Origin of the sequence: Pseudomonas sp. BJa5 (genome assembly GCF_030272875.2) — a bacterium.
Taxonomy (GTDB): domain Bacteria; phylum Pseudomonadota; class Gammaproteobacteria; order Pseudomonadales; family Pseudomonadaceae; genus Aquipseudomonas.
On record NZ_JALRNG020000019.1, the window covers coordinates 57,672 to 99,994 of the forward strand.

The 42,323-nt window shown below is 61.8% G+C and carries 34 protein-coding genes, 2 tRNA genes and 2 pseudogenes (1 of these 38 only partly in view); 26 read left to right on the forward strand and 12 right to left on the reverse strand.

The window, feature by feature from the left end:
• From M2D63_RS13110 to M2D63_RS13160, 11 genes and pseudogenes are all read left to right on the forward strand, one after another.
• A protein-coding gene (locus M2D63_RS13110) for an N-acetylmuramoyl-L-alanine amidase (RefSeq protein WP_285863351.1) crosses the window boundary here: on the forward strand, window positions 1-157 show its 3' end. The gene continues 1,277 nt to the left of window position 1, outside the view; the window shows 157 of its 1,434 coding nt (coding positions 1,278-1,434); its start codon lies beyond the left edge, outside the window; its stop codon occupies window positions 155-157.
• Window positions 154-2,061: a DNA mismatch repair endonuclease MutL gene (gene mutL / locus M2D63_RS13115; protein ID WP_285863352.1), complete on the forward strand. Its 1,908-nt coding sequence runs from the start codon at window positions 154-156 to the stop codon at window positions 2,059-2,061. Before M2D63_RS13110 ends, mutL begins: the two co-directional genes overlap by 4 nt.
• Before the next feature lies 1 nt (window position 2,062).
• Window positions 2,063-3,034 (forward strand): tRNA (adenosine(37)-N6)-dimethylallyltransferase MiaA, encoded by a 972-nt coding sequence (gene miaA / locus M2D63_RS13120; protein WP_285863353.1) that lies wholly within the window; start codon window positions 2,063-2,065, stop codon window positions 3,032-3,034.
• Between the two features lie 98 nt (window positions 3,035-3,132).
• Complete coding sequence (gene hfq / locus M2D63_RS13125) at window positions 3,133-3,393, forward strand: RNA chaperone Hfq (protein ID WP_028945676.1); 261 nt, start codon at window positions 3,133-3,135, stop codon at window positions 3,391-3,393.
• Window positions 3,394-3,405: 12 nt separating this feature from the next.
• Entirely contained in the window at window positions 3,406-4,707 is a 1,302-nt protein-coding gene (gene hflX / locus M2D63_RS13130; protein ID WP_285863354.1) for a ribosome rescue GTPase HflX, read from the forward strand.
• Window positions 4,708-4,803: 96 nt separating this feature from the next.
• Window positions 4,804-5,964 carry an FtsH protease activity modulator HflK gene (gene hflK, locus M2D63_RS13135; protein WP_285863355.1) on the forward strand — a complete coding sequence of 387 codons (1,161 nt, stop codon included), beginning with the start codon at window positions 4,804-4,806 and terminating at the stop codon, window positions 5,962-5,964.
• Entirely contained in the window at window positions 5,964-6,833 is an 870-nt protein-coding gene (gene hflC, locus M2D63_RS13140) for a protease modulator HflC (RefSeq protein WP_285863356.1), read from the forward strand. The genes hflK and hflC overlap by 1 nt, the downstream gene beginning before the upstream one ends.
• 278 nt (window positions 6,834-7,111) lie before the next feature.
• Window positions 7,112-8,299: an ATP phosphoribosyltransferase regulatory subunit gene (locus M2D63_RS13145; protein ID WP_285863357.1), complete on the forward strand. Its 1,188-nt coding sequence runs from the start codon at window positions 7,112-7,114 to the stop codon at window positions 8,297-8,299.
• Window positions 8,300-8,353: 54 nt separating this feature from the next.
• Window positions 8,354-9,646 carry an adenylosuccinate synthase gene (locus M2D63_RS13150; RefSeq protein ID WP_285863358.1) on the forward strand — a complete coding sequence of 431 codons (1,293 nt, stop codon included), beginning with the start codon at window positions 8,354-8,356 and terminating at the stop codon, window positions 9,644-9,646.
• A gap of 954 nt (window positions 9,647-10,600) precedes the next feature.
• A pseudogene (locus M2D63_RS13155) lies at window positions 10,601-10,813 on the forward strand (methyl-accepting chemotaxis protein); the annotation flags it as partial.
• 201 nt (window positions 10,814-11,014) lie between these two features.
• Complete coding sequence (locus M2D63_RS13160) at window positions 11,015-11,719, forward strand: methyl-accepting chemotaxis protein (protein WP_405309999.1); 705 nt, start codon at window positions 11,015-11,017, stop codon at window positions 11,717-11,719.
• Between the two features lie 91 nt (window positions 11,720-11,810).
• Here the strand turns inward: M2D63_RS13160 and M2D63_RS13165 are convergent, their stop codons facing one another.
• From M2D63_RS13165 to M2D63_RS13180, 4 genes are all read right to left on the reverse strand, one after another.
• Window positions 11,811-13,376: an iron ABC transporter permease gene (locus M2D63_RS13165; protein ID WP_285863360.1), complete on the reverse strand. Its 1,566-nt coding sequence runs from the start codon at window positions 13,374-13,376 to the stop codon at window positions 11,811-11,813.
• The gene (locus M2D63_RS13170; protein ID WP_285863361.1) at window positions 13,376-14,389 is read right to left on the reverse strand and encodes an extracellular solute-binding protein; all 1,014 of its coding nucleotides are present in this window, start codon (window positions 14,387-14,389) and stop codon (window positions 13,376-13,378) included. The genes M2D63_RS13165 and M2D63_RS13170 overlap by 1 nt, the downstream gene beginning before the upstream one ends.
• Before the next feature lie 193 nt (window positions 14,390-14,582).
• A tRNA-Leu gene (locus M2D63_RS13175) sits at window positions 14,583-14,669 on the reverse strand.
• A 75-nt stretch (window positions 14,670-14,744) separates the two neighbouring features.
• Window positions 14,745-14,831, reverse strand: a tRNA-Leu gene (locus tag M2D63_RS13180).
• Between the two features lie 269 nt (window positions 14,832-15,100).
• Here M2D63_RS13180 and rnr point away from each other — a divergent pair.
• The 8 genes from rnr (at window position 15,101) to M2D63_RS13220 (ending at window position 24,686) form a co-directional block, all read left to right on the forward strand.
• Window positions 15,101-17,692, forward strand: coding sequence for a ribonuclease R (gene rnr, locus M2D63_RS13185; protein ID WP_285863362.1), 2,592 nt, complete (start codon window positions 15,101-15,103; stop codon window positions 17,690-17,692).
• Window positions 17,689-18,441 (forward strand): 23S rRNA (guanosine(2251)-2'-O)-methyltransferase RlmB, encoded by a 753-nt coding sequence (rlmB, locus tag M2D63_RS13190; protein WP_285863363.1) that lies wholly within the window; start codon window positions 17,689-17,691, stop codon window positions 18,439-18,441. Before rnr ends, rlmB begins: the two co-directional genes overlap by 4 nt.
• Before the next feature lie 243 nt (window positions 18,442-18,684).
• Window positions 18,685-19,110 carry a 30S ribosomal protein S6 gene (gene rpsF / locus M2D63_RS13195; protein WP_285863364.1) on the forward strand — a complete coding sequence of 142 codons (426 nt, stop codon included), beginning with the start codon at window positions 18,685-18,687 and terminating at the stop codon, window positions 19,108-19,110.
• A 28-nt stretch (window positions 19,111-19,138) separates the two neighbouring features.
• Window positions 19,139-19,369, forward strand: a complete 231-nt coding sequence (rpsR, locus tag M2D63_RS13200; protein WP_003249563.1) for a 30S ribosomal protein S18 — start codon at window positions 19,139-19,141, stop codon at window positions 19,367-19,369.
• 36 nt (window positions 19,370-19,405) lie between these two features.
• Entirely contained in the window at window positions 19,406-20,305 is a 900-nt protein-coding gene (locus M2D63_RS13205) for a hypothetical protein (protein ID WP_285863365.1), read from the forward strand.
• A gap of 21 nt (window positions 20,306-20,326) precedes the next feature.
• Window positions 20,327-20,773: a 50S ribosomal protein L9 gene (gene rplI / locus M2D63_RS13210; RefSeq protein WP_285863366.1), complete on the forward strand. Its 447-nt coding sequence runs from the start codon at window positions 20,327-20,329 to the stop codon at window positions 20,771-20,773.
• 110 nt (window positions 20,774-20,883) lie between these two features.
• The gene (dnaB, locus tag M2D63_RS13215) at window positions 20,884-22,281 is read left to right on the forward strand and encodes a replicative DNA helicase (RefSeq protein WP_285863367.1); all 1,398 of its coding nucleotides are present in this window, start codon (window positions 20,884-20,886) and stop codon (window positions 22,279-22,281) included.
• A gap of 101 nt (window positions 22,282-22,382) precedes the next feature.
• A complete protein-coding gene (locus M2D63_RS13220; RefSeq protein ID WP_285863368.1) occupies window positions 22,383-24,686 on the forward strand; it encodes a YgiQ family radical SAM protein in 2,304 nt (767 codons plus the stop codon).
• A 6-nt stretch (window positions 24,687-24,692) separates the two neighbouring features.
• On the opposite strand, the gene M2D63_RS13225 is transcribed toward M2D63_RS13220, so the two are convergent.
• On the reverse strand, window positions 24,693-29,030 hold the full coding sequence (locus M2D63_RS13225) for a hypothetical protein (RefSeq protein ID WP_285863369.1): 4,338 nt from the start codon (window positions 29,028-29,030) through the stop codon (window positions 24,693-24,695).
• Window positions 29,031-29,193: 163 nt separating this feature from the next.
• Complete coding sequence (locus M2D63_RS13230; RefSeq protein WP_285863370.1) at window positions 29,194-29,781, reverse strand: TIGR00730 family Rossman fold protein; 588 nt, start codon at window positions 29,779-29,781, stop codon at window positions 29,194-29,196.
• A gap of 350 nt (window positions 29,782-30,131) precedes the next feature.
• Here M2D63_RS13230 and azu point away from each other — a divergent pair, with 350 nt between their 5' ends.
• Complete coding sequence (gene azu, locus M2D63_RS13235; protein WP_285863371.1) at window positions 30,132-30,578, forward strand: azurin; 447 nt, start codon at window positions 30,132-30,134, stop codon at window positions 30,576-30,578.
• A 72-nt stretch (window positions 30,579-30,650) separates the two neighbouring features.
• Here the strand turns inward: azu and nadE are convergent, their stop codons facing one another.
• Together nadE and pncB are read right to left on the reverse strand one after the other, a co-directional pair.
• Window positions 30,651-31,478 carry an ammonia-dependent NAD(+) synthetase gene (gene nadE / locus M2D63_RS13240; RefSeq protein ID WP_285863372.1) on the reverse strand — a complete coding sequence of 276 codons (828 nt, stop codon included), beginning with the start codon at window positions 31,476-31,478 and terminating at the stop codon, window positions 30,651-30,653.
• 3 nt (window positions 31,479-31,481) lie between these two features.
• Window positions 31,482-32,684 (reverse strand): nicotinate phosphoribosyltransferase, encoded by a 1,203-nt coding sequence (gene pncB, locus M2D63_RS13245; RefSeq protein ID WP_285863373.1) that lies wholly within the window; start codon window positions 32,682-32,684, stop codon window positions 31,482-31,484.
• A 470-nt stretch (window positions 32,685-33,154) separates the two neighbouring features.
• On the opposite strand from pncB, the gene M2D63_RS13250 reads away from it, so the two are divergent.
• The 6 genes from M2D63_RS13250 to M2D63_RS13275 all read left to right on the forward strand — a co-directional run bounded on the left by M2D63_RS13250 (window position 33,155) and on the right by M2D63_RS13275 (window position 39,678).
• Window positions 33,155-34,291, forward strand: a complete 1,137-nt coding sequence (locus M2D63_RS13250) for a branched-chain amino acid ABC transporter substrate-binding protein (RefSeq protein WP_285863374.1) — start codon at window positions 33,155-33,157, stop codon at window positions 34,289-34,291.
• A 160-nt stretch (window positions 34,292-34,451) separates the two neighbouring features.
• A complete protein-coding gene (locus tag M2D63_RS13255; RefSeq protein WP_285863375.1) occupies window positions 34,452-35,366 on the forward strand; it encodes an ABC transporter permease subunit in 915 nt (304 codons plus the stop codon).
• 2 nt (window positions 35,367-35,368) lie between these two features.
• On the forward strand, window positions 35,369-36,652 hold the full coding sequence (livM, locus tag M2D63_RS13260; protein ID WP_285863376.1) for a high-affinity branched-chain amino acid ABC transporter permease LivM: 1,284 nt from the start codon (window positions 35,369-35,371) through the stop codon (window positions 36,650-36,652).
• Complete coding sequence (locus M2D63_RS13265) at window positions 36,649-37,524, forward strand: ABC transporter ATP-binding protein (protein ID WP_285863377.1); 876 nt, start codon at window positions 36,649-36,651, stop codon at window positions 37,522-37,524. Before livM ends, M2D63_RS13265 begins: the two co-directional genes overlap by 4 nt.
• Entirely contained in the window at window positions 37,521-38,237 is a 717-nt protein-coding gene (locus M2D63_RS13270; RefSeq protein WP_285863378.1) for an ABC transporter ATP-binding protein, read from the forward strand. Before M2D63_RS13265 ends, M2D63_RS13270 begins: the two co-directional genes overlap by 4 nt.
• Before the next feature lie 673 nt (window positions 38,238-38,910).
• The gene (locus M2D63_RS13275; RefSeq protein ID WP_285863379.1) at window positions 38,911-39,678 is read left to right on the forward strand and encodes an SDR family oxidoreductase; all 768 of its coding nucleotides are present in this window, start codon (window positions 38,911-38,913) and stop codon (window positions 39,676-39,678) included.
• 58 nt (window positions 39,679-39,736) lie between these two features.
• Here M2D63_RS13275 and M2D63_RS13280 read toward each other — a convergent pair whose 3' ends face one another.
• The 4 genes and pseudogenes from M2D63_RS13280 to M2D63_RS13295 form a co-directional block, all read right to left on the reverse strand.
• Window positions 39,737-39,991 carry a hypothetical protein gene (locus M2D63_RS13280; RefSeq protein WP_285863380.1) on the reverse strand — a complete coding sequence of 85 codons (255 nt, stop codon included), beginning with the start codon at window positions 39,989-39,991 and terminating at the stop codon, window positions 39,737-39,739.
• 75 nt (window positions 39,992-40,066) lie between these two features.
• The gene (locus M2D63_RS13285; protein ID WP_285863381.1) at window positions 40,067-41,176 is read right to left on the reverse strand and encodes an AGE family epimerase/isomerase; all 1,110 of its coding nucleotides are present in this window, start codon (window positions 41,174-41,176) and stop codon (window positions 40,067-40,069) included.
• A gap of 143 nt (window positions 41,177-41,319) precedes the next feature.
• The gene (locus tag M2D63_RS13290) at window positions 41,320-41,949 is read right to left on the reverse strand and encodes a TetR family transcriptional regulator (protein WP_285863382.1); all 630 of its coding nucleotides are present in this window, start codon (window positions 41,947-41,949) and stop codon (window positions 41,320-41,322) included.
• A gap of 134 nt (window positions 41,950-42,083) precedes the next feature.
• A pseudogene (locus M2D63_RS13295) lies at window positions 42,084-42,323 on the reverse strand (hypothetical protein); the annotation flags it as partial.

Sequence of the window (42,323 nt, forward strand, 5' to 3'; positions counted from 1 at the left end):
GCACAGTGTGCGTCCGGGCGAGACCCTGGCCATGATCGCGGTGCGCTACCAGGTCAACATTGCCAACCTGCGCTCGGCCAACAACCTCAAGACCGATGAATTGAAAGTCGGCCAGAGCCTGAGCATCCCCAGCACTGCCCTGGCGGCCCAGCAATGACTGGTAACGCCCGGATCGAGCTGCTCAGCCCGCGGCTGGCGAACCAGATCGCCGCCGGCGAGGTGGTCGAGCGCCCGGCATCGGTGATCAAGGAGCTGCTGGAAAACAGCCTGGACTCTGGTGCCCGGCGCATCGACGTGGAAGTCGAGCAGGGTGGCGTCAAGCTGCTGCGGGTGCGCGACGATGGCGGCGGCATTTCCGCCGACGACCTGCCCCTGGCCCTGGCCCGTCACGCCACCAGCAAGATCCGTGACCTTGAAGACCTGGAGCGGGTCATGAGCCTGGGCTTCCGGGGTGAGGCCCTGGCATCGATCAGCTCGGTGGCGCGCCTGACCCTGACCTCGCGCACCCGCGACGCCGACCAGGCCTGGCAGGTGGAAACCGAAGGCCGCGACATGGCCCCGCGGGTACAGCCGGCGGCGCACCCGGTCGGTACCTCGGTGGAAGTACGCGACCTGTTCTTCAACACCCCGGCCCGGCGCAAGTTCCTCAAGACCGAGAAAACCGAATTCGATCACCTGCAGGAAGTCATCCGGCGCCTGGCGCTGGCACGCTTCGATGTCGGTTTTCACCTGCGCCACAACGGCAAGAGCGTGCTCAGCCTGCACGAAGCCCATGACGATACCGCCCGTGCCCGCCGTGTGGCGGCGATTTGCGGCCCGGGCTTTCTCGAACAGGCGCTGCCGATCGAGGTCGAGCGCAACGGCCTGCACCTGTGGGGCTGGGTCGGCCTGCCGACCTTCTCGCGCAGCCAGGCCGACCTGCAGTACTTCTTCGTCAATGGCCGGGCGGTGCGCGACAAACTGGTCGCCCATGCCGTGCGCCAGGCCTATCGTGACGTGCTGTTCAATGGCCGGCACCCGACCTTCGTGCTGTTCTTCGAGGTCGACCCCACCGGTGTCGACGTCAACGTGCACCCGACCAAGCACGAAGTACGTTTTCGCGACGGGCGCATGGTCCATGACTTCCTGTACGGCACCCTGCACCGGGCGCTGGCCGATGTGCGTCCCGAAGATCAACTGGCCGCACCGGCGGCCAGCAGCGAGATTGTCCGTCCCAGCGGCCTGCAGGCGGGCGAATTCGGGCCCCAGGGCGAAATGCGCCTGGCCGCCAACGTGCTCGAGCAGCCTGTGGCCGCGCCGGGTGCCCGGCCAATGGCGGGCAGCAATGGCAGCGGTGCGGGCAGCAGCTATCAGTACCAGTACACCCCGCGCCCGGCCCAGCCGGTGCCGGCCGCCGAGGCGCAGAGTGTCTATCGTGAGTTCTTCGCGCCACTGAACGACACCGCGCCTGCCGCGCTGCCCGACAGCCAGGGCGATATTCCGCCGCTGGGCTACGCCCTGGCGCAGCTCAAGGGCATCTACATCCTCGCCGAGAATGCCGTGGGTCTGGTGCTGGTAGACATGCATGCGGCCCACGAGCGCATCATGTACGAGCGCCTGAAAGTGGCCATGGCCAGCGAAGGCCTCAGCGGCCAGCCGCTGCTGGTGCCCGAGTCCCTGGCCCTGAGCCAGCGCGAGGCCGATTGCGCCGAGGAGCATGCCGAGTGGTTCCAGCGCCTGGGCTTCGAACTGCAGCGCCTGGGCCCGGAAAGCCTGGCAATCCGCCAGATTCCGGCACTGCTCAAGCAGGCCGAGGCCAACCGCCTGGTCCAGGACGTGCTGGCCGACCTGATGGAGTACGGCACCAGCGACCGTATCCAGGCGCACCTGAACGAACTGCTCGGCACCATGGCCTGCCACGGCGCCGTTCGCGCCAACCGGCGCCTGGCGCTGGCAGAAATGAACGGCCTGCTGCGTGACATGGAAAACACCGAGCGCAGCGGTCAATGCAACCATGGCCGGCCGACCTGGACCCAACTGGGCCTGGACGATCTGGACAAACTGTTCCTGCGCGGTCGATAAGATGAGTGGCAAACCTCCCGCGATATTCCTGATGGGCCCGACCGCGGCGGGCAAGACCGACCTTGCCATCGAGCTGACCAAGGTGCTGCCGTGCGAGCTGATCAGCGTCGATTCGGCGCTGGTCTACCGGGGCATGGACATCGGCACCGCCAAGCCTTCGAAAGAAATACTGGCCGCCCATCCGCACCGCCTGATCGACATTCTCGATCCGGCCCAGAGCTATTCGGCCGCCGAGTTTCGCCGTGATGCCCTGGAAGCCATGGCCGAGATCACTGCGCGCGGCAATATTCCGCTGCTGGTCGGTGGCACCATGTTGTATTACAAGGCGTTGCTCGAAGGCCTGGCCGATATGCCGGCTGCCGATGCGCAGGTGCGCGCCGAGCTGGAAGAAGAGGCCGCGCGCCTCGGTTTGCAGGCGTTGCACCAGCAATTGGCGGCGGTCGACCCGGAATCGGCGGCGCGCATTCACCCCAATGACCCCCAGCGCCTGATTCGTGCGCTGGAGGTTTATCGGGTCAGTGGCATGAGCATGACGGCACATCGCCAGCGTCAATCGGCTGAAAGTAGCGTCGCAGGCGCTTCGGGAGCCGGTCATTTGCCCTATACTGTCGCCAGCCTGGCCATAGCGCCAAACGATCGTCACGTACTGCATGAGCGGATTGCGCTACGATTTGGGCAAATGCTGGAACAGGGCTTCGTTGACGAGGTCCGATTGCTGCGAGCCAGAAGTGACTTGCACGCGGGACTGCCGTCTATACGGGCGGTTGGTTATCGCCAGGTCTGGGATCACCTTGATGGCAAGTTGACATCGGTGGAAATGCAGGAGCGCGGCATTATTGCCACTCGCCAACTGGCGAAACGGCAATTCACCTGGTTGCGTAGTTGGGCTGACCTGCACTGGCTGGACAGCCTGGCTTGCGACAATCTGTCTCGCACCTTGAAATACCTGGGATCGGTCTCCATATTGGGCTGAGTCCTTGCAATTGCCGTCTATCCTTGGGGGTGGGGCGGCTTGAGCCATTACATTTTCTTTGAATTTTTTTACTATTGATCCTTACAGGAGTGCGGCATATGTCAAAAGGGCATTCGCTACAAGACCCTTACTTGAATACTTTGAGAAAAGAGAAAGTTGGGGTTTCGATCTATCTGGTCAACGGCATCAAGCTGCAAGGCACGATCGAATCCTTCGACCAGTTCGTGATCCTGCTGAAAAACACCGTCAGCCAGATGGTTTACAAGCACGCCATCTCGACCGTCGTTCCAGTGCGTCCGATCCGTCTGCCAAGCGCATCCGAATCCGAGCATGGCGACGCTGAGCCAGGTAACGCCTGATAGGAGTCTGCTTTGTTCTTTGAGCGCCACGGTGGTGGTGAACGGGCGGTCCTCGTTCACTTGGAAGGTCAGAACCCTGAGGCGCGCGAAGATCCGCAGGAGTTTCAGGAGCTGGCACTGTCGGCTGGGGCCGATATTGTCGCGTTCGCCAATGTGGCGCGACATCAGCCCACCGCCAAATACCTGATTGGCAGCGGCAAGGTCGAGGAACTGCGCGACCTGGTCAAAGCCGAACAGGTTGATTTGGTGATTTTCAATCACACCCTCACACCCAGTCAGGAACGTAACCTCGAGCGAGTCTTCGAGTGTCGCGTGCTTGACCGCACCGGTCTGATTCTCGACATCTTCGCCCAGCGGGCGCGTACCCATGAAGGTAAGCTGCAGGTCGAACTGGCCCAGCTCGAATACATGAGCACGCGGCTGGTCCGCGGCTGGACGCACCTTGAGCGGCAAAAAGGCGGTATCGGCCTGCGCGGCCCGGGTGAAACCCAGCTGGAAACCGACCGCCGACTGCTGCGGGTACGCCTGCGCCAGATCAAGTCGCGGCTGGAGAAAGTGCGCAGCCAGCGCGAGCAGGCGCGCCGGGGCCGCAAGCGTGCGGATATCCCGTCGGTGTCCCTGGTGGGCTATACCAACGCCGGCAAGTCGACGCTGTTCAATGCCCTGACCGAATCGGAGGTCTACGCCGCCGACCAGCTGTTCGCCACCCTCGACCCGACCTTGCGCCGCCTCGAGCTCGACGATGTCGGGCCGATCGTCCTGGCCGACACCGTGGGCTTCATTCGTCATCTGCCGCACAAGCTGGTGGAGGCGTTTCGAGCTACGCTCGAAGAGTCGAGCAACTCCGACTTGCTGTTGCATGTGATCGACGCCCATGAGCCTGATCGCATGGAGCAGATCGAGCAGGTCATGGCGGTGCTGGGGGAGATTGGTGCAGAAGGCTTGCCGATCCTCGAGGTCTATAACAAACTCGACTTGCTCGAAGGTGTCGAGCCGCAGATCCAGCGCGATGCCGACGGCAAGCCGCAGCGGGTCTGGGTCTCGGCGCGTGATGGGCGTGGCCTGGAGCTGGTGGGGCAGGCGATCGCCGAGTTGCTGGGGGATGACCTGTTTATTGGAACCTTGCGCCTTGGACAGCGTTTCGCACGATTGCGCGCGCAGTTCTTCGCCGCAGGTGCGGTGCAGGGCGAAGAGCATGACGATGAAGGCGGCAGCCTTCTGGCCATACGCCTGTCCCGGGTCGAGTTCAATCGCCTGGTCAGTCGCGAAGGCCTGAAGCCAGTGGAATTCATCGAGCAACACACTTTGCAATAAAAGCCCGGCGACGCGGCCGGGCAGCCGTGACAGGCATTCTGTAGCATTGGACGGCGCGCCGTGGGTGCGTCTTTGCTTTATCAGATGGAGAGCGCTATGGCTTGGAATGAGCCGGGTGGCAACTCGAACAATCAGGATCCCTGGGGCGGGCGCCGTGGTGGCGACAAGAAAGGGCCACCGGATCTCGACGAGGCCTTCCGCAAGCTGCAGGACAGCCTGAACGGCATGTTCGGCAGCGGCAAGAAACGCGGTGGAGACAGCATCGGCAAGGGCGGTGGCTTCGGCCTGCTCGGTGTCGGGCTGGCCGTGCTGGCAGCCATCTGGCTGTACAGCGCCGTGTATGTGGTCGACGAACAGGAGCAGGCAGTGGTGCTGCGCTTCGGCAAATACTACGAAACCGTAGGGCCGGGCCTGAACATCTACTTCCCGCCGATCGATCGCAAGTACATGGAAAACGTCACGCGCGAGCGTGCCTACACCAAGCAGGGGCAGATGCTCACCGAGGACGAGAACATCGTCGAGGTGCCGCTGACCGTGCAGTACAAGATCACCAACCTGCAGGATTTCGTGCTGAACGTCGATCAGCCTGAAGTCAGCCTGCAGCACGCGACCGACAGTGCCCTGCGCCACGTGGTGGGTTCCACCGCCATGGACAAGGTGCTGACCGAAGGTCGTGAACAGATGGCCGTGGAAATCAAGGAGCGCCTGCAGCGTTTCCTCGATACCTACCGTACCGGCATCACCGTCACCCAGGTCAACGTCCAGAGCGCGGCAGCCCCGCGTGAAGTGCAGGAAGCCTTCGACGACGTGATCCGTGCCCGCGAAGACGAGCAGCGTGCCCGCAACCAGGCCGAGTCCTACGCCAATGGCGTGGTGCCGGAAGCCCGCGGTCAGGCCCAGCGGATCATCGAGGACGCCAACGGTTACCGCGACGAAGTCGTCTCCCGCGCCAAGGGTGAGGCCGACCGCTTCACCAAGCTGGTCGCCGAGTACCGCAAGGCCCCTGAGGTGACCCGTCAGCGCCTGTACCTGGATACCATGCAGGAAGTCTACAGCAACACCAGCAAGGTCCTGGTTTCCGGCAAGGATGGCCAGAGCAATCTGCTTTACCTGCCGCTGGACAAGATGGTCGAAGGCAGTCGCACCAGCAGCGCCCCGGTCAGCAGCGTGCCGGTCTCGGTCAACGATGCGGCCAACCGCGCGGCGGCGGACCTGCAACAGCAGCAACAGCAGTTGCGTACTAGGGAGAGCCGCTGATGAGCAATAAATCGCTGATCGCCCTGATCGTCGGCGTCGTGCTGGCGATCGTGGCCTGGAACAGCTTCTACATCGTGGCCCAGACCGAACGCGCGGTATTGCTGCAATTCGGTCGCGTGGTCCAGGCCGATGTCCAGCCTGGCCTGCATGTGAAGGTTCCCTACGTCAACCAGGTGCGCAAGTTCGACGCCCGCCTGATGACCCTGGACGCCCCGACCCAGCGCTTCCTGACCCTGGAAAAGAAAGCGGTGATGGTCGATGCCTACGCCAAGTGGCGGGTCAAGGATGCCGAGCGCTTCTACACTGCGACCTCGGGCCTCAAGCAGATTGCCGATGAACGTCTGTCGCGCCGTCTGGAAAGCGGCCTGCGTGACCAGTTCGGTAAGCGCACCCTGCACGAAGTGGTTTCCGGTGAGCGCGATGCGCTGATGGCTGACATCACTGCCTCGCTGAACCGCATGGCCAGCAAGGAGCTGGGCATCGAAGTGGTCGACGTTCGCGTCAAGGCCATCGACCTGCCCAAGGAAGTGAACCGCAGCGTGTTCGAGCGCATGAGCACCGAGCGTGAGCGTGAAGCCCGCGAGCACCGCGCCAAGGGTAACGAGCTGGCCGAAGGTATTCGTGCCGACGCCGACCGTCAGCGCCGTGTCCTGCTGGCCGAAGCCTATCGCGAATCGGAAGAGACCCGCGGTGACGGCGATGCCCAGGCGGCGGCAATCTATGCCAAGGCCTACGGCCAGGACCAGGAGTTCTACGCCTTCTACCGTAGCCTCAAGGCCTACCGCGAGAGCTTTGCCAACAAGAGCGACGTACTGGTGCTCGACCCGAGCAACGAGTTCTTCCGCTTCATGGACAAGACCAAGCCGTAAGCAAGGTTGCACCCGCCGGGCGGTTAAAACGCCTGGCGGGGTGCTCCCGCGAGAAAACGGGTGTATGATGCGGCAGCCGGGAAATTCCCGGCTTTTTTGCGTCTGCAAGATCGAACGGCCGTAACCCGGCGCCGGTCTACAGAGCAGCCCAAGGTATTCGAGGGTATTGGCACGGCGGTCGCGCTGGAATCAGTGCTGCGCGCGTTGTTTGTCGATACCTGCTTCACTCAAGGCTTCGCCCGTGGGCAGGCCGCCCGGACCATAGGGGAAATGGCGTAATGGCAACGGTAGACCGCTGGCTGCTGCCAGATGGCATCGAAGAAGTACTGCCACCTGAGGCGACGCGCATCGAGATCGCGCGTCGCCAGGTGTTGGATCTGTTCCAGAGCTGGGGTTACGAGTTCGTCGTGACCCCGCATATCGAGTACCTGGAATCGCTGCTTACCGGTGCCGGCCAGGACCTGGATCTGCGCACCTTCAAGGTCATCGATCCGCAATCGGGGCGGCAGATGGGCTTTCGTGCCGACATCACCCCGCAGGTAGCGCGCATCGATGCGCACACCCTGCGCCGTGAAGGGCCGAGCCGCCTGTGCTATGCCGGCAGCGTGCTGCATGCCCAGCCACGGGCACTGTCGACCTCGCGCAGCCCGATCCAGCTCGGTGCCGAGCTGTATGGCGACGCCAGCCCGGTCAGCGATGTCGAGGTGATCAGCCTGATGCTGGCCATGCTGCAACTGGCCGATGTGCCGGATGTGCACATGGACCTCGGTCATGTCGGCATCTACCGCGGCCTGGCCCGTGCGGCCGGCCTGTCGGGCGCGGTCGAGCAACAACTGTTCGATGCCCTGCAGCGCAAGGCGATCGACGAAGTCATCGAACTGACCGCCAACCTGCCGGCGGACCTCGCTGGCATGCTGCGCTCGCTCACCGAGCTGTGCGGTGGCCGTGAAGTGCTGACCGAGGCGCGGGTACGCCTGGGCCGTGCACCGGCCGCGGTGCTGGCAGCCCTGGACGACCTGCTGGCCATCGCCGAGCGCCTGGCGGCACGTTATCCACAGCTGCCCCTGTATTTCGACCTGGGCGAGCTGCGCGGCTACCACTACCACACCGGTGTGGTGTTTGCCGTCTTCGTCCCGGGTGTCGGTCAGTCGATCGCCCAGGGCGGTCGTTACGACGACATCGGAGCGGACTTCGGCCGGGCACGCCCGGCTACCGGTTTCTCCACGGATTTGAAGACCCTGGTCACACTGGGGCGAGCCGAGGTGGTGTTGCCGTCTGGCGGGATCTGGATGCCCGACAGCAGCGACGCGGCACTCTGGCAGTTGGTCTGCCAATTGCGCAGTGACGGTCAGCGGGTGGTCCAGGCCTTGCCTGGGCAGCCACTGACTGCCGCCCTCGAGGCGGATTGCGATCGGCAATTGATTCAGCAAAACGGGCTTTGGCAGGTTCTGCCGCTGGCCATTTGAGTTTTCCCGCCGGTATCGACCGGCGCCAAGTTTGCGCGAATGAGGACAAGTGTTATGGGTAAGAATGTCGTAGTCCTGGGCACCCAGTGGGGTGATGAGGGCAAAGGCAAGATCGTCGATCTGCTGACCGAACATGCTGCCGCCGTAGTGCGCTATCAGGGCGGCCACAACGCTGGCCACACCCTGGTGATCGACGGTGAGAAGACCGTGCTGCACCTGATCCCGTCGGGCGTACTGCGCGAAGGCGTACAGTGCCTGATCGGCAACGGCGTGGTGGTTGCACCGGACGCCCTGCTGCGTGAAATCACCAAGCTGGAAGAGAAGGGCGTACCGGTGCGTGAGCGCCTGCGCATCAGCCCGTCCTGCCCGCTGATCCTGTCCTACCACGTGGCCCTGGACCAGGCCCGCGAAAAGGCCCGTGGCGAGCAGAAGATCGGCACCACCGGTCGCGGCATCGGCCCGGCCTACGAAGACAAGGTCGCCCGTCGCGGCCTGCGCATCGGTGACCTGTTCCACCGCGAGCGCTTCGCCGCCAAGCTCGGCGAGCTGCTGGACTACCACAACTTCGTGCTGGTCAATTACTACAAAGAGCCTGCCATCGACTTCCAGAAGACCCTGGACGAGTGCATGGAATACGCCGAGCTGCTCAAGCCGATGATGCTCGACGTCACCGCCGAGCTGCACAACCTGCGTCGCGCCGGCAAGGACATCATGTTCGAAGGGGCCCAGGGCTCGCTGCTGGACATCGACCACGGTACCTACCCGTACGTCACCAGCTCCAACACCACCGCAGGTGGCATCGCCACCGGTTCCGGCGTTGGCCCGATGTACCTGGACTACATCCTGGGTATCACCAAGGCCTACACCACCCGCGTTGGCTCGGGCCCGTTCCCGACCGAACTGTTCGATGACGTCGGTGCCTTCCTGGCCAAGCGTGGCCACGAGTTCGGTGCCACCACCGGTCGTGCCCGTCGTTGCGGCTGGTTCGACGCCGTCATCCTGCGTCGCGCCATCGACGTCAACAGCATCTCCGGCCTGTGCCTGACCAAGCTGGACGTGCTCGACGGCCTGGAAACCATCCGTATCTGCGTTGGCTACAAGAACGAGAACGGTGCCGTTATCGATGCCCCGACCGACGCCGACAGCTACATCGGCCTGGAGCCGGTGTACGAGGAAATGCCGGGCTGGAGCGAGTCGACCCTGGGCGCCAAGACCCTGGAAGAACTGCCGGCCAACGCCCGTGCCTACATCAAGCGCGTGGAAGAGCTGGTCGGTGCGCCGATCGACATCATCTCCACCGGCCCGGACCGCAACGAGACCATCGTCCTGCGTCATCCGTTTGCCTGATCGGCGATCGATGTAAAGACAAAGGCCCCTTCATAGGGGCCTTTGTCGTTTCTGCCTGCTGTTCGGCACAACCTTTGCTGTAAGAATCGCTCCAGGGATGCCATCACTTTAATGGCCCCAGTCGTAGAGGGTTCTTTCGTGTCAGCCGTTCTCTCACTGTTACGAAGCCGCCTGTTGCGGCCTGTCTTTGTTGCCCTTGGTATCGCTCTTTTGGTGCAGGTGCTGGTTGCCGTCGCGCTGACCCGGAGCACGGTCACCACCCTTGAAGCGGACCTGGGCAAGCGGTTGTCGGCCGACAGCCAGAAGTTATCCACAGAGCTTGAGCAGGCCGGGCGTGAAGTCAGCTCGGGGCTCGACAGCCTGTCTGCCAGCACTCGGCAGCGCTTGACCACCGGCTTGTCGAGCCGCCTGCAGGGCGAACAGGCCCAGCTGCGCGCGACCCTGGAGAAAAACCTCAAGGACTCGGCCAACGACATGGCTGAGCTGTTGGCCTCGGTGGCGCCGCGGGCCATGTGGGACAACGACATACCGACCCTCTCGGAGTTCTCGCGTCGTGCCCAGCGCAATCCCAACGTGCTGTTCGTGGTGTATGACGATGCCCAGGGCCAGCACCTGACCCGCTACCTGAACCGCCAGCACCCGGTGAACCAGGCCCTGCTGGAAAAAGGCCAGGGCGAACGGGCCTTGGACAAGGTGCTGGATGCTGCGCGCAATGACCCTTCGGTGTACTTCGTCGAAGCCTCGATCAACCCCAACGGCGTGGAAATCGGCAAGGTGCTGATGGGTGTGTCCACGGCAGCAGTGGATGCCGAACTCAAGGCCCTCGACCAGCGCTTCTCGGCGCTGATCGCCAGCGGTGATCAACTGGTCGGCGAGAGCCTGGTGGGCGCCGCGGCCGACAGCAACAAGGCCTTGCGCGCGCGCCTGGAGGCGGCTCAGGCCAGTGCCGCCGGCATGCAGGCTAATATCTCTCGCAGCGTTCAGGACGCCGCCGCGACCTTGCGCTGGAATATCGGCGTGGGCCTGGCCCTGGTGGGCCTTGGCGTACTGCTGGTGGTGGCTGTGGTGCTGGGTCGCCGGGTAGTGAACAAGCTTCGTCTGCTGATTGGTGCTTTGAATGACCTGGCCGCCGGCGAGGGCGACCTGACCAAGCGGGTGGCGATCGACAGTCGCGATGAAATCGGCGACATGGCCGCAGCGGTCAACCAGTTCGTCGACAAGCTCCAGCCCATCGTGCGCGAAGCCGGCGAGGTGGCCCAGCGTACCGGCATCGAGATCGGCGCCATGGCCCGGCGCAATGCCGGTGCCGATGCCGCCGCCGAACTGCAGCGCGACGAAGTGGCGGCCAGCCTGCGTGACCTGTCGACCATGGCCGATGAGGCCCAGGCGGAAAGCCAGGCTATGCAGTCGGCCTTGCAGCAGGTGGTGGATATTCGCCAGGCCACCGACGAGAACAGCCGCACCTCGACCCAGGTGGCCAAGCTGATCGAGGACCTCGCCGGCCAGGTCGAGACCGGTTCGCAAGTCATCGAGCGCCTGGCCCGGCAAAGCGAGCAGATCGAGGTGGTGCTGACGGTCATCCACGGGATTGCCGAACAGACCAACCTGTTGGCGCTCAACGCCGCCATCGAAGCGGCGCGGGCCGGTGAAACCGGGCGCGGCTTTGCCGTGGTTGCCGATGAGGTGCGGGCGCTGGCTAGCAAGACGCAGAGCTCGACCGGCGATATCCAGGCGCATATCGGTGCCCTGCAGCAAGGGGCGAAAGAGGCGGTGGCGGCGATCAGCCAGGCCGGGCGTCAGGCCAGCGAAGGTCTGCTGGTGCTGCGCGACAATGCGCGCCTGCAGCAGTCGGTACAGGCCTCGGTCGAGCAGGTGCATGCGGCCATTGGCCTGGCCACCCGTGCCGCCGAACAGCAGGCACATGGTGCGCAGGCCGTGCGTGGCCGGGTGCAGACGATCCATGAGCAGGCCGAGCGGGCTGCCGAAGTGGTCATGCAGACCACGGCCAGCAGCAAGGTGCTCGATGACCTGGCGGGGCAGCTCAAGGCCAGTCTCGGTCAATTTCGCGCCTGAAGACGCTGCCTGTAGGAGCGGGCTTGCCCCGCGATACGATGTGACTGACGCACCGCTATCGCGGGGCAAGCCCGCTCCTACAGAGCCCCTATCACGCGCGGTTGAGGTACATCCGCGTAGTCAGCAGGTACACCGGCAACCCAGACACTACAATCAACAGCGCCGCATAAGGCGCCGCCGCCGCGAACTCGACGTTGGCGGTGTGCGCCCAGACCTCGGTGGCCAGGGTGGTCATGCCGGTCGGGCTGAGCAGCAAGGTGGCCGTCAGCTCCTTCATGGCATCGAGGAACACCAGCGCGAAGGCTGCCGCCAGGGCTGGAAAGATGATCGGCAGGGTCACCCGGCAGAAAGCCTTGAACGGTGTGGCGCCAAGGGTGCGCGCGGCCTCTTCGAGCTGGGGTGCGGCCTTGTTCAGCGCCGTGCGCACCGGCGCCTGGGCCAGGGGCAGGAAGAGCAGGGCGTAGGCCAGCAGCAGCAACCCCGTGGTCTGGTACAGCGCGGGCACATAGTGCAAGGCGAAGTACACCAGCGTCAGGGCGATCACCAGCCCCGGCAGGGCGTGCAGCAGGTACGGCAGGCGTTCTGCCCAGATGGCCAGCCGGCCCTTGTAGCGCACCACCAGGAAGCTTACCGGCAGGGCCAGCAGCAGGCTCAACCCGGCGCCGCCCAGTGACAGCGACAGCGACGAGAACAGCGCGCGGCTGATGTCGGCAACCGGGAAGGCCGCCGACGAGCCGACGCTCAGCCAGTAACCGAGCATCCCCAGCGGAATGCCGCTTCCCAGCAGTGCCAGTACCAGGTAGAACAGCTGGCCCAGTGGCATCCAGCCACGCAGGCGAATAGGCGCGCCGCGCCGGGCCACGCCCTGGCCGATACGCACATGCCGCGCCTTGCCGCGGACCCGAAGCTCCAGCCAGAGCATCAACAGGCACATGAACAGCAGCACTGCCGACAGCATGGCGGCGTTGGCGTTGCTGAACTCCAGTTCGAACTGCTGGTAGATGGCGGTGGTGAAGGTCTGCAGGCCGAGGATCGACAGGGCGCCGAACTCCACCAGCATGTGCAGGGCGATCAGCAGGCTGCCACCGAGGATCGAGGGCCAGAGCAGCGGCAGGGTGATCCTGAAGAACACGCCCCAGCGATTTTGCCCAAGCGTGCGCGCCGACTCTTCCAAGGAGGTGTCGAGGTTGCGCAGGGTCGCCGCCACCGGCAGGAACACCAGCGGGTACTTGGACAGGCTCATCACCAGGATCGCACCGCCAAGGCCTTCGAAGCGCGGGCTCAGCGATACCCAGGTAAAGCCGCTGACAAAGGCTGGAACGGCAAACGGCAGGCACAGGATCACGCCCCACAGGCGCCGACCGGGCAGGTCGCTGCGCTCCAGCAGCCAGGCCAGGGCTAGGCCGAGCACGGCGCACACCACCGTCACCCCGACCATCAGCATCAGGGTGTTGCGCATCAGGCCCCAGACGAACGGGCGCCAGAGCAGGCGCAGCGCTTCGTGCCAGCCGGCCTGCCAGGCCTTGAGGCCGACATACAGCAGGGGCAACAGGCTCAAGGCCACCAGCAGCAGCACCGGAAGCACCACCCAGATCGAGGGGCGCTTGCGGCGTGGCACGAAACGGGTCAGCGCCTGTTCAGGCAGTGCGGCACTCATCAGAGCAGGCCGACTTCGCGTTCAAGCTCCAGGGCTTCCTCGGCGTTACCCAGGTCAGCCGGAGTGATCTTCGGCGGACGCAGGTCCTCGAACGGCTTGAGCCCCTGGTCCGAGACCATGCCCTTGTGCAGCGGGTACTCGGCGGTGGTACGGGTGATCACCCGCTGGCCTTCTTCGCTGGCCATCCAGGCCAGCAGGGCCTGGGCTTCCTTGGGATGCTTGCTGGCCTTGACGGCGGCGGCGCCGGAGATGGTCATCAGGCCGCCGACGTCGCCGTCGGCCAGGTAATAGAGCTTGGAGTCGAGTTGGCCGCGCTCTTTCTTCAGGGCGTACCAGTAATAGTTGTTGACCAGCACGGCGGCGACTTCGCCGTTTTCCACCGCCTTGAGGGCCACCATGTTGTTGGTGTAGGTCTTGCCGAAGGCCTTGAGGCCGGTCAGCCATTCTTCGGCGGCCTCGCGACCGTGCAGCTTGAGGATGGCCACGGCCTGCTCCTGGAAGGCGCCGCTGGTGGGCACGTAGCCGACCTTGCCTTCCCACTCGGGGCTGGCGAAGTCCATCACCGAGGGTGGCAGTTCTTTCTCGTCGATCACCTTGGGGTTGAAGGCGACCACGCGGGTGCGCGCGGTCACGCCCATCCAGGTGCCATTGCTGGCAACGAATTCCTTGGGCAGCATTTGCAGGGTCGAGTCGTCGATGGTTGCCAGCAGGCCCAGTTCGCCGAGGTTGTTCAGCGGTGGCGATTCTTCGGTGTAGATGACATCGGCAGGCGAGCGCTCGCCTTCTTCGATGATCTGGCTGGCCAGCTGGTTGCTGCTGCCCTTGCGGATGTTGATGTGGATACCGGTCTTGGCCTCGTAGGCCTTGGCGATGGCTTCGCCGATTTCCTTGTGCTGGCCGTTGTACAGGGTCAGGGTGACCGGTTCATCTGCCAGGGCGGCCGGAGCGCCGATCACCAGGCTCAGTACAGCGGCGGCCAGGGTGCGCATCAGCGTTTTCGGGCGGATCGTCATGCGGGTACTTCCTCGCTTACGGCTACATATTTAGAAACAATGGTAAACGAAATTGTTTCTCAAGTGGCCGCATGGCAAGAAATTCATGAGCAGACTATCGGATGACGTCGGGGCTGTAATTACGGGGGCTGGCGGGGGAGGGGTTAAATCGCAGGCAAGAAAAAACCCACTAGCAAGCTAGTGGGTTTTTATATGGTGCCCAGGAGAAGACTCGAACTTCCACGACCGTTAAGTCACTGATACCTGAAACCAGCGCGTCTACCAATTCCGCCACCTGGGCAAAGCTTTTACATCTACAGCATGAATCGTGTTGCTGAGTGACAGACAAATTTGCTATCTATCGCTCTAGAATACTTGGTGCCCAGGAGAAGACTCGAACTTCCACGACCGTTAAGTCACTGATACCTGAAACCAGCGCGTCTACCAATTCCGCCACCTGGGCACACATTCGTTGAGGTCACATATGCTTGGTAGCGTGATTCGTCTCAACTCAACGCCGGGCTGTCCGTCGTTGTGGTGCGCACTATACGGATGACCTCGAGGGCTGTAAAGCCCCGGATCAAAAAAAATTTCAAAAAATTCAACTTGTTGATTCTGCGGGCCTATTGCCGCTCTCCGGAGGCCGTGTCGGGGCTGTCCAAGCCTGAAATTTCCGGTTTCAATACGGCTATGCCAAACTAACCCTTATATAGACAAGGTGAACCCCTCCTAATGGCCGATTGGCAGTCCCTCGATCCCGAGGCCGCTCGTGAAGCGGAAAAATACGAAAACCCCATTCCTAGTCGTGAGCTGATTCTGCAGCGTCTGGACGAGCGCGGCTCGCCAGCAGCGCGCGAACAGTTGGTCGAAGAGTTCGGCCTGACCACCGAAGACCAGATCGAAGCCCTGCGCCGCCGTCTGCGTGCCATGGAGCGTGATGGCCAGCTGATCTATACCCGGCGCGGCACTTATGCCCCGGTAGACAAGCTGGACCTGATCCTGGGCCGCATTTCCGGTCACCGTGACGGCTTCGGTTTCCTCGCCCCTGACGATGGCAGCGATGACCTGTTCCTGAGCCCGGCGCAGATGCGCCTGGTGTTCGACGGCGACCGCGCCCTGGCCCGGGTCTCCGGCCTCGACCGCCGCGGTCGTCGCGAAGGCGTTATCGTCGAAGTGATTTCCCGCGCCCATGAAAGCATCGTGGGTCGCTATTTCGAAGAAGGCGGTATCGGCTTCGTCACCCCGGACAACCCCAAGGTCCAGCAGGAAGTGCTGGTCACCCCGGGGCGCAACGGCGGCGCCAAGATCGGTCAGTTCGTCGAGGTGAAGATCACCCACTGGCCGACCCCGCGCTTCCAGCCCCAGGGTGACATCACCGAAGTGATCGGCAACTACATGGCGCCGGGCATGGAAATCGACGTGGCGCTGCGCAGCTACGACATTCCCCATGTCTGGCCCGAGGCCGTGATCAAGGAAGCGCGCAAGCTCAAGCCGGAGGTCGAGGAGAAGGACAAGGAACACCGAATCGACCTGCGCCACCTGCCGTTCGTCACCATCGACGGCGAGGACGCGCGCGACTTCGACGATGCGGTCTACTGCGAGAGCCTGGGCAAGCTGCGCCTGTTCTCCGGTGGCTGGCGCCTGTACGTGGCCATTGCCGACGTCTCCAGCTATGTGCGCCTGGGTTCTGCCCTGGACGCCGAAGCCCAGGTGCGCGGCAACTCGGTGTACTTCCCCGAGCGGGTGGTGCCGATGCTGCCCGAAGAGCTGTCCAACGGCCTGTGCTCGCTGAACCCGCACGTCGACCGCTTGGCGATGGTCTGTGAAATGACCATCAACAAGTCCGGGCAGATGGTCGATTACCAGTTCTACGAAGCGGTGATCCATTCCCATGCGCGCCTGACCTACAACAAGGTCAGCAGCATGCTCGAACACGCCCGCACCCGCGAAGGCAAGGCCCTGCGCGAGGAATACAGCGAGGTGGTGCCGCACCTCAAGCAGCTCTATGCACTGTACAAGGTACTGCTGGCGGCCCGTCACACCCGTGGCGCGATCGACTTCGAAACCCAGGAAACCCGGATCATCTTCGGCTCCGAGCGCAAGATCGCCGAAATCCGGCCGACCGTGCGCAACGATGCGCACAAGCTGATCGAAGAGTGCATGCTGGCGGCCAACGTGGCCACCGCAGAATTCCTCAAGAAACACGAGATTCCGGCCCTGTACCGGGTCCACGACGGTCCGCCGCCGGAGCGCCTGGAAAAACTGCGCGCCTTCCTCGGTGAGCTGGGCCTGTCCCTGCACAAGGGCAAGGACGGTCCGTCGCCCAAGGATTACCAGGCGCTGCTGGCGAACATCGCCGATCGTCCGGACTTCCACCTGATCCAGACCGTGATGCTGCGCTCGTTGAGCCAGGCGGTGTACAGCGCCGACAACAACGGCCACTTCGGTCTGAACTACGAGGCCTACACCCACTTCACCTCGCCGATCCGTCGTTATCCGGACCTGCTGACCCACCGGGCCATCCGCAGCGTGATCCGTTCGCGCCAGGATACCCCGCACGTCAAGCGTGCCGGCGCCATGAGCATTCCCAAGGCGCGCATCTATCCGTACGACGAGCCGACCCTGGAGCAACTCGGCGAGCAGTGCTCGATGAGCGAGCGGCGTGCCGACGAGGCTACCCGCGACGTGGTCAACTGGCTCAAGTGCGAGTACATGAAGGACCGCGTGGGCGAGAGCTTCCCAGGTGTGATCACCGCGGTGACCGGCTTTGGCCTGTTCGTCGAGTTGACCGACATCTACGTCGAAGGCATGGTCCATGTCAGCGCCTTGCCGGGCGACTACTACCACTTCGATCCAGTGCACCATCGCCTGTCCGGTGAACGTACCGGGCGCAGCTTCCGCCTGGGCGATACGGTCGAAGTGCGGGTGATGCGCGTCGACCTCGAGCAGCGCAAGATCGACTTCGAGATGGCCGAAAACACCCTGAAGGCACCGATTGGCCGCAAGCCGCGCGCCGAGGGTGTCCGTCCGCAGGATGGCAAGGCTGTGCCGATCCTCGACAAGGCCGAGACGATCAAGGCCGAGCCTGCGCGCCGGAGCAAGAAGAACGAAACCGCCGAAGCTTATTTCCCTTCGCACGCCGCGGCGAAAAACGCCGAAGTGCGCAAGAGCCGGGAGATGAAGAAGGCGCTGATGGCCGATGCCAAGCACGCCAGCGGCAAGTCGTCCTCCAAGGCCGGCAAGTCGTCGGAGAAACCGAGCAAGCATCGCAAGGGGCCGCCGAAAGCGGGCTCCGGATCACGTAAACCCAAGGCCAAGTCATGAGTCAGTTGGAAAAGATCTACGGTGTTCACGCCGTGGAAGCGCTGTTGCGTCACCACCCTAAGCGGGTCAAGCAGATCTGGTTGTCCGAGGGCCGTAGCGAGCCTCGGCTCCAGGCACTGCTGGAACTGGCTGCACAGTACCGCGTGGCCGTCGGCCAGGCCGAGCGCCGCGAGCTGGACGCCTGGGTCGAAGGCGTTCACCAGGGCGTGGTGGCCGAGGTCAGCCCGAGCCAGGTCTGGGGCGAGGCGATGCTCGAAGAGCTGCTCGACCGCACCGAAGTCACGCCGCTGATCCTGGTCCTCGACGGTGTCACCGACCCGCACAACCTCGGCGCCTGCCTGCGCACCGCCGATGCCGCCGGTGCCCTGGCGGTGGTGGTGCCCAAGGACAAGTCGGCGACCCTGACCCCTGCGGTGCGCAAGGTGGCCTGCGGCGCTGCCGAAGTGATCCCGCTGGTGGCCGTGACCAACCTGGCGCGCACCCTGGAGAAACTCCAGCAGCGCGGCCTGTGGATTGTCGGTACCGCCGGCGAGGCCGAGCAGGAGCTGTACCAGCAGGACCTGACCGGGCCGACCATCCTGATCATGGGCGCCGAAGGCAAGGGCATGCGCCGTTTGACTCGCGAGCACTGCGATTTCCTGGTCAAGCTGCCGATGGCCGGCAGCGTGAGCAGCCTGAACGTGTCGGTGGCGACCGGTATCTGCCTGTTCGAGGCCGTTCGTCAGCGTAACGCCAAAGCCAAGGGTTGATGCCTTCGCGGGGCAAGCCCGCTCCCACATAGATCCATGTGGGGGCGGGCTTGCCCCGCGATGCTTTTCAGCTGCTCAATAATTCACCAATTCCCTTGCTTGTCCCCCGGCGCTTCTCTACAATTGCGCCCCTTGCCGTGTTGGCAGGCGTTCACGCGCCTTTTCCCGGGGCAAGACCTATAAGTGTCATTCACTCCTTGTCTGACCACTCTGGTGGCAGACTACAACCCGTAAGGAGCATTCATGCGTCATTACGAAATCATCTTTCTGGTCCACCCTGACCAGAGCGAGCAAGTCGGCGGCATGGTCGAGCGTTACACCAAGCTGATCGAAGAAGATGGTGGCAAGATCCACCGCCTGGAAGACTGGGGCCGTCGTCAACTGGCCTACGCAATCAACAATGTTCACAAGGCTCACTACGTGATGCTGAACGTTGAGTGCTCCGGCAAGGCCCTGGCCGAGCTGGAAGACAACTTCCGCTACAACGATGCCGTGATCCGTAACCTGGTCATCCGTCGCGACGAAGCCGTCACCGGTCAGTCCGAGATGCTCAAGGCCGAAGAGAACCGCAGCGAGCGCCGTGAGCGTCGCGACCGTCCTGAGCATGCTGACAGCGCCGAAGGCGACGACAGCAATGACAGCGACAACAGCGATAACGCTGACGAGTAATCCACGGACCTTTTGAGGAGCCTATTACATGGCACGTTTCTTCCGTCGTCGTAAATTCTGCCGCTTCACTGCTGAAGACGTGAAAGAGATCGATTTCAAAGATCTCAACACCCTGAAAGCTTACGTATCCGAAACCGGCAAGATCGTTCCGAGCCGTATCACTGGTACCAAAGCTCGTTATCAGCGTCAGCTGGCTACCGCTATCAAGCGCGCCCGCTTCCTGGCCCTGCTGCCCTACACCGACAGCCACGGCCGCTGAGACCGGGTTTTCGACAAGTAGCAAAGGATAAAATGCATGCGCGCCTTGGCTGATTTCATCATGCGCGGTCGCGTGCAGGCCACCCTTGTGGTGGTGGGTTGTGCGGCTTTGCCGCTGTTGTTCTGGTTGAGTGCCGCCGCCGGGAGCCTGGTGTTCCTGCGGCGCGGTTTCAAGGACGCCTCCGGGGTCCTCGCCTGGGCATTATTGCCGGCGTTGGCCTGGTGGTTCTTCGGCGAGCCGCGCACCTTGTTGGTGTTGCTGGGTACGCTGGGGCTGGCTGCGCTGTTGCGCGCCGGGCAGTCCTGGAACCGGGTGCTGTTGTCCAGCATCGCTTTGGGCCTGGTGTATGGCGTGATTCTGGGTTCGGTGTTCCGCGAACCGATCGAAGCTCTGGCTGGAGCGCTTGAAAAAGCCCTGCCGCAGATGCTCGACGGTCTCTACCAGCAGTTGTCGGTAGAGGAGCGGGCCCGCCTGGGTGGCCTGATCGCACCGGTGCTCAACGGCCTGATTGCGGCCTTGTTGCAAGCCGTCAGTGTGCTGGCCCTGATGTTGGGTCGTTACTGGCAGGCAGTGTTGTATAACCCGGGAGGTTTTGGTCGCGAGTTTCAAGCGGTCAGGCTCCCCCTGGTGCCGACGCTGGTACTGGTGGTGCTCATGCTGGTGGGGCCGAATTTCGGTCCTGAACTGGCGATGTTGACGCCGCTGTGCAGCGTTCCGCTGATGTTCGCAGGGCTTGCCCTGATGCATGGGCTGGTGGCGCAAGGACGACTGGGCAAATTCTGGCTGGTCGGGATGTACGTGACACTGCTGCTGTTCATGCAGCTGACTTATCCGTTGCTCGTGGTTCTGGCCATTGTCGACAGCCTGATTGATTTTCGCGGTCGCAAGGCACCCCCGAAAGGTGCCGATAACGATTCCGCGAACGGTGAAGGTTAAAAGTTAAGAGGTTTATACCAAATGGAACTGATCCTGCTGGAAAAAGTCGCCAACCTGGGCAACCTGGGCGACAAGGTAAAAGTTAAGTCCGGTTACGGTCGTAACTTCCTGCTGCCATTCGGCAAAGCTGTCGCTGCTACCGCTGCCAACCTGGCTGCGTTCGAAGAGCGTCGTGCTGAGCTGGAAAAAATCGCTGCTGAGAAGAAAGCTTCGGCTGAAACTCGCGCTGCCCAACTGGCCGAGCTGGAAGTGACCATCACTGCCACCGCCGGTGACGAAGGCAAGCTGTTCGGTTCGATCGGCACCCACGACATCGCTGACGCCCTGACCGCCTCCGGCGTTGAAGTGGCCAAGGCTGAAGTTCGTCTGCCGAACGGCACCATCCGTAACGTCGGCGAATACGACGTTGCCGTGCACCTGCACAGCGACGTTGAAGCCACCGTTCGCGTGGTTGTTGTCGCAGCCTAAGCTGTACCGATCGGTTGGCACCTTGAGTGCCAGCCGGTTAACATCGGGCACGATCCTGCTTTGCAGGTCGTGCCCTTTGTCTTTTTCAACACCCTGATTCCTGCGTGGCCATGAACGAGATAACCGCCCCCGAGCAATATGATCTGCAAACCGCTGCCCTGAAGGTGCCGCCACATTCCATCGAGGCCGAACAGGCCGTGCTCGGTGGCTTGATGCTGGACAACAACGCCTGGGAGCGGGTGCTCGATCAAGTCTCCGACGGCGACTTCTACCGTCATGACCACCGCCTGATCTTCCGCGCCATCCACAAGCTTGCCGACCAGATGGCCCCGTTCGACGTGGTGACCCTGCACGAGCAGCTGGACAAGGAAGGTCTCAGCTCCCAGGTCGGCGGCCTGGGCTACCTGGGCGAACTGGCCAAGAACACCCCGTCGGTGGCCAACATCAAGGCCTACGCGGGGATCATCCGCGAGCGGGCGACCCTGCGCCAGCTGATCAGCATCAGCAACGAGATCGCCGACAGCGCCTTCAACCCCCAGGGCCGCAATGCCGAAGAGATCCTCGACGAGGCCGAACGGCAGATCTTCCAGATCGCCGAGGCGCGGCCGAAAACCGGTGGCCCGGTGGGCGTCAACGAACTGCTGACCAAGGCCATCGACCGCATCGACACCCTGTTCAACACCTCCGACGCGATCACCGGCCTGTCCACCGGCTACACCGACCTCGACGAGAAGACCAGCGGCCTGCAGCCGGCCGACCTGATCATCGTCGCCGGCCGTCCGTCCATGGGTAAGACCACCTTCGCCATGAACCTGGTAGAGAACGCCGTGCTGCGCAGCGACAAGGCGGTGCTGGTGTACTCCCTGGAGATGCCAGGCGAATCGCTGATCATGCGTATGCTGTCGTCCCTGGGGCGTATCGACCAGACCAAGGTCCGTTCCGGCCAGCTGGAAGACGACGACTGGCCGCGGCTGACCTCGGCGGTCAACCTGCTCAACGACCGCAAGCTGTTCATCGACGATACCGCCGGCATCAGCCCGTCGGAAATGCGTGCCCGTACCCGCCGCCTGGTGCGCGAGCACGGCGAGATCGGCCTGATCATGATCGACTACCTGCAGTTGATGCAGATCCCGGGCTCCAGCGGCGACAACCGTACCAACGAGATCTCCGAGATCTCCCGCTCGCTCAAGGCCCTGGCCAAGGAATTCAACTGCCCGGTGGTGGCCCTGTCGCAGCTCAACCGCTCCCTGGAACAACGCCCGAACAAGCGTCCGGTGAACTCCGACTTGCGTGAATCGGGTGCGATCGAGCAGGACGCCGACGTGATCATGTTCGTCTACCGGGACGAGGTGTATCACCCCGAGACCGAACACAAGGGCATTGCCGAGATCATCATCGGCAAGCAGCGGAACGGCCCGATCGGCTTTATCCGCCTGGCCTTCATCGGTAAGTACACGCGCTTCGAGAACCTGGCGCCGGGTAGTTACAACTTCGACGACGACGAATAAGGCCATTTCCTCCTATTCCGACCTTTAACGTCGGAATTGGTCAATTTTTGTGCTATATTCCGCGCCCGCGATTTTTCATCGATTAGCCACCGGTCACTGACATGCAAGCAGCCAAACCACTTTTCGACTATCCCAAGTACTGGGCCGAATGCTTCGGGCCAGCACCGTTCCTGCCGATGAGCAGGGAGGAGATGGATCAGCTCGGCTGGGATTCCTGCGACATCATCATCGTGACCGGTGATGCCTACGTCGACCATCCGTCGTTCGGCATGGCGATCATCGGCCGGCTGCTGGAGGCCCAGGGCTTCCGGGTGGGCATCATTGCCCAGCCCGACTGGCAGTCCAAGGATGACTTCATGAAACTTGGCGAGCCGAACCTGTTCTTCGGCGTCGCGGCCGGCAACATGGACTCGATGATCAACCGCTACACCGCCGACAAGAAGATCCGCTCGGACGACGCCTACACGCCGGGCGGCCTGGCCGGCAAGCGTCCGGACCGCGCCAGCCTGGTCTACAGCCAGCGCTGCAAGGAAGCCTACAAGCATGTGCCGATCGTCCTCGGCGGCATCGAGGCGTCGCTGCGCCGCATCGCCCACTACGACTACTGGCAGGACAAGGTCCGTCATTCGATCCTGATCGACGCCTGCGCCGACATCCTGCTGTACGGCAACGCCGAGCGGGCCATCGTCGACGTCGCCCAGCGCCTGGCGGCCGGCGAGAAGATCGAAGACATCACCGACATCCGCGGCTCGGCCTTCATCCGCCGCGATACCCCGCAGGGCTGGTACGAAGTCGATTCCACCCGCATCGACCGGCCGGGCAAGGTCGACAAGATCATCAACCCGTACGTCAACACCCAGGACACCCAGGCCTGCGCCATCGAGCAGGAAAAGGGCGAGGTCGAAGACCCGAACGAAGCCAAGGTGGTGCAGATCCTCGACAGCCCGCGCATGACCCGGGACAAGACGGTGATCCGCCTGCCATCGTTCGAGAAGGTCCGTAACGACCCGGTGCTCTATGCCCACGCTAACCGCGTGTTGCACCTGGAGACCAACCCGGGTAACGCCCGCGCCCTGGTGCAGAAGCACGGCGAGGTGGATGTCTGGTTCAACCCGCCACCCATTCCGATGACCACCGAAGAAATGGACTACGTGTTCGGCATGCCCTATGCGCGCATTCCGCACCCGGCGTACGGCAAGGAGAAGATCCCGGCCTACGACATGATCCGTTTCTCGGTGAACATCATGCGCGGCTGCTTCGGTGGCTGCACCTTCTGCTCGATCACCGAGCACGAAGGGCGCATCATCCAGAACCGTTCCCACGACTCGATCATTCGTGAGATCGAAGAGATTCGCGACAAGGTTCCCGGTTTCACCGGCGTCATTTCCGACCTGGGCGGCCCGACGGCGAACATGTACCGCATCGCCTGCAAGAGCACGGAGATCGAGACCCACTGCCGCAAGCCGTCGTGCGTGTTCCCGGGCATCTGCCCGAACCTGAACACCGACCACTCCTCGCTGATCAAGCTGTACCGCAGCGCCCGTGCCTTGCCGGGGGTGAAGAAGATCCTGATCGCCTCGGGCCTGCGTTACGACCTGGCGGTCGAGTCGCCGGAGTACGTGCGCGAGCTGGTGACCCACCACGTCGGTGGCTACCTGAAGATCGCTCCGGAGCATACCGAGGAAGGTCCGCTCAACCAGATGATGAAGCCGGGCATCGGCACCTACGACCGCTTCAAGCGCATGTTCGAGAAGTTCTCGAAAGAGGCGGGCAAGGAGCAGTACTTGATCCCGTACTTCATCGCCGCCCACCCGGGCACCACCGACGAAGACATGATGAACCTGGCGCTGTGGCTCAAGGCCAACGGCTTCCGCGCCGACCAGGTGCAGGCGTTCTACCCCTCGCCAATGGCCTCGGCCACGGCCATGTACCACTCGGGCAAGAACCCGCTGCGCAAGGTCACCTACAAGAGCGAAGGGGTGACCATCGTCAAGAGCGAGCAGCAGCGTCGCCTGCACAAGGCCTTCCTGCGCTACCACGATCCGAAGGGCTGGCCGATGCTGCGCGAAGCCCTGGAACGCATGGGCCGTGCCGACCTGATCGGCCCGGGCAAGCACCAGCTGATTCCGCTGCACCAGCCGGCGACCGACAGCTACCAGAGTGCCCGGCGCAAGAACTCGACCCCGGCCGGCAGCCACAAGGTGGGCAAGGAGCAGAAGATTCTCACCCAGCACACCGGCTTGCCGCCGCGTGGCAGTGACGGTGCCAAGCCCTGGGACAAGCGTGAGCAGGCCAAGGCCGCCGCCTTTGCCCGCAACCAGGAAGCGGCCAAGGCACGCAAGGATGCGGCCAAGGGCGGCAAGGGCAAGAAGAAGCCAGCGCGCCAGCCGGTACTGCCGCGCTGAGTGTGGTTATCGGGGGCCTTCGAGTACTTTCAGTTTTCCTGGGAGTTCATCATGCAGGTCCCTGATCAACCGGGTGCAGGAGTAGCACGTCGGGTACTTGGTAAATAGCATCAGGGATTCAACCTGGTTCAGGTCCGGCGTGTCCTTTCTGAACTGGGCAATGAGCAATCGCTCGGAATCCAGCTCTCGCAAGTTGACGCTGCCCTCCAGGGTCTTGGTATTGCCCAATGAGGGGGTCGGCGGGACGAGGATACGGTCCTCCGGGAGTTCTCGGTCCCCTCTCGACGGTTGCACGTCAATGAATCGACCCTCGGTAGCATGGGTGGCGTTAGCTCCAGAAAATTGCCAGTTTGCAGCTGTGCGTTTATCCGCCATTGCATGGCTCAGCTCAAACTTGAAACTGTCCGAGGACTTCCTTCCTGACACAGAAAAGTAAGTGTCTGCCGCTCGTCCATCTTTATAAACGACCCGTAGGAAGGCGTAGTTTTTCTGTTTTCCTATGTTGTTCATTCTCGGACTGTTCAGAATGGTTTTGACGCTGTGCATGTTAGACATCGTCAGCATGTTCAATGTAGTGGCAATCTGCGTCAGGTATGAAGCCGCCGTCTGGTTCGTAATGGGGTCCCACCCATCAATAGTCTGGCGAATAGCCTTCCTTATACGTAACTGCGTGAACTTGCAGAATAGCGCGAGATGAACGGCTGAGCTGGCGGTGTCAAACTCAGCGCTTTGGTAGAATGCCGTTGCGGGAATTTTGTTATCATCCAGTTCCTTGGACAAGTTGGCGGTGTGTTTGTCGAGGATGTCTGGTTTTACGAACTTGAACTGGTAATGAGCGTCGTAGGCGCCATTGTAAACACTCGCGAGATAGGTATCTTCGTCGATCATGTCCAGGTCGCTTGTATCGTTAAGGTGTTGAGTGTTCATCTTTTGTAGTGAAAGTGTGTTGCCTGTCCCTGTCAGATCACCGCGATAGTAAGTGCTGTTGTCGGCGCGAGTGACCAGTACGGGGTCTCCACCGCTTTTACGCTTGATTAAAATGGCTGAAATCGTTCGAGTGTCATCCGCTTCGGGCGAGATTCTTCCGAGTTTTATCTGTTTGAAAACATCGTTCCCTCCGAGGATTTCAGCAGAAACAACGGAGTTATAGGTTATTTCACGCCCCCCGTAGGGTCTCTTCAACTGTCGGCCGGCTACAGTCCAGATGGCGCTGTTGTGGATGAATTCTCCGTGAGCTGGTTGGATACTTCGATTCAGAAACCACTCTACAGGGAGCGCGTTCTGGTTATTGACCACCTCTGCGTTGGTCCACACTTTTGTTCTGATCTCCCCTTCGCAAGGCACCATATCCAGCCCACGTTTGCGGCGGCAGGGAACGTAGTGCAGAGGGGGGAGAAACTCATCATCCGGTAAACGATCAGGCGTTCGCCGCCACACCGTTTTGCCCGTGTCGAGCGTTTTCATTTTGTAGAGGGCACGCTCTGTTTCCAGGTAGATATCGTCGCCCAGGTACTTCACTCTTACTTGTTGCAGAGAGCGAGGAAGCGTGAACGCCCACTGGCCATCCACGCTGCGCACCGGTATGTCAGTAACCGGCCGCCGTGTCAGTTGGCCTTTGGATGCGCTCATCAAGGGTGGGCCAAACGGGAATCGATGGACTGAGTCGACAGCGTAGTGGTCATGTCCTTGTAGGTGGATGGCAGTATTGCGATGGCTGTCGAGCCTGCGACGCAGAAACCTGTCGGTGCTGGTGAAGCCTTTTGCATGCCATGTCGCAATCGGGCGTCGAAGGGTTGTGTGTGCGCTCCAGTGTGATCGCAGTGCTTTGAGCTTGTTGTGCAGGAAGGCTCGGGCAGGTTTGCTCAGCTGATAGGCTGATCTGCTCAATGCCAGGGGGCCGTCTAACGGGTTGAACAGATCCAAAGCTTGTTGTGCGACTGTCACAGTGCCGAGTTTTACAAGTGCCGTCCTGGCTGCCCTGAAGCCGTTGTTCCAGGCGAGCATCAACACTTTTGCCCCCTGGCTTGCGAGCTTACCGGCTGCAATACCCAGCGTGACCGCGTCGACCGCTACGGCGAGGGACGCCCAGGCAATATCGTTGATGGTTCCGAACTTCCTGGCTTCCTGCAATTGTTCAATCGGGCCCCATAGCGGAACGATGTAGTTTTTCAAGACATAGAGCGCTGGGCGGTCTTTGTCGAATCGTGTCATTCCCCGACAGGCCAATCGGAAATGATCTGGATATTGCACTAAATAATTATCGGCCATGATTGTGGCTAATCGTTGGCCAACTTCGGCGGCGGGGTACGGTGGAAATTGCTCTAGGAAATAGGCCTTGGCTATTGAAGCGTCATTACTGACTTGGTCAACAGCGTCCTGTGGTCTTGAAGGGTGGAAGGGGCGGACGAGCGTGAAGCTTTTTATATCGTTGCGTCTGATTATTATTGATTCAAATGGGCGAACTTCATAAAAATAGGGGCGTTCGTCATACTTGACCGCCTGGGCTTTTATAATGAAGTTGAAGCGCACGTAGAGCGCTTCCCCAGAGGGCGCTGCCACAAGGTGGCAGAGAGCGGTATTTCCTGCGCCAATGATTAGGCGATCCTCATAAGGCAGGGAGTCAACGAGTTCGAACACCAGGGTCTCATAGCTTTTCTTTACCTGCGCGAGCCAGGGGTCGTACGCTGCTGCGAATTGGTTATTGATGTCAGGGTCGTCAGGAATATCCTGGAAATTTAGTTTTATTGGGTTTTCCCCAGGTTGGGTCCATTTGTTTTTTTTCTGTGTTAATTTTCCGGCAGCAACCAAGTCAATCAAAGTGCCGTAAGCAGGTCGTAAGGTTCCTCTGTAGCTGGATGGCGTATAAAGTGCGATGTCCCCGTCGTCTTTAAGCGCTAAGCTTACTACGTGGCTGAAATCATTGTCCTCTACCAGTAGGAATTGGGGGGGGGCGCCAACGTTCTTGATAGCCTCGTGCGCCATCTGAAATCGATCGGGTGGAGCGGTTCCAAGGTGAATCATGGCCTGCTGCAGACGGTGCTCATATTCTCGAAACTCTTCGACATATTCGCCGATGCGAGCTTCAGTCAACGTTGAAAAATAAGCGCTGTTGCGATCTTCGACCCACTCCCGTATGGCCTGGCGGCCATAAAGAAATAGCATGTCACCGTCATTGTTTACTCGCTTGAGTTCAGCTTGGCGCAGTGTCATCAATTGCAAGTACGAAAGTTGAGCTGACCAACCGGGGTGGATGACCTCCGCAATGGTGAGTGCCTGCTTGAATTGAAACCACTTCAGCGTGCGGCGAAAACGCAGGCTGGGGGGTAAATGAGGTACTCGAAACTCCAGCGGTAACTGGTTGCGCAGTGCCAACACTGCCAATTTGGCCTGGAGCGCGCTCAGTTGCTTGCCACGGCTGACGAAGTGCTCAAGTGCCAATTGTGTTTCATCGAGTGTCTTGCCCGAGTACCTTCGCTCGCCGTTGCTGTGCAGACTGTTCAATTCGCTGGCCAGTTCGGTCGCTTGTGGATACAAATCAAGCGCAATAGACACTTCCAGCAGCTTATAGACGACGGTTGGGGAGGTTGCTTCTCCCGCCGAGGTACCCAGCCAGTTCAGTTTCTGCAGCAATCTGTGCGCGAAGTGTTGCGCCTTGTCACTCTCCAGCAAGTGCACCATCGCGGCGAAGGGGGTTCGAGGGAGGGATTGTTCGACCGTGTCGCCCCAAATAGCTTGGAGCAGTGATGCTGTACGGCCTTTGAATTCAGCAGCAGTGTCCAGTATCAGGCGGATGTCGATGTCATCGAGCATCAGTGGAGGAATTTGCCGGTCAATTATCCAGTAAGCCAGATCCTCTGCACTCAAGTGTTCGATACAGCCCTGCGCAGAGAGGGAGTCTTGCGCCACGACGATGCCATAGTAATGAAGCATTGCGACGGGGCTGACTCCCGAATACTCAAAGACGCCCCCCAGCTCTCCTGCCAACTGTCTGAGGCTCTTCAATTTGCCGGCCAGCGCTGGGAAGTCAGCCAGTAACGCGCTCGTGTTTCGGGGGGGCTTGCCTTGTTGGAGACTGAAATTCCCGGTTGATGTGGCTTTGAAGAACGTACGCTGCCCGGGGGGCGTATTTTCGCCAACGTCTTGCCGCACTTTCTCGGCGAACGCTCTCGCCGTCAGGTGAAGCGTTGCCAAAGGGGTGCCTTCGGTAGGCACAAGCACTGCTGGTGCTGGAATTGTGGCACTCAGGTGCTGTTTGAGCTGCTGCAGATCCTGGTCGACGGCCTGGGCCAAGGTTGAGAAAAGCAGAGCATCGCCATATTCGGGCGTCGAATCGAGTGTGTCCATACTGGAACTCCTTTGCGAGCTGCCGCAGGCCGGCAGCGTTCTCGCCACTTTGTGAAAGCCTGGCTGCGCATTGGTGGTACATATGTATGTGATAGATTCGAGACAGCGGGCGGCCATGTCCCGGAATGCGGGACAGGCACGTGCAGCGTGAGGAAGGAGGAAGCTAGTCGGGCTTTTTATCGACCCACTTGGGCAAGACCGGTGCCTCGAAGCTGTCCATGGCATCGAGCAGCTCATCGGGCGCATCGGCCAGTTTCAGCATGGCGCGGTGCTGGGGGCGCACGAAGCCTTCTTCCACAACATGGTCGAGAAAGCTGCCCAGCTTGCTGTAGAAACCGTTGACGTCGAGCAGGCCCAGGGGTTTGGCGTGATAGCCCAACTGGCCCCAGGTCCAGACTTCGAACAGCTCTTCCAGGGTGCCCAGGCCGCCAGGCAGGGCAACGAAGGCATCGCTCAGTTCGGCCATGCGCGCCTTGCGGGCGTGCATGCCGTCGACCACTTCCAGGCGGGTCAGGCCACTGTGGCCGACCTCGGCGTCCATCAGGGCCTGGGGGATGATGCCGACTACTTCGCCGCCAGCGGCCATGGCCGCATCGGCGACGATGCCCATGAGGCCGACCGCGCCACCGCCGTAGACCAAGGTCAGGCCTCGGCTGGCGATAGCCTGGCCGAGGGCAATGGCTGCCTCCCGGTAGGCCGGATTGACGCCGGTGCTGGCGCCACAGAACACACAAACGGAACGTACTGGCATTGCTTCTCTCCGGTTACAAGCGCGGACAGGGTAAGGCGCATGCCGGTCACTTCCAAGGCCGGATTCACTCCGGACGCGAGAATTCGCAGCTGGCGCCGGCACTGCCACAGGCATAGGCGGCCAGGAGGCTGTTCATCAAGCTACCAAGGGACATAGTCATTGCTCCTAAATGAGAGGTTGTCTCATCGTCCCGGAATAGCGCATGATGTGCACTTTGATTGTATGTATACAATCTATAGAACAATTCAACTGTCTGGTCCCAGGCCTACCTCGTTGATGCATATCAGGGAGGCACCAAGCGGATTCAGGCAGCATGCGAACTGATAAAACCCCTGCCAAGGAGATTCACGATGTTTGCCAAAGTTGTCGCAGTATCCTTGCTGACCCTCGCCAGCACCCAGGTTTTCGCTGCCGAGTGCAAGGTCACGGTCGATTCCACCGACCAGATGTCCTTCAACACCAAGGCCATTGAAATCGACAAGAGCTGCAAGACCTTCACCGTCGAGCTGACTCACTCCGGCAACCTGCCGAAGAACGTCATGGGCCACAACCTGGTGATCAGCAAGGAAGCGGACATGCAGCCGATCGCCACCGACGGCCTGAGCGCTGGCATCGACAAGGACTACCTGAAGGAAGGCGACGCGCGCGTCATCGCTCACACCAAGGTGATCGGTGCCAAGGAGACGGGTTCGCTGACCATTGATGTGTCCAAGCTCAAGGCGGACGAGAAGTACGGTTTCTTCTGCTCGTTCCCAGGCCACATCTCGATGATGAAAGGCACCGTTACCCTGAAGTAAGGGTTGCTTGCTGATCGCGGGGCAAGCCCGCTCCTACCGGTCGTGTAGGAGCGGGCTTGCCCCGCGATGCTTTTATGGCGCGAACGGCATCTCGCGCTTGTGCTGGGTCTTGCGGTAGGTGCCGCTGATAATGTCGAACGCTTCCTGGCTCACCGGTTCGCCGTGCAGGAAGGCATCGATTTCCTTGTAGGTCACCCCGTGGGAGGCCTCGTCCGGCTTGCCCGGCGCCAGGTCTTCCAGGTCCGCGGTCGGCACTTTCTCCACCAGTGATTCCGGCGCACCGAAGCTGCGGGCGATGGCCCGTACCTGGTTCTTCACCAGGCCGCTGAGCGGCGCCAGGTCGCAGGAACCGTCACCGAACTTGGTAAAGAAGCCCATCACCGCCTCGGCGGCATGGTCGGTGCCGATCACCAGGCCCTGGCGAGCGCCGGCGATGGTGTACTGGGCGACCATGCGCATGCGCGCCTTGGTGTTGCCGACCACGAAGTCGACCATGGCCGGCGAGCCGTTCTCCAGTGCCTTGACCTCGACAGCCAGGGCGCGCACGGCCGGGGCGATGTCGACGGTGTGGACCTCGTCGGCCTTGATCACTTCCAGGCAGGCCTGGGCATCGTGTTCGTCCTGCTGCACCTGGTAGGGCAGGCGCACGGCAATGAAGCAGTACTGGGCATCGCCGGTTTCGCTGCGCAGTTCATTGATCGCCCGCTGCGCCAGCAGGGCCGCAGTCAGCGAGTCGACGCCACCGCTGATGCCGAGCACCAACGTCTTGAGCCGCGCATTGTTCAGGCAGGTCTTGATGAAGGCCACGCGCCGGGCCACTTCGGCCTCGAGTGCGGCGTGGTCGGCAAACGGCGGCTGGACCTTGAGCGCTTGCGCGATCTCTCGCTGGACAGCTTGCATGAATTACTCCTTGGGCACTTTGAACACGTGGCGCAGGTAGGCGACGAAGTTCTCGTCGCGGCATTGGGTCTTGGCCGCCTCGTCGGAAATCTTGGCGACAGGCTGGCCGTTGCAGTCGGTCATTTTAAGCACGATGCTCATCGGCGCCACCCCGGGAATGTCACAGGTCAGGTTGGTGCCGATGCCGAAGCTGACATTGATGCGACCGCGCAGGGCACGGAAGATCTCCAGCGACCGGGTCAGGTTCAGGCCGTCGGAGAACACCAGGGTCTTGGTCATCGGGTCGATCCCCAGCGTGCGGTAGTGGGCGATGGCTTTTTCCGCCCACTGCACCGGGTCGCCGGAGTCGTGGCGCAGGCCGTCGAACAGCTTGGCGAAGTACAGGTCGAAATCGCCGAGGAAGGCGTCCATGGTGATGCAGTCGGTCAGGGCGATGCCGAGCAGGCCCCGGTATTCCCGAACCCAGCAGTCGAGTGCGGCGATCTGGCTGTCGATCAGCCGCGGGCCCAGTTGCTGGTGGGCCATGATCCATTCGTGGGCCATGGTCCCCAACGGCTTGATATCCAGTTTCCGTGCCAGGTGCACGTTGCTGGTGCCGACGAAGCGTGCCGGGAAATCCTCCTTGAGCACCCGTACCACTTCTTCCTGGACCTTGTAGGAGAAGCGCCGACGGGTGCCGAAGTCCGCCACCTGCAGTTCGGCCAGTTCATCGCTGCTGGCGTGGGCCTGCAGCCAGTCGAACTTGCGATGCAGTTGGTCACGGGCCTCGACCAGCTTGACCTGTGGATAACGATGGCGGTTGCGCACTTCGCTGATGATCGCCAGCAGGGGCACCTCGAAGAGGATCACGTGCAGCCAGGGGCCGCGCAGGCGCAGGTACAGCTGGTCGTGCTCGATGCCCAGTTGCAGGTAACGCAGGTTGAAGCGGAACAAGCCCAGAAAGCGCAGGAAATCCGGCTTCAGGAAGCTGATCTGCTCCAGGAAACCCAACTGGCCATTGCCCAGGCTCAATTCGCACAGTCGTTCGATCTGTTCGCGGATCTGCCCCAGGTATGGGCGCAGGTCTTCACCATTGCGGCAGCGAAACTCCCACTCGACGTCGACGTTGGGGTAGTTGTGCAGCACGGCCTGCATCATGGTCAGCTTGTAGAAATCGGTGTCGAGCAGGTTTTGCACGATGCGATCGGCGAAAGCGCTTTCGCTCATAGGGACTCCATGGAGGCGCGCGCCCTCAACCGGCGGGACGGCGCGCAGACCTCGCCATTGTGCCAGCCTTTTTCCACAGGTGGGCGGGCAGGGGCCGGGTACATCGGTAGCAGGCTATGGGTAACAGCACTTTTCCGGTTCAGCCCCCAGCCCGGAATGGTGCCCGCTGTAGCAGTCGCGCACCATGGATGTGCAGTTCGGTTACGCATCCTGTTACAGGCTGGTTGCACGTAAACACTTGCAGGGGTTGCAATGATGGCACTTAAGGGTTGCCCGAATTTCATGAATCGGGTGGCGCTTTCCTTGTTGCAGACGGTTGCACAGCCAATAAAAAAAGGACGCGGCCCAAGCCCCGGCAACTTCTTCACGCGTTTTTCCAGAATAAAAATCCAATGGCACGGCCCTTGCTCAGAGCAATTGCTGAAAGTTGTAGTGCCAACCAAAAAAAGAACTCCAAGGAGCACCACCTCATGTCGCAGACGTTTTACAGGAAAGGCTTTCTGTCCCTCGCCGTAGCAGCGGCGCTGGGCGTTTCTTCGTATGTTCAGGCCGACATCAAGTTCGGCGTAGCAGGCCCGATGACCGGTGCCAACGCAGCGTTTGGCGAGCAGTACATGAAAGGTGCACAGGCGGCGGCCGACAAGATCAACGCCGCGGGCGGGGTCAACGGCGAGAAGATCGTCCTGGTCAAGGGCGACGACGCCTGCGAGCCGAAGCAGGCCGTGGCCGTGGCCAACCGCCTGGTCGACCAGGACAAGGTCGCCGGTGTGGTCGGGCACTTCTGCTCGTCCAACACCATTCCGGCCTCCGAGGTGTATGACGAAGCCGGCATCATCGCCATCACCCCGGGTTCGACCAACCCACAGGTTACCGAACGCGGCCTGAGCGCCATGTTCCGCATGTGCGGGCGTGACGACCAGCAGGGCATCGTCGCCGGCAACTACATCGTCGACGTGCTCAAGGGCAAGAAGGTCGTGGTCCTGCACGACAAGGACACCTACGGCCAAGGCCTGGCGGATGCCACCAAGGCCCAGCTGGAAAAACGCGGCGTGAAGCCGGTGCTGTACGAAGGCCTGACCCGTGGCGAGAAGGACTTCAGCGCCGTGGTCACCAAGATCCGTGCCGCTGGCGCCGACGTGGTCTACTTCGGTGGCCTGCATCCGGAAGCCGGTCCCCTGGTTCGCCAACTGCGCGAGCAGGGCCTCAAGGACGTCGCCTTCATGTCCGACGACGGTATCGTCACCGACGAACTGGTGGCCACTGCCGGTGGCGCGCAGTACACCAACGGCGTGTACATGACCTTCGGCGCCGACCCGCGCCTGCTGCCAGACAGCAAGGCGGTGGTGGAAGAGTTCCGCAAGAACGGCACCGAACCTGAAGGTTATACCCTGTATGCCTACGCTTCGGTCCAGGCCCTGGCCGCCGCCTTCAACGGCGCCAAGTCGAACAAGGGCGAGGACGCGGCCAAGTGGCTCAAGGCCAACCCGGTGCAAACCGTGATGGGCGAGAAGAAGTGGGACGGCAAGGGTGACCTCACCGTTTCCGACTACGTGGTCTACCAGTGGGATGCAAACGGCAAGTACCACCAACTGGAAAAACAAAAATAACAACGGTAACCGACCCGGGCCTGCGCCCGGGTCGCTACCCGGTTCAACGCCGTACCTGTCTTTTCTCGTAGATCTGCACAACCTCGCGCTGCGAGGGCCGCTTCATCCGGGGCTCACCGTGGTCGGCGCTTGTGCAATCTCAAATACGTGAGATTGCGTTATGGATGGTATTTTTCTGCAGCAACTGGTCAACGGGCTGACCCTGGGGTCTGTCTATGGCCTGATCGCCATCGGCTACACAATGGTCTATGGCATTATCGGCATGATCAACTTCGCGCACGGCGAGGTGTATATGATCTCCGCTTACCTGGCGGCGATCAGTCTGGCATTGCTGGCGTACTTCGGTATCGAATCCTTCCCGCTGTTGATGCTCGGGACGCTGATCTTCACCATCGTGGTCACGGGCGTCTATGGCTGGACCATCGAACGCATCGCCTACAAACCCCTGCGCAACTCCACCCGCCTGGCACCACTGATCAGTGCCATCGGTATTTCGCTGATCCTGCAGAACTACGCGCAGATCAGCCAGGGTGCACGCCAGCAAGGTGTACCGACCCTGCTCGAAGGCGCCTGGCGCCTGGAAGTGGGCACCGGTTTCGTCCAGCTGACCTACACCAAGATCTTCATCCTGGTCGCCGCCTTCGTCGGCATGGCCGCGCTGACCTACATCATCAAGTTCACCAAGCTGGGACGCATGTGCCGCGCCACCCAGCAGGATCGCAAGATGGCCTCGATCCTGGGCATCAACACTGACCGGGTGATCTCCTACGTATTCGTCATCGGCGCCGTGATGGCCGCCCTGGCGGGTGTGCTGATCACCATGAACTACGGCACCTTCGACTTCTATGCCGGCTTCATCATCGGCATCAAGGCCTTTACCGCGGCGGTACTGGGAGGCATCGGCTCGCTGCCGGGGGCCATGCTCGGCGGCATCATCCTCGGTATTTCCGAGTCGCTGTTCTCCGGGTTGATCAACTCCGACTACAAAGACGTGTTCAGTTTCTCCCTGCTGGTGATGATCCTGATCTTCCGTCCCCAAGGCCTGCTGGGTCGCCCACTCGTGGCGAAGGTGTAAGTATGTCTGCTGCCAAACACACTTCATTCGATATCAAGCGCAGCCTGATCGACGCGATTCTCGCCGGGCTGATTTCCCTGATCGTCTTCGGGCCCATCGTCGGCGTGGTGCTCGACGGCTACAGCTTCAACATGGAACCGACCCGCGTGGCCTGGCTGGTGGCCGGCGTCATGGCCGGACGCTTCCTGCTCAGCCTGTTCCTGCAGACCAACAAGGGCCAGTCGATCCTGCAAGGCTTCGAGGGCGGCGGCTCCGGGGTGCATGTACTGGCACCGGACTACAAGTCGCGGCTGCGCTGGATCATTCCGGCGCTGATCGTGATTGCCGTGGTCTTCCCGTTCTTTGCCAACAAGTACCTGCTGACCGTGGTCATCCTCGGCCTGATCTACGTACTGCTGGGCCTGGGCCTGAACATCGTGGTAGGCCTGGCGGGGCTGCTCGACCTGGGTTACGTGGCGTTCTACGCCATCGGTGCCTATGGCCTGGCCCTGGGCTACCAGTACCTGGGCCTGGGCTTCTGGACCGTGTTGCCATTGGCGGCCCTGGCCGCGGCGTTGGCCGGGTGCATACTGGGTTTCCCGGTGTTGAGGATGCACGGCGACTACCTGGCGATCGTGACCCTGGGCTTCGGTGAAATCATCCGCCTGGTGCTCAACAACTGGTTGTCGTTCACTGGCGGGCCGAACGGCATGCCGGTACCTTCGCCGACCTTCATGGGCCTGGAGTTCGGGCGTCGGGCCAAGGACGGCGGTGTGCCGTTCCATGAGTTCTTCGGCATCGACTACAACCCCAACCTGAAATTCCTGTTCATCTACATCGTGCTGTTCATCGTCGTGCTGGCGGTGCTCTACATCAAGCACCGCCTGACCCGCATGCCGGTCGGCCGGGCCTGGGAAGCACTGCGCGAAGACGAGATCGCCTGCCGTTCCATGGGCCTGAACCACGTGCTGGTCAAGCTCTCGGCGTTCACCATCGGCGCCTCGACCGCGGGCCTGGCCGGGGTGTTCTTCGCCAGCTACCAGGGCTTCGTCAACCCGTCCTCGTTCACCTTCTTCGAGTCGGCGCTGATCCTCGCCATCGTGGTGCTCGGCGGTATGGGCTCGACCGTGGGCGTGGTGATCGCCGCGTTCGTCCTGACCGTGGCCCCGGAGCTGCTGCGCAGCTTCTCCGAGTACCGGGTGCTGCTGTTCGGCGTGCTCATGGTGTTGATGATGATCTGGCGACCGCGTGGTCTGATCCGTATCAGCCGTACCGGTGTAGTCCCTCGTAAAGGAGTAGCGCCATGAACAATGACGTGATTCTCTCGGTCGACAACCTGATGATGCAGTTCGGCGGGATCAAGGCGCTCAGCGATGTCAGCCTCAAGGTCAAGCGCAACTCCATCTTCGCCCTGATCGGCCCCAACGGTGCCGGCAAGACCACGGTCTTCAACTGCCTGACCGGCTTCTACAAGGCCAGTGGCGGCAAGATCGAACTGAACATGCGCGGCACCCGCACCAACGTCATCCAACTGCTCGGTGAGCGCTTCCAGCTGGGCGACTTCATCTCGCCCAAGCGCTTCATCAACCGCATGCACTACAAGATGTTCGGCGGTACCCACCTGGTCAACCGCGCCGGCCTGGCGCGGACCTTCCAGAACATTCGCCTGTTCCGGGAAATGTCGGTGGTGGAGAACCTGCTGGTGGCCCAGCACATGTGGGTCAACCGCAACCTGCTGGCGGGCGTGCTCAATACCAAGGCCTATCGCAAGGCGGAGAGCGATGCCCTGGACCACGCCTTCTACTGGCTTGAAGTGGTCGACCTGGTCGATTGCGCCAACCGCCTGGCCGGCGAGCTGTCCTACGGCCAGCAGCGTCGCCTGGAGATCGCCCGGGCCATGTGCACGCGGCCGCAGATCATCTGCCTGGACGAACCGGCAGCCGGCCTCAACCCGCAGGAAACCGAAGCCCTGAGCAAGATGATCCGGGTGCTGCGTGACGAACACGACATCACCGTGGTGCTGATCGAACACGACATGGGCATGGTCATGAGCATCTCCGACCACATCGTCGTGCTCGACCACGGCAACGTGATCGCCGAAGGCGCACCACAGGACATTCGCCACAACCCGACGGTGATCGCCGCCTACCTGGGTGCCGATGAAGAGGAGCTGGTATGACTGCACCCATTCTCGAACTCAAGGAACTGGACGTCTTCTACGGGCCGATCCAGGCCCTGAAGAAAGTCTCGATGCACATCAACGAAGGCGAGACGGTCAGCCTGATCGGCTCCAACGGGGCGGGCAAGTCGACCCTGCTGATGTCGATCTTCGGCCAGCCGCGGGCGGCGGGCGGGCAGATCGTCTATCGCGGCACCGACATCACCCACAAGTCCTCGCACTACATCGCCTCCAACGGTATCGCCCAGTCGCCGGAAGGCCGCCGGGTGTTCCCGGACATGTCGGTGGAAGAGAACCTGATGATGGGCACCATCCCCATCGGCGACAAATACGCCAGCGAAGACATGCAGCGTATGTTCGAACTCTTCCCGCGGCTCAAGGAGCGACGTAACCAGCGGGCCATGACCATGTCCGGCGGCGAGCAGCAGATGCTCGCCATTGCCCGGGCGCTGATGAGCCGGCCCAAGCTGTTGCTGCTCGACGAGCCTTCGCTGGGGTTGGCGCCGATCGTGGTCAAGCAGATCTTCGCCACCCTGCGCGAGCTGGCCAAGACCGGCATGACCATCTTCCTGGTCGAGCAGAACGCCAACCATGCGCTCAAGCTCTCGGACCGCGCCTATGTGATGGTCAACGGGCAGATCCGGATGAGCGGCACCGGTCAGGAGCTGCTGGCCAACGACGATGTGCGTAACGCCTACCTGGGCGGGCACTGACTGTAGTGGTTGAAAACGCCCCGCCTTGCGGGGCGTTTTTTTTGTCCACAGTTTTGTGGAAAACCTTAGGCGCACTATCTTTTTACTGCGACACAAAGTCGCTGCAACTGGTTGTTTCCCCACGTTTTAGAGTTGTCCACCATTGATGTGGAAGCGGCTGTGGGTAACTTGGTGGCACCTTGCCGGATGCCTTGATTTACGTGGCCTGCAGGCGCGTGGTTGTTTTTTGATCAAAGGTTCCCACAAGATTTTTACCGGCGGATGTCAAGTTTTTTATCAGCAGTGAAATCACTGGATATTTCCCCGAACAGCCTGTGGATAAGTCTGTGGGCAAGCGTGGGAAAGAACGCTGCAGCCAGCGTCCACAAGGGCGTTGCGCCATCATTGGAAATAACCTGCCGCCAAGCCCGGGCGGTTTGAGGTCAAATGGCAGGCAGGCGGTCAAGGAAAATACTTGCTGACGTGTGAGTCAGGTCGGCTTTGGGGTCGGGGAAATTGCCCCCATTCTTTGTGCAAGAGCCTGTGGATAAGGTCAGGAAAGATTGCTCCAGCCCATATGAATCAAGGTGTTGGCGCTATTGGTCGTTTTTTGTACAGCATCTGGGCGCTTGCTGGCGGCGTTGCCGGCGGGCATGCTGCTCCTCCGTGATAACGAACCTGCAAGGAGTAACCCATGACCTCCACCGTTTTCATCACCGGCGCGACTTCTGGCTTCGGTGAAGCCTGTGCCCGTCGATTCGCCGAAGCCGGCTGGTCGCTGGTGTTGACCGGTCGCCGTCGGGAGCGCCTGGATGCGCTGTGCGAAGAGCTGTCGAAAAAAACCGAAGTCCATGGCCTGGTGCTGGACGTGCGTGACCGCAAGGCCATGGAGGCGGCGATTGCCAACCTGCCGCCATCCTTCGCCAAGCTGCGCGGGCTGATCAACAACGCAGGCCTGGCCCTGGGTGCGGACCCTGCGCCCAAGTGCGACCTGGATGACTGGGAAACCATGGTCGACACCAACATCAAGGGCCTGATGTACAGCACCCGCCTGCTGTTGCCCCGCTTGATCGCCCACGGGCGTGGCGCGACCATCCTCAACGTCGGTTCGGTGGCGGGTAACTACCCGTACCCGGGCAGCCATGTGTACGGCGGCACCAAGGCCTTTGTCGGCCAGTTCTCCCTGAGCCTGCGTTGTGACCTGCAGGGCACGGGCGTGCGGGTCAGCAACATCGAGCCGGGGCTGTGCGAGAGCGAGTTTTCCCTGGTGCGCTTCGGCGGTGACCAGGCGCGCTACGACGCCACCTATGCCGGCGCCGAGCCGATCCAGCCGCAGGATATCGCCGAGACCATCTTCTGGATTCTCAACCAGCCGGCGCACATCAACATCAACAGCATTGAGCTGATGCCGGTGAGCCAGGCCTGGGCCGGGTTCTCGATCGATCGTTCGAGTAAGGCCTGAAGGCCTCATCGCGGGGCAAGCCCGCTCCTACTGTAGGAGCGGGCCTGCCCCGCGATGGTCATTGCCCATCCAGTCGGCTCAGGTAGGTCTCTTTACTGCTGAGCACCCCCAAGTCCTGTAGCACATCGTTGAGTGCGTCGTGCCGCCCGAGATCGTGCGGGGTCGCCTTGCCGTCCAGAAGCCGGCGCAGACTCGACAGGAAGTCCAACTTGCCCAGGGCAATATCATCGGAGGTCGACTTCTTGTCGATGATGCTCTGGGCTGCCGCATTGATCCGGGCCTCGAGTGCATCCTTGAGTGCTTCCTGGTTCATGGCTTCTCTCCGCAGGTAAGGGAGGCTTGAAGCTAGCAGTCCGTCGCTATCGACGAAACTGACAAAAATGCCAGGTCAAACCTGGCGCTGTAATCCATCCAGGCAAGTCGCCAGGTGATACGGTGTGGTCGACGGCATATCGCTGCGGCTGACCACACCACTGGCATCCCGGCATTCGTGCCAGCCATCGGCATGCAGGAAGTGCTGTTGCAGGGCGCGTAGCTGGGTGAGGACCTTGCCGGCATTGTCGCTACGCAAGGCCAGGGCACGCAGGTACTCGGCCTGGGCCCAGATGCGCTGGGTGGCATCCTTGACCGTGCCATCGGCGTCGAGCATGGCCAGCACGGCCGTACCTTTCACGCCATAGCGCTCGGCATGGCCGAAAGCCCGCTCAAGTGAGGCGTGCAGCGCGCTACCGCGCAGCAGGTCACTGGTATCGAGGAGGAAGAACCACTCGAACTGATGGCCGGGCTCGAACCAGTTATCCACAGCACCGCGCGGCTTCTCCAGCACCACACCGTGTTGCTCATCGACAAAGTGCGCCTGCATGGCCTCGGCCAGTGTCACCAGGGCGGCCTGCACCTGGGCGTCGTCACGCACCGCCAGGGTGCCGAGGAAGGCTTCGGCCAGGTGCATCAGCGGGTTCTGCAGCGGGCCGCTGCCAAGGTCCGACCAGTCTTCGCCGAGGCTGGCTTCATAGAGGCCGTCATCCCGGGCGAATTGCTCACTGACCACGCTCAGCGCGGCGTTGAGGGTCGACTCGACCAACTGTTCGCGCACCCGGCCCCAGTAGTGGGCACAGGCAAAAATGATGAAGGCGTGGGTGTAGAGGTCCTTGCGTCGGTCCAGGGGCTTGCCCTCGGCATCGATGCTGTAGAACCAGCCGCCATGCTCGGCGTCGTGGAAGTGTCGCTGCAACGAACGGAACAGCGCTGCCGCACGTTCGCTGGCGCCGGGTTGTCCGATGCGGCTGCTGAACAGGTACAGCTGGCGGGCGCAGGCCATGGCCCGGTAGCGCTGCACCGGCAGGGGCTGCGCCTGTGCGTCCAGGGCCTCGTAGGGCAGGGCCATGTCGGCATTCCAGCCCGGGCCCAGCCACAGCGGCACGATGCGCTGGTCAAAGTGCGCCTGGACCTCGGCGAGCAGGGCGGGCAGTTCAGGCTGGGCGGTACGGAGGTCGGGCATGGAAAGAAGTCGTCGCGATCAGTGCGTTTGCGCGCATGGTAGCAGGAATCGGCGCGATTCCTGTAGGAGCGGGCTTGCCCCGCGATGCGGTGTAACTGATAGATCGCAATCGCGAGACAAGTCGGGTCGCCGCACCGCCGCTCCTACAGAGTGCCCAGGCCTTGCCAGTGCTTGGCCCCGACAAAGATGAAGCGCAACTGCTGGGTGATCTTGTCCTGGGCGCTGAGCACATGTGCGGCGCCGTCGCCAGGCTCGTCGATCAGTTCCGGCAGGGTCGCGAACACGGTCTTCACCACCAGGTCGGCAATGACCTCCAGCGCGGCGCCATCGAGATGCTGCCAGCGCGGCATGAGTGCAAGGTCGGTGGCCAGGTCCGAGCTGATGCCCTGGCGCAGGGTGGCGATCGCCTGGCGTACCGGCTGCGAGCCACCGTACTGCTCACGGGCCAAAAACAGGAATTGCGGGCGATTGGCCGTGACCACATCGAGAAAGATACGTACCGAGGCATCGGTGATGCCGCCCAGTTCGAGCTCATTGTGCCGCACCAGGCGGATGGTCTGGCGGAAGGTTTCGCCCACCTCGTTGACCAGGGCCAGGCCGAGCTGGTCCATATCGGTGAAGTGACGGTAGAAACCGGTCGGCACGATGCCGGCGCTGCGGGCCACTTCGCGCAGGCTGATACTGCCGAAGCCTCGACCGCTTTCCATCAGGTGGCGGGCGGCATCCAGCAGGGCTTGGCGGGTTTGTTGCTTTTGTTCGGCGCGCGGCAGCATGGCGGGTATCGGCAGGCAGTGAAACAGCCCTGCACTCTAATAGCCTATGGCCGGAAAAACAAAGCCCGGTCAGTGGACCGGGCTGGGAGGGGAGCTGTTACAGCGCTGGTATCTCTTGTTGTCTGGCATAGGCTTCAGCTCGCACGTTGGTTCTTCTCGATCAGACGGTCAGAACCACCTTCTGCGACCTGGAAGCGAGCTTTCAGACGGTCAGAGCCACCTTCGGCTACACGGTTGCGTTCCAGCAGACGGTCAGAGCCACCTTCGGCTACACGGTTGCGTTCCAGCAGACGGTCAGAGCCACCTTCGGCGACGCGGTTGCGTTCCAGCAGACGGTCGGAGCCACCTTCGGCGACGCGGTTGCGTTCCAGCAG

Excerpts from the sequence above, each read along its gene's own strand:
- rnr (WP_285863362.1), top strand. The coding sequence starts at position 15,101 with ATGGCCGATTGGCAGTCCCTCGATCCCGAGGCCGCTCGTGAAGCGGAA.
- rlmB (WP_285863363.1), top strand. The coding sequence starts at position 17,689 with ATGAGTCAGTTGGAAAAGATCTACGGTGTTCACGCCGTGGAAGCGCTG.
- M2D63_RS13290 (WP_285863382.1), bottom strand. The coding sequence starts at position 41,949 with ATGCTGCCGCGCGCCGAACAAAAGCAACAAACCCGCCAAGCCCTGCTG.
- dnaB (WP_285863367.1), top strand. The coding sequence starts at position 20,884 with ATGAACGAGATAACCGCCCCCGAGCAATATGATCTGCAAACCGCTGCC.
- hflK (WP_285863355.1), top strand. The coding sequence starts at position 4,804 with ATGGCTTGGAATGAGCCGGGTGGCAACTCGAACAATCAGGATCCCTGG.
- nadE (WP_285863372.1), bottom strand. The coding sequence starts at position 31,478 with ATGCAAGCTGTCCAGCGAGAGATCGCGCAAGCGCTCAAGGTCCAGCCG.
- mutL (WP_285863352.1), top strand. The coding sequence starts at position 154 with ATGACTGGTAACGCCCGGATCGAGCTGCTCAGCCCGCGGCTGGCGAAC.
- rplI (WP_285863366.1), top strand. The coding sequence starts at position 20,327 with ATGGAACTGATCCTGCTGGAAAAAGTCGCCAACCTGGGCAACCTGGGC.
- M2D63_RS13285 (WP_285863381.1), bottom strand. The coding sequence starts at position 41,176 with ATGCCCGACCTCCGTACCGCCCAGCCTGAACTGCCCGCCCTGCTCGCC.
- azu (WP_285863371.1), top strand. The coding sequence starts at position 30,132 with ATGTTTGCCAAAGTTGTCGCAGTATCCTTGCTGACCCTCGCCAGCACC.
- hfq (WP_028945676.1), top strand. The coding sequence starts at position 3,133 with ATGTCAAAAGGGCATTCGCTACAAGACCCTTACTTGAATACTTTGAGA.
- livM (WP_285863376.1), top strand. The coding sequence starts at position 35,369 with ATGTCTGCTGCCAAACACACTTCATTCGATATCAAGCGCAGCCTGATC.
- M2D63_RS13230 (WP_285863370.1), bottom strand. The coding sequence starts at position 29,781 with ATGCCAGTACGTTCCGTTTGTGTGTTCTGTGGCGCCAGCACCGGCGTC.
- M2D63_RS13170 (WP_285863361.1), bottom strand. The coding sequence starts at position 14,389 with ATGACGATCCGCCCGAAAACGCTGATGCGCACCCTGGCCGCCGCTGTA.
- miaA (WP_285863353.1), top strand. The coding sequence starts at position 2,063 with ATGAGTGGCAAACCTCCCGCGATATTCCTGATGGGCCCGACCGCGGCG.
- rpsF (WP_285863364.1), top strand. The coding sequence starts at position 18,685 with ATGCGTCATTACGAAATCATCTTTCTGGTCCACCCTGACCAGAGCGAG.
- M2D63_RS13220 (WP_285863368.1), top strand. The coding sequence starts at position 22,383 with ATGCAAGCAGCCAAACCACTTTTCGACTATCCCAAGTACTGGGCCGAA.
- rpsR (WP_003249563.1), top strand. The coding sequence starts at position 19,139 with ATGGCACGTTTCTTCCGTCGTCGTAAATTCTGCCGCTTCACTGCTGAA.
- M2D63_RS13270 (WP_285863378.1), top strand. The coding sequence starts at position 37,521 with ATGACTGCACCCATTCTCGAACTCAAGGAACTGGACGTCTTCTACGGG.
- M2D63_RS13205 (WP_285863365.1), top strand. The coding sequence starts at position 19,406 with ATGCGCGCCTTGGCTGATTTCATCATGCGCGGTCGCGTGCAGGCCACC.
- pncB (WP_285863373.1), bottom strand. The coding sequence starts at position 32,684 with ATGAGCGAAAGCGCTTTCGCCGATCGCATCGTGCAAAACCTGCTCGAC.
- M2D63_RS13145 (WP_285863357.1), top strand. The coding sequence starts at position 7,112 with ATGGCAACGGTAGACCGCTGGCTGCTGCCAGATGGCATCGAAGAAGTA.
- hflC (WP_285863356.1), top strand. The coding sequence starts at position 5,964 with ATGAGCAATAAATCGCTGATCGCCCTGATCGTCGGCGTCGTGCTGGCG.
- M2D63_RS13225 (WP_285863369.1), bottom strand. The coding sequence starts at position 29,030 with ATGGACACACTCGATTCGACGCCCGAATATGGCGATGCTCTGCTTTTC.
- M2D63_RS13160 (WP_405309999.1), top strand. The coding sequence starts at position 11,015 with ATGGCCGATGAGGCCCAGGCGGAAAGCCAGGCTATGCAGTCGGCCTTG.
- M2D63_RS13165 (WP_285863360.1), bottom strand. The coding sequence starts at position 13,376 with ATGAGTGCCGCACTGCCTGAACAGGCGCTGACCCGTTTCGTGCCACGC.
- M2D63_RS13265 (WP_285863377.1), top strand. The coding sequence starts at position 36,649 with ATGAACAATGACGTGATTCTCTCGGTCGACAACCTGATGATGCAGTTC.
- M2D63_RS13275 (WP_285863379.1), top strand. The coding sequence starts at position 38,911 with ATGACCTCCACCGTTTTCATCACCGGCGCGACTTCTGGCTTCGGTGAA.
- M2D63_RS13150 (WP_285863358.1), top strand. The coding sequence starts at position 8,354 with ATGGGTAAGAATGTCGTAGTCCTGGGCACCCAGTGGGGTGATGAGGGC.
- M2D63_RS13280 (WP_285863380.1), bottom strand. The coding sequence starts at position 39,991 with ATGAACCAGGAAGCACTCAAGGATGCACTCGAGGCCCGGATCAATGCG.
- M2D63_RS13255 (WP_285863375.1), top strand. The coding sequence starts at position 34,452 with ATGGATGGTATTTTTCTGCAGCAACTGGTCAACGGGCTGACCCTGGGG.
- M2D63_RS13250 (WP_285863374.1), top strand. The coding sequence starts at position 33,155 with ATGTCGCAGACGTTTTACAGGAAAGGCTTTCTGTCCCTCGCCGTAGCA.